This is a genomic window from Nonomuraea ferruginea (genome assembly GCF_039540635.1).
GTDB classification, from domain to species: Bacteria; Actinomycetota; Actinomycetes; order Streptosporangiales; family Streptosporangiaceae; genus Nonomuraea; species Nonomuraea ferruginea.
Window position 1 is genome coordinate 284,079 of sequence record NZ_BAABFD010000009.1, and the last position, 50,102, is coordinate 334,180.

42 protein-coding genes (1 of these 42 only partly in view) are annotated in these 50,102 nt (G+C 71.3%); 25 read left to right on the forward strand and 17 right to left on the reverse strand.

Annotated elements, in window-relative coordinates:
• On the reverse strand, positions 1 to 697 hold the 5' portion of the coding sequence (eccD, locus tag ABD999_RS19335) for a type VII secretion integral membrane protein EccD (RefSeq protein WP_148036987.1). It extends 776 nt beyond the left edge of the window; 697 of the gene's 1,473 nt are visible here — the first part of the coding sequence; it begins with the start codon at positions 695 to 697; its stop codon lies off the left edge, out of view.
• A 149-nt stretch (positions 698 to 846) separates the two neighbouring features.
• Here eccD and eccCa point away from each other — a divergent pair, with 149 nt between their 5' ends.
• The 5 genes from eccCa (at position 847) to ABD999_RS19360 (ending at position 6,908) form a co-directional block, all read left to right on the forward strand.
• Positions 847 to 4,836, forward strand: coding sequence for a type VII secretion protein EccCa (gene eccCa / locus ABD999_RS19340; protein ID WP_271278997.1), 3,990 nt, complete (start codon positions 847 to 849; stop codon positions 4,834 to 4,836).
• Positions 4,837 to 4,959: 123 nt separating this feature from the next.
• A complete protein-coding gene (locus ABD999_RS19345; protein ID WP_271278998.1) occupies positions 4,960 to 5,400 on the forward strand; it encodes a hypothetical protein in 441 nt (146 codons plus the stop codon).
• Positions 5,401 to 5,406: 6 nt separating this feature from the next.
• Entirely contained in the window at positions 5,407 to 6,243 is an 837-nt protein-coding gene (locus ABD999_RS19350; RefSeq protein WP_148036984.1) for a hypothetical protein, read from the forward strand.
• Positions 6,243 to 6,611, forward strand: a complete 369-nt coding sequence (locus ABD999_RS19355) for a YbaB/EbfC family nucleoid-associated protein (RefSeq protein ID WP_271278999.1) — start codon at positions 6,243 to 6,245, stop codon at positions 6,609 to 6,611. The genes ABD999_RS19350 and ABD999_RS19355 overlap by 1 nt, the downstream gene beginning before the upstream one ends.
• A gap of 12 nt (positions 6,612 to 6,623) precedes the next feature.
• Positions 6,624 to 6,908 (forward strand): YbaB/EbfC family nucleoid-associated protein, encoded by a 285-nt coding sequence (locus ABD999_RS19360; RefSeq protein ID WP_246639401.1) that lies wholly within the window; start codon positions 6,624 to 6,626, stop codon positions 6,906 to 6,908.
• A gap of 171 nt (positions 6,909 to 7,079) precedes the next feature.
• On the opposite strand, the gene ABD999_RS19365 is transcribed toward ABD999_RS19360, so the two are convergent.
• The 3 genes from ABD999_RS19365 to ABD999_RS19375 form a co-directional block, all read right to left on the reverse strand.
• Positions 7,080 to 9,188 (reverse strand): serine/threonine protein kinase, encoded by a 2,109-nt coding sequence (locus ABD999_RS19365; protein ID WP_271279000.1) that lies wholly within the window; start codon positions 9,186 to 9,188, stop codon positions 7,080 to 7,082.
• A gap of 102 nt (positions 9,189 to 9,290) precedes the next feature.
• Complete coding sequence (locus tag ABD999_RS19370; protein WP_345482817.1) at positions 9,291 to 10,436, reverse strand: S8 family serine peptidase; 1,146 nt, start codon at positions 10,434 to 10,436, stop codon at positions 9,291 to 9,293.
• A gap of 75 nt (positions 10,437 to 10,511) precedes the next feature.
• Positions 10,512 to 10,784: a WXG100 family type VII secretion target gene (locus ABD999_RS19375; RefSeq protein WP_261809082.1), complete on the reverse strand. Its 273-nt coding sequence runs from the start codon at positions 10,782 to 10,784 to the stop codon at positions 10,512 to 10,514.
• A gap of 184 nt (positions 10,785 to 10,968) precedes the next feature.
• Between ABD999_RS19375 and ABD999_RS19380 the strand changes: the two genes are divergently transcribed.
• The 3 genes from ABD999_RS19380 to ABD999_RS19390 all read left to right on the forward strand — a co-directional run bounded on the left by ABD999_RS19380 (position 10,969) and on the right by ABD999_RS19390 (position 15,831).
• Positions 10,969 to 12,714, forward strand: coding sequence for an acetyl/propionyl/methylcrotonyl-CoA carboxylase subunit alpha (locus tag ABD999_RS19380; protein WP_271279936.1), 1,746 nt, complete (start codon positions 10,969 to 10,971; stop codon positions 12,712 to 12,714).
• Positions 12,715 to 12,894: 180 nt separating this feature from the next.
• Entirely contained in the window at positions 12,895 to 14,277 is a 1,383-nt protein-coding gene (locus ABD999_RS19385) for a hypothetical protein (protein WP_261809081.1), read from the forward strand.
• A gap of 105 nt (positions 14,278 to 14,382) precedes the next feature.
• A complete protein-coding gene (locus tag ABD999_RS19390; protein WP_271279935.1) occupies positions 14,383 to 15,831 on the forward strand; it encodes a serine hydrolase domain-containing protein in 1,449 nt (482 codons plus the stop codon).
• A 2-nt stretch (positions 15,832 to 15,833) separates the two neighbouring features.
• On the opposite strand, the gene ABD999_RS19395 is transcribed toward ABD999_RS19390, so the two are convergent.
• The 3 genes from ABD999_RS19395 to ABD999_RS19405 form a co-directional block, all read right to left on the reverse strand.
• A complete protein-coding gene (locus ABD999_RS19395) occupies positions 15,834 to 16,838 on the reverse strand; it encodes a LacI family DNA-binding transcriptional regulator (protein WP_219543646.1) in 1,005 nt (334 codons plus the stop codon).
• Positions 16,835 to 19,597, reverse strand: a complete 2,763-nt coding sequence (locus ABD999_RS19400; protein ID WP_271279934.1) for a glycoside hydrolase family 3 protein — start codon at positions 19,595 to 19,597, stop codon at positions 16,835 to 16,837. Before ABD999_RS19400 ends, ABD999_RS19395 begins: the two co-directional genes overlap by 4 nt.
• 105 nt (positions 19,598 to 19,702) lie before the next feature.
• Positions 19,703 to 20,917, reverse strand: a complete 1,215-nt coding sequence (locus tag ABD999_RS19405) for an ROK family transcriptional regulator (RefSeq protein ID WP_148036976.1) — start codon at positions 20,915 to 20,917, stop codon at positions 19,703 to 19,705.
• Positions 20,918 to 21,094: 177 nt separating this feature from the next.
• Between ABD999_RS19405 and ABD999_RS19410 the strand changes: the two genes are divergently transcribed.
• The 3 genes from ABD999_RS19410 to ABD999_RS19420 are packed head-to-tail and all read left to right on the forward strand — an operon-like array spanning position 21,095 to position 24,641.
• The gene (locus ABD999_RS19410; protein ID WP_271279933.1) at positions 21,095 to 22,735 is read left to right on the forward strand and encodes an extracellular solute-binding protein; all 1,641 of its coding nucleotides are present in this window, start codon (positions 21,095 to 21,097) and stop codon (positions 22,733 to 22,735) included.
• Complete coding sequence (locus ABD999_RS19415) at positions 22,663 to 23,724, forward strand: ABC transporter permease (protein ID WP_148036974.1); 1,062 nt, start codon at positions 22,663 to 22,665, stop codon at positions 23,722 to 23,724. The genes ABD999_RS19410 and ABD999_RS19415 overlap by 73 nt, the downstream gene beginning before the upstream one ends.
• A complete protein-coding gene (locus ABD999_RS19420; protein ID WP_271278658.1) occupies positions 23,721 to 24,641 on the forward strand; it encodes a carbohydrate ABC transporter permease in 921 nt (306 codons plus the stop codon). The genes ABD999_RS19415 and ABD999_RS19420 overlap by 4 nt, the downstream gene beginning before the upstream one ends.
• Before the next feature lie 27 nt (positions 24,642 to 24,668).
• On the opposite strand, the gene ABD999_RS19425 is transcribed toward ABD999_RS19420, so the two are convergent.
• The 6 genes from ABD999_RS19425 to ABD999_RS19450 form a co-directional block, all read right to left on the reverse strand.
• Positions 24,669 to 27,335, reverse strand: a complete 2,667-nt coding sequence (locus ABD999_RS19425; protein WP_271278657.1) for a cellulose binding domain-containing protein — start codon at positions 27,333 to 27,335, stop codon at positions 24,669 to 24,671.
• Between the two features lie 222 nt (positions 27,336 to 27,557).
• Complete coding sequence (locus ABD999_RS19430; RefSeq protein WP_271278656.1) at positions 27,558 to 30,434, reverse strand: glycoside hydrolase family 3 protein; 2,877 nt, start codon at positions 30,432 to 30,434, stop codon at positions 27,558 to 27,560.
• Positions 30,435 to 30,459: 25 nt separating this feature from the next.
• Complete coding sequence (locus tag ABD999_RS19435) at positions 30,460 to 31,281, reverse strand: carbohydrate ABC transporter permease (protein ID WP_148036970.1); 822 nt, start codon at positions 31,279 to 31,281, stop codon at positions 30,460 to 30,462.
• The gene (locus ABD999_RS19440; protein ID WP_148036969.1) at positions 31,278 to 32,141 is read right to left on the reverse strand and encodes a carbohydrate ABC transporter permease; all 864 of its coding nucleotides are present in this window, start codon (positions 32,139 to 32,141) and stop codon (positions 31,278 to 31,280) included. Before ABD999_RS19440 ends, ABD999_RS19435 begins: the two co-directional genes overlap by 4 nt.
• Positions 32,142 to 33,443: an ABC transporter substrate-binding protein gene (locus ABD999_RS19445; RefSeq protein ID WP_219543654.1), complete on the reverse strand. Its 1,302-nt coding sequence runs from the start codon at positions 33,441 to 33,443 to the stop codon at positions 32,142 to 32,144. It lies immediately after the preceding gene.
• Positions 33,440 to 35,737: a TIM-barrel domain-containing protein gene (locus ABD999_RS19450; protein ID WP_271278655.1), complete on the reverse strand. Its 2,298-nt coding sequence runs from the start codon at positions 35,735 to 35,737 to the stop codon at positions 33,440 to 33,442. Before ABD999_RS19450 ends, ABD999_RS19445 begins: the two co-directional genes overlap by 4 nt.
• Positions 35,738 to 35,872: 135 nt before the next feature.
• Here ABD999_RS19450 and ABD999_RS19455 point away from each other — a divergent pair, with 135 nt between their 5' ends.
• The 3 genes from ABD999_RS19455 to ABD999_RS19465 are packed head-to-tail and all read left to right on the forward strand — an operon-like array spanning position 35,873 to position 37,292.
• Positions 35,873 to 36,202, forward strand: coding sequence for an ArsR/SmtB family transcription factor (locus tag ABD999_RS19455; RefSeq protein WP_148036966.1), 330 nt, complete (start codon positions 35,873 to 35,875; stop codon positions 36,200 to 36,202).
• On the forward strand, positions 36,199 to 36,669 hold the full coding sequence (locus ABD999_RS19460) for an SRPBCC domain-containing protein (RefSeq protein ID WP_271278654.1): 471 nt from the start codon (positions 36,199 to 36,201) through the stop codon (positions 36,667 to 36,669). The genes ABD999_RS19455 and ABD999_RS19460 overlap by 4 nt, the downstream gene beginning before the upstream one ends.
• Positions 36,666 to 37,292: a dihydrofolate reductase family protein gene (locus ABD999_RS19465; RefSeq protein ID WP_271278653.1), complete on the forward strand. Its 627-nt coding sequence runs from the start codon at positions 36,666 to 36,668 to the stop codon at positions 37,290 to 37,292. The genes ABD999_RS19460 and ABD999_RS19465 overlap by 4 nt, the downstream gene beginning before the upstream one ends.
• Positions 37,293 to 37,307: 15 nt before the next feature.
• On the opposite strand, the gene ABD999_RS19470 is transcribed toward ABD999_RS19465, so the two are convergent.
• The gene (locus ABD999_RS19470; protein WP_271278652.1) at positions 37,308 to 37,916 is read right to left on the reverse strand and encodes a TetR/AcrR family transcriptional regulator; all 609 of its coding nucleotides are present in this window, start codon (positions 37,914 to 37,916) and stop codon (positions 37,308 to 37,310) included.
• A gap of 102 nt (positions 37,917 to 38,018) precedes the next feature.
• On the opposite strand from ABD999_RS19470, the gene ABD999_RS19475 reads away from it, so the two are divergent.
• The 9 genes from ABD999_RS19475 to ABD999_RS19510 all read left to right on the forward strand — a co-directional run bounded on the left by ABD999_RS19475 (position 38,019) and on the right by ABD999_RS19510 (position 45,848).
• Positions 38,019 to 39,020, forward strand: a complete 1,002-nt coding sequence (locus ABD999_RS19475; protein WP_271278651.1) for a glycoside hydrolase family 113 protein — start codon at positions 38,019 to 38,021, stop codon at positions 39,018 to 39,020.
• 77 nt (positions 39,021 to 39,097) lie between these two features.
• Positions 39,098 to 39,304 carry a hypothetical protein gene (locus ABD999_RS19480; RefSeq protein ID WP_271278650.1) on the forward strand — a complete coding sequence of 69 codons (207 nt, stop codon included), beginning with the start codon at positions 39,098 to 39,100 and terminating at the stop codon, positions 39,302 to 39,304.
• A 174-nt stretch (positions 39,305 to 39,478) separates the two neighbouring features.
• Positions 39,479 to 40,489: an NAD(P)-dependent alcohol dehydrogenase gene (locus ABD999_RS19485; protein WP_271278649.1), complete on the forward strand. Its 1,011-nt coding sequence runs from the start codon at positions 39,479 to 39,481 to the stop codon at positions 40,487 to 40,489.
• Positions 40,490 to 40,537: 48 nt separating this feature from the next.
• Entirely contained in the window at positions 40,538 to 42,334 is a 1,797-nt protein-coding gene (locus ABD999_RS19490) for a glycoside hydrolase family 15 protein (protein WP_271278648.1), read from the forward strand.
• A complete protein-coding gene (locus tag ABD999_RS19495) occupies positions 42,331 to 43,818 on the forward strand; it encodes a glucose-6-phosphate dehydrogenase (protein WP_271278647.1) in 1,488 nt (495 codons plus the stop codon). Before ABD999_RS19490 ends, ABD999_RS19495 begins: the two co-directional genes overlap by 4 nt.
• Complete coding sequence (locus ABD999_RS43950; protein ID WP_148036958.1) at positions 43,721 to 43,975, forward strand: dihydroxy-acid dehydratase domain-containing protein; 255 nt, start codon at positions 43,721 to 43,723, stop codon at positions 43,973 to 43,975. The genes ABD999_RS19495 and ABD999_RS43950 overlap by 98 nt, the downstream gene beginning before the upstream one ends.
• Complete coding sequence (locus ABD999_RS19500) at positions 43,972 to 44,130, forward strand: hypothetical protein (protein WP_271278646.1); 159 nt, start codon at positions 43,972 to 43,974, stop codon at positions 44,128 to 44,130. Before ABD999_RS43950 ends, ABD999_RS19500 begins: the two co-directional genes overlap by 4 nt.
• 90 nt (positions 44,131 to 44,220) lie before the next feature.
• Positions 44,221 to 45,195 carry an NAD(P)/FAD-dependent oxidoreductase gene (locus ABD999_RS19505; RefSeq protein ID WP_271278660.1) on the forward strand — a complete coding sequence of 325 codons (975 nt, stop codon included), beginning with the start codon at positions 44,221 to 44,223 and terminating at the stop codon, positions 45,193 to 45,195.
• 17 nt (positions 45,196 to 45,212) lie between these two features.
• Entirely contained in the window at positions 45,213 to 45,848 is a 636-nt protein-coding gene (locus ABD999_RS19510; protein WP_271278645.1) for a class I SAM-dependent methyltransferase, read from the forward strand.
• Here ABD999_RS19510 and ABD999_RS19515 read toward each other — a convergent pair.
• Positions 45,818 to 46,390 (reverse strand): dihydrofolate reductase family protein, encoded by a 573-nt coding sequence (locus ABD999_RS19515; protein ID WP_271278644.1) that lies wholly within the window; start codon positions 46,388 to 46,390, stop codon positions 45,818 to 45,820. The genes ABD999_RS19510 and ABD999_RS19515 overlap by 31 nt on opposite strands.
• 52 nt (positions 46,391 to 46,442) lie before the next feature.
• On the reverse strand, positions 46,443 to 47,837 hold the full coding sequence (locus ABD999_RS19520) for an NAD(P)H-quinone dehydrogenase (protein ID WP_148036954.1): 1,395 nt from the start codon (positions 47,835 to 47,837) through the stop codon (positions 46,443 to 46,445).
• 71 nt (positions 47,838 to 47,908) lie between these two features.
• On the opposite strand from ABD999_RS19520, the gene ABD999_RS19525 reads away from it, so the two are divergent.
• Positions 47,909 to 48,361 (forward strand): gamma-glutamylcyclotransferase family protein, encoded by a 453-nt coding sequence (locus tag ABD999_RS19525; protein ID WP_148036953.1) that lies wholly within the window; start codon positions 47,909 to 47,911, stop codon positions 48,359 to 48,361.
• A gap of 82 nt (positions 48,362 to 48,443) precedes the next feature.
• Positions 48,444 to 49,748, forward strand: coding sequence for a M20/M25/M40 family metallo-hydrolase (locus tag ABD999_RS19530; RefSeq protein WP_271278643.1), 1,305 nt, complete (start codon positions 48,444 to 48,446; stop codon positions 49,746 to 49,748).
• 44 nt (positions 49,749 to 49,792) lie between these two features.
• Here ABD999_RS19530 and ABD999_RS19535 read toward each other — a convergent pair whose 3' ends face one another.
• Complete coding sequence (locus ABD999_RS19535) at positions 49,793 to 50,095, reverse strand: zinc ribbon domain-containing protein (protein ID WP_345482818.1); 303 nt, start codon at positions 50,093 to 50,095, stop codon at positions 49,793 to 49,795.
• Positions 50,096 to 50,102 lie beyond the last annotated feature (7 nt).

Sequence of the window (50,102 nt, forward strand, 5' to 3'; positions counted from 1 at the left end):
CGAACCCGGCCGAGGTCCCCGGCGCGAACAGGCCGGCGACGAACCCGTACGGCAGCGCCGAGTGCCCGATCAGCGCCCCGGCCATCGAGTCGCCGACCGCCCTGGACAGCAGCGTGCCGGTGACGATCAGCAGCAGCGCCAGCAGCCCGGCCACGATGGTGACGGTCAGCGCCGGCATGCCGGACAGCGCCAGGCCGACCGCGCCCAGCACGAGCAGGGCCGTCGCGCCGCTCGCGCCCATGACCCTGGTCTGCGTGGCCGACCAGGCGCCGCGGCCCTCGCGCACGCCGGTGGCGACCACGTCCGCCACGTCGTCGAACAGGGCCGGCGGCAGGATCGCCTCACGCGGCCTGAGATAGAGGATCTCGCCGTCGAGCACGCCCAGCGAGCCGAGGCTCTGCCCCAGGTCGAACGGCTGGCCGCCGAGCCGCTGCAGCGTCCAGCCGGGCGCGGCGGCGGAGTCGCCGTTCACCTCGCCCAGCGCGCGCAGCAGGCTGGGCAGCACGTTCGGCAGCGGGATGTCGGCGGGCAGGGCCAGGTCCGCCTTGCGCCGGGGGCCGACGATCGTCACGTGGCACTGGGCCGGCAGCGGCACCGGAACCTGCGACAGGGCGCCCTGCTGGATCGGCCCGCGCGGCGGCCCCGGCGGCCCGGCGTATCCGGCGGGCCCCCGCGCACCGGGTGGTGGCCCGTGCATCGGCGGCTGTCCAGGTGGTGGCCCTGGGATCGAAGCCGGCGGGCCGGGCAGAGGTCCCTGAACGATCTGTCCCATCTCTACTCTCCGTCCCCACCAATGGTCACGGACAACAGAGAACATATCGGGTCTCTTCTGGTAAGAACGTCTCGATGAGCATCGTCGTCGTACGCCGACCAGAACGCCGCCCGGGACCCAAACCGCCGCGCGGCGAGGTCCTGCTCGAATCTCCGCCCGAGATTCCCGAGGTCCAGCCGCAGGGCTTCTCGATGGCCCTCACCTACCTGCCGATGCTGGCGGGCGCGGCGGCGATGGCGCTCATGTTCACCGCCTTCGGCAACGCCAACCCGATCATGTACGTGGCCAGCGGCCTGTTCGCGCTGTCCATGGTCGGCATGACGGCGGGCCAGCTCACCCGCCAGCTCGGCGAGCGCAAGTACAAGCTCAACGGCGCCCGCCGCGACTACTTCCGCTATCTGGGCCAGGTGCGCAAGAAGACCCGGCGCGCGGCCAGGCAGCAGCGCGAGGCCCTGGAGTGGAGCGGGCCCGAGCCCGACGCCCTGTGGTGGATCGCCATGGGACCCCGGCTGTGGGAGCGCCGCCCGCGCGACGAGGACTTCGCCACCGTGCGGCTGGGCACCGGCGTCCAGAAGCTGGCCATCCAGCTCGTCCCGCCGGACTCCAAGCCCGTCGAGGACCTGGACGCGCTGGCGGCCGGCGCGCTGCGCAGGTTCATCAGGGCGCACTCCACCGTGGCCGGGCTGCCGGTCGCCGTGGCGCTCGGGTCGTTCGCCAGGATCCGGATCGGCGGCGACCCCGGGACCGTGCGCGACCTGGTGCGCGCCATGATCGCCCAGCTGACCGTGTTCCACTCGCCCGACGACATGCGGATCATGGTGTGCGCCGGGAGCGAGTGGATGACGTACTGGGAATGGGTCAAGTGGCTGCCGCACGCGCTGCATCCCGAGGAGACGGACGCGGCCGGCCAGGTGCGCCTGATGACCGACAACCTGGGCGAGCTGGACCGGCTGGTCGGCGGCGAGCTCAAGGAACGCGCCCGGTTCCGGCCCGGCGCGGCGGCCGAGTCGCTCCCGTACCACGTGCTCATCCTGGACGGCGGGCACGTGCCGCAGGACTCGCAGCTCGGCAGCGACGCCATCCAGGGCGTGACGGTCATCGACCTGTCGGGCTCGTCCGCCGACGTGGAGGAGAAGAGCACGCTGCGGCTGGACGTCCAGCCTGACGGGTTCCACATGGTGAAGCTCGACCACGCGGGCAAGGAGCACAGGACCCGGCTCGGCGATCCCGACGGCCTCGACTACCTGCGGGCCGAGGGCCTGGCCAGGCAGCTCGCGCCGTTACGCACCTCGGCGTCCGGCGGCGGCGACGCCGAGGACGTGCTGGCGGCCAACACCACGCTGACCGACCTGCTGGGCGTGGGCGATCCCGGCCTGCTGGACCCGGCGGTCGCCTGGCGGCCGCGGGCCGGCCGCAACAGGCTGCGGGTGCCGATCGGGCTCGGCGCCGACGGCCGGGTCGTGGAGCTGGACATCAAGGAGTCCGCGCAGGGCGGCATGGGGCCGCACGGGCTGGTCATCGGGGCCACCGGCTCCGGCAAGTCGGAGCTGCTGCGCACGCTGGTGCTGGGCCTGGCGGTGACGCACTCGTCCGAGATCCTCAACTTCGTCCTGGTCGACTTCAAGGGCGGCGCGACCTTCCTCGGGCTCGACTCCCTCTCCCACGTCTCGGCGGTCATCACCAACCTGGAGGACGAGCTCCCGCTGGTCGACCGCATGTACGACGCCCTGCACGGCGAGATGGTGCGCCGCCAGGAACTGCTGCGGTCGGCGGGCAACTACGCCTCGCTGCGCGACTACGAGCGGGCCAGGGAGCAGGGAGCGGACCTGGCGCCGATGCCGACGCTCTTCGTGGTGCTGGACGAGTTCAGCGAGCTGCTGTCGGCCAAGCCGGAGTTCGTCGAGCTGTTCGTCATGATCGGCCGGTTGGGCCGCTCGCTCGGCGTGCACCTGCTGCTGGCCTCGCAGCGCCTGGAGGAAGGGCGGCTGCGGGGCCTGGACACCCACCTGTCGTACCGGATCGGCCTGCGGACGTTCTCCGCCATGGAGAGCCGGGTCGTGCTCGGCGTGGCCGACGCCTACGAGCTGCCCTCCGCGCCGGGCAACGGCTACCTCAAGTTCGACACCACCGGCATGACCAGGTTCAAGGCCGCGTACGTGTCGGGCGCCTACCAGCCGGACGGCCGGCGCGTGAGCGGCGACGACGGCCACACGATCCTGCGCCAGGTCGTCGAGTACGGCCCGGCGTACGTGCCGCTGCCCGTCAAGCCGAAGCCCAAGGAGGCCCCGGCGGCGGAGGTGGACGAGCGCTCCCCTTCGCAGACCAGCCTGCTCGACATCCTGGTGCGGCGCCTGCAGGGGCACGGACCCGCGGCCCACCGCATCTGGCTGCCGCCGCTCGGCGAGCCGCCCACGCTGGCGCACCTGCTGCCGCCGCTCTCGGTGACCCCCGAGCTCGGGCTGTCCACGCCGGGCTGGAACGGCAGGGGGACGCTGCACGCCGTCATCGGCATCATCGACAAGCCGTTCGAGCAGCGGCGCGACCCGTACTGGCTGGACCTGTCCGGCGCCGCCGGGCACGTCGGCGTGGCCGGCGGCCCGCAGAGCGGCAAGAGCAACGTGCTGCGCACGCTCGTCACCGGCATGGCGCTCACCCACACGCCGGCCGAGGTGCAGTTCTACTGCCTGGACTTCGGCGGCGGCGGCCTGGGCACGCTGGAGGGGCTGCCGCACGTGGGCGGCGTGGCCACCAGGCTCGACGCCGACCGGGTGCGCAGGACCGTGGCCGAGGTGTCGGGGATCCTGCGGCAGCGGGAGCGGGGGTTCGCCGAGCGCGGCATCGAGTCCATCGCCACCTACCGCAAGATGGTCGGCGAGGGCAGCGCCCAGAGCGACGGCTTCGGCGACGTGTTCCTGGTCATCGACGGATGGCTGACGATCAGACAGGAGTTCGAGAGCCTGGAGGCCGTGATCACCGACCTGGCGGCCCGCGGGCTGGGTTACGGCATCCATGTCGTGGCCACGACCAACAAGTGGTCGGAGTTCCGGCCGGCCATCAGGGACCTGTTCGGCACCAGGATCGAGTTCAAGCTGGGTGACGCGTACGAGTCGGAGATCAGCAGGAAGGCGTCGCTCGCCGTGCCCGAAGAGTCGCCGGGACGCGGCCTGACCAGGGACGGCATGCACTTCCTCGCGGCGCTGCCGCGCATCGACGGGCGGCGCGGGGCGGAGGACGTCTCCGACGGCATGCGTTCGCTGGTCGAGAACGTACGCAAGGCGTGGCAGGGGCCGTCGGCGCCGCCGGTGCGCCTGCTGCCGTCGCTGCTGCCCGCGGCCGACCTGCCGGGGCCGGAGCAGACGGGCCCGCGCCGGATCGCGATCGGCATCGACGAGGACGCGCTGGCGCCCGTCGCGCTCGACTTCGAGACCGACCCGCACTTCGTGGTGTTCGGCGACAACGAGTGCGGCAAGTCGAACGTGCTCAAGCTGATCATGGAGGGCGTGGTCGCGCGGCAGACGCCGGGCGAGGCCATGATGATCGTGATCGACTACCGGCGGTCGCTGCTGGACACGGCGGTGACCGACCACCGCATCGGCTACGCCGCCTCCAGCACCGCGGCCAACGACCTGATCAAGGACGCCCGCTCGGCCCTGCTCAAGCGCCTGCCGCCCGCCGATCTCACGCCCGAGCAGCTCCGGTCGCGGAGCTGGTGGCAGGGCGCGGACCTGTACATCGTGGTGGACGACTACGACCTCGTGGCGACCGCCAACGCCAACCCGCTGGCGCACCTGGCCGACCTGCTGCCGCAGGCCCGGGACATCGGCCTGCACCTGGTGCTGGCCCGTCAGAGCGGCGGCGCCAGCCGGGCCATGTTCGACCAGGCCGTGCAGCGCCTGAAGGAGATGGCCAGCCCGGCGCTGATCATGTCGGGCAACCGGGAGGAGGGCCAGCTCTTCGGCAACGTCCGGCCGCAGCAGCTGCCCGTGGGGCGCGGCTTCTACGTCGACCGGCGGAACGGCTCGCGCCTGATCCAGACCGCGTACCTGGAGCAGGAGCAGCGGTGACCCCCTCCTGACGGCGGGGGCCGGGAAACGCCCGGTTACATGATCGTGAACGGCGAGCGCCTATTGCCCTTCACCTGGGCGAATGCCGATTTTTCAGGCTTATTCGGGTGGTACAAAGATCACGTGTCGACCGAAGAGGCATCCCCGCTGAGCCCGTGCCCGCACAACCCCGCGTGCCCGCCGCCCGTCTGCCTGCCGCCGTCGCTGCGGCCCACGGCGGCGACGGCGACGCCGGTCCGCCACGACCCCGCGGGGGGCACGAACCTGCCAGGCTACGAGACCCGGACCGGCCACATCGACGGGTTCGCCGGCACCATGTGCGGCACCGCCGACGGCGTGGGCCTGGTCAGGGAGCGGACCCCGCGCTTCGAAGGCTGGAACCTGGTCCCCCTGGCCGGCGTCCCCGTCATCGGCCTGATGTTCGTCAACCGCCTCAACACCATCTCCGACACCTGGCGCGACAGCGCGGGCATCCTGCGCGACGTGCTCCGTACGGACGCCGCCAAGGTCAGCAGGGCGGCCGCCAACTACCGGCAGGCGGAGAACCCCGGCGGGGAGAACTGAGAGATCATGGCGCCTGACCCCCGGCTGATCCTGCCCGGCCAGACCACTCCCCCGCAGGGCACCCAGCAGCTCCACCTCGCCAACAACCACGGCAACGTCACCAGGACCGTCCAGGTGCCGCCCGCCGCCACGCGCACCGACCCCGGCTTCTTCAAGCGCCTGGTCACCCAGCTCAACCCGCTGAGGCAGACGACCAGGGGCGCGATGATGCTCTCCGGCCTCGGCCTGGGCGCGCTCGCCATGGACGTCGCGGCCACGGCCAACCTCGGCAACCCGTTCCTGTTCTACGACCGGCGCGAGACCTGGAAGGAGATGTCCGGGTCGCTGGAGGGCAACCGGTCCAACCTGTGGCGCGGCTACTTCGACGACATCTCGCCGAACTGGAACGGCCAGGCCGCGGGCATGCTGCAGCAGTACGTCCGGTTCAACGTCAACGGCCTGTTCAGCCAGCTCGGCAAGGTCAGCGACGAGATGAGCGGCACGATGCACGGCCAGTACAAGGAGGTCCTGGAGTACGACCTGTCGGTCATGGGGCTGTACGCCGCCTCGGCGCCGATCCTGCGGACCCTGGCCGCCATGAGCGCGCACCCCGTCGCCAAGGTCGCCCTCGCGACCCAGGTCGGCGTGTTCACGACCGCGCTCGGCAACCTCGTCAAGCAGTTCGCCGACATCTACAACTCGTACGAGGGCGATCTCAACAAGCTGGAGCTGAAGCTCAACGACCTCAGGGGCGCCTTCTACAACTCCGGCGACCCGAACCTCGGGGCGCGCGAGCTGAACCTGTCGGACACGATCGAGGACGCCACGGTGGACGACATGTGGGTGCCGGCGGTGCAGGACTGATGGGCGAGATCGACGCGTTCGCCGCGGGCCGGGAGGGCGACCTCGCCGCTCTGCTGCGCGAGATGGACGGCTGGACCGCCAGGGTCACCGGCATGTTGGAGGAGCTGTCGAGGGAGCGGCTGGAGGGCGCCGACGCGAGCGGCATTGTCCGGGCCCGGGTCTCCGGCACGGGGCGGCTGCTCGGGCTCGACATCGACGCCAGGGGCCTGCGCGACCTGGACCACGAGCGGCTGGCCGAGGCCGTCAAGGAGGCCGTCGGGGCGGCGCGGACCGCCATGGGCGACCGGCTGGCGGAGCTGACCGGCGATCCTGCCTCGGCCGCCGATCCTCTGGCGCCCCACGTCGAGCGTGTCATGCGGGAGGGCTGAGCGGTGCGGGAGATGGAAGAGGCGATGGCGCGCCTGGACGAGCTGGTCTCCACGGCCCGGCGGGCCGAGGAGGCGGCGGCCGAGTGGAGCGCGCGCCGGTTCACCGGGCGGGCCGACGAAGGCCGCGTCGTCGCGACGACGGACGCCCTCGGTGTCCTGCTCGACCTGCGGATCCATCCGGTGAGCCGGAGCCGGCTGGACGCCCGCCGGCTCGCCGACGAGATCCTCGCCGCCATCACCCGTGCGGAGGAAGAAGCCGAGACCGCCAGATCCCGTCTCCTGCCCGGCCTCCACTGACAGGAAAGAAAAACCCCCTCCAGGGCCTCCTGGAGGGGTTTCTGAGTACTCATCCCCCTCCGGCATCGCCGGTGGGGGATTTCGCGTACCTGTCCCCCTCGGGCGTCAGCCGGTGGGGTTTCGAGTACGAGTCCCCTCCGGGGGTCACCCGGAGGGGTTCTCGCTCCTGGATCAGCCGCAGTTGCCCCAGCCGGTCCTCATGCCTTCGTCGCCGACGCTGCCGGCGAACCGGACGCACTTGCCCTTGGCGGGCAGCTTGATCGGTCCGGCGTAGTACTCGTAGTTGCCCAGAGCGGTCTTGGCCTCGCCGCCCTGCACCTCCAGCGTGACGCTCACCTCGGAGGCCTTGCCGACGTTCACCCGCTTCAGGGTGACCGCGCAGTTCTCACCGGTGGCGTTGTTCCAGAGCTGGTAGGTCTCGCCGCCCTTGAACGCCTGCTGGCGCTGCACGACGAAGCCGGAACCGCAGACCTGGACGGCCGTGTACGGGTTCTTCGCCGAGGGCGTCGCGGTCGGCTTCTTGGTCGGCGTCGCGGTCGGCTTGACCGTCGCCGTGGGCTTCGCCGTGGCCGTGGGCTTCGCCGTGGGCGGCGCGGTGTCCGCCGGGGGCGGCTCGGGCGTGGCGGTCTCCGTGACGGTCGGCGTCGGCGTGACCGTCACCGTGACCGTCGGGGACGGCGTCGGGGTCGGGGTCGGGGTCTGCGTGACGGTGACCGTCGGCGTCGGATGGACCATGTCCTCCGACTTCGACGGGCGCGGCCTCGACCTCTCCGTCTGGGTCGCGTCGGAGGACTCCGTCACGGTCACCGTCGGCTGCGCCTGGGTCGGCTGGGTGACCGACTGGGTGGCGATCTGCACGGGCGTCGGCACGGTGCTCAGCTCCGGCGGCGCGGGCGACTGCGACTCCCAGTCGTTGGGCAGCACCATGGGGCCGACGTCGTTCGGGTTGCCGTTGGTCGGGCTGGCCCACGGCACCGTCACCTCGGGCTGGCTCTGCTGAGGCTCACCCTGCGGCGGCGGGTTCTGCTCCGCCTGCGCGACGCCGTTCTCCACCTTCTCGCTGCCGGAGCCCCGCCCGTCGGCCTGGTCCCCGGCCGCCGCCACCGGCTCGAAGCGCTGGGTCGAGGCGTACTGGTTGGCGCCCCAGAGCCCCACACCGGACAGCAGCGCCAGCGCGCCCACCGCGGCGACCAGACCCGCCGGGAACTTGCGCCGCGGGCTGGAGGACACCGTCTGCCCCGCCACGGGCGCCTGCCGCGTCTGCTCGCGCGGAGGCTCCCAGGCCGGGGCCGGCGGCGGCATCGGCACGCCCTGCATCGGCTCGGCGCTCCCCTGCAGCGCTCCCTGCGGAGGCACGCCGGGGTGCCCGCCTTGCTGAGGCACGGGCGGCGGCCCCCAGGACTGCTGCGGAGGCACGCCCTGAGGAGGCATCATCTGCGTCGGCACGCCGTCGAGCGGCACCCCCTGCACGGGCACGCCCTGCAGAGGCTCTCCGTCGGCCTGGGCGCCCTTCTGGGCGACGACCCCGCCGCGCTTGTCGCCGAGGAGCTGCAGCAGCGCCATGTACGTGGTCGGCCGCTGCGCGACGTCCTTGGACAGCGCCGACATCACCACCCGGCGCAGCGGCTCGGCCAGGTCGCCGAGCTCGGGCTGCGCGTTCAGCAGCGCGTCCTCGTCATGGCCGAACGGCGGCTGCCCGGTCGCGGCGAACACCACGGTCGCCGCCCAGGCGAACACGTCGGCGTAGGGCCCGTACGCCAGGCCCCTGACCTGCTCCGGAGCCCGGAAGCCCAGCTCGCCCACCGGCTCGCCCTGGTCCAGGTCGGTCACACGGGGGCCGTCGGCGCCGATGATGACGTTGTGCGGGGTGAGACCCCGGTGGGTGATGCCGGCCAGGTGGACCGCGGTCAGCGCGGTGAGCACACCCACGGCCACCCGTTCCAGGCCGTCGCCGTCGAGCGGGCCGTCCTCGGCCACCACCTCGGCGAGCGTACGGCCCTCGACGTACTCACGGGCCACATAGAGGTGGTCGCCGTGCTCGCCGGCCTCCAAAGTCCTGGCGACGTACGCGCTGGACACGCGCTGCACCCCGGTGAGCCTCGCGACGCCGTCGTCGCCGCCCTCCGGCACTGGAGGCAATAACTTGATCACTGTCAGCGGCGCGTCATCGGACTCCTTGCCGAGGAACACCGCTCCGCGCGGCCCGTCAGCCAACCGTCCTGAGATGACGTACGCGCCCAGCTTTTCGGGATCACCCGGCAGCAGGGGGTGCATCTCCATCCCTTCAGTAAAACCATGATCTCGAAGGGACATTCAACCGCATCTACCACTTTTGCATCAGTAGTTTCACCGACGAATTGACAATTCACCCACAGGACAGCCTCAAGACGTCCGGCCGGGCCGCCAGCCCCGGCGCCGGCCCAGCGGCACGAGCAGCGCCAGCGCCACCGCCACCATGGCGGCGAGCAGCGCCCCGCCCCCCACCGCCGTGGCGATGCCGATGGCGGTCTCGTCGCGGGGCGGGACCTTGGCGATGGCGTCGGCCGGCAGCGCGGTCGGCGGCGGATCGGCCACCACGGGCGCGTTGGCGGCCTCGTACGGCAGCACGGCCGTGACCGCGAGCACCGGGTTCACCATGCCCGCGCCGGTGCCCGCGCCGGCCGTGCCGTCGGCGGTGGCGATGATGCGCCGGCGCACCTGCTCCTGGTTGAGCCCCGGGAAGCGGGCCCGGACCAGGGCGGCGGTGCCGGCCACGTACGGGGTGGCGTAGCTGGTGCCCTCCAGGCCGCGCTTGTAGGCCTTGCCCGGCCAGGGGGCGGTGATGTCCGTGCCGGGGCCGACCACGCCGACCGGGGTGGCGGCGTTGGAGGAGTCGACGCGGCGGCCGTCGGGCGCGGCCCCGCCCACGGACAGCACGCCGTCGTAGGCCGCGGGATAGGCGGGCACGCTCTCGTCGTCGGGGCCGGTGACGTTCCCGGCGGCGGCCACCACGACGATGTCGCTGGCCAGCGCCCGCTGCACCGCGGCCCGCAGGGACGTGTGGTCGGAGGCGCGCACGGAGACGTTGATCACGTCGGCCCCGGCGTCGACCGCGTGGTTGATGGCGTCGACCAGCTTGCGGATGTCGCCGTCTCTCTTGTTGCTCTGCTTGAGCACGACGAGCCTGGCGTCGGGCGCGACGCCGTGGAAGGGGACGCCGGCCACGTAGCGGGCGGCGATGATGCCGGAGACGGCGGTGCCGTGGCCGACGCAGTCGTGGTGGCCGGTGTGCGTCTCGTCGACGATCTTGGAGACGCGCAGCTGCGGGTGGCCGTAGTCGACGCCGCTGTCGATGACGGCGACCGTCACCCCGGCGCCCCTGGTCAGCCGCCAGGCGTTCTTGACGTCGAGACGTTTCTGCGCCCACGGCTCGCCGGCGGGCAGCTGGAGCGTGCCCTTCTCCGGTCTGCAGTCGTCGGGCGCGGCCGCCGCGGGAACCGCGGCGAGGTGCAGGGCGAGCAGGCTCGCCAGGAGGGCGCGACCGATCATGTCGGGAAAGCGTAGCGCGCCCGGGCCGGCGCGCGGAGGCCCCGACCCCGGACCGGGGCCTCCGCGGCGCCGCCGTCAGCGGGTCGCGGACTCGATGTTGCCCCGGTAGGTGTCGATGACCCGGGACGCCTCGACGAGCTCCTCGGTCATGCGCTGGAAGGCGGTCCGGTAGTTCTGCCAGGCGCCCTGGAACTTCTGGGCTCCCGGGCCGGTCCAGGCCGTACCGACCTTGGCGGCCTCCTTGTCCAGCGCCGCCATCGTGGCGCGCACCGCCTCGGACTGCTGCTTGAACTGAGCGGACATCGCCTGCATCTCTGCAGGGTCGCCGCCGAGCATGCTCTGGCTCACGCAAACCTCCTGGTTGGGGACGCTGAGTCGGACGGGGAAGCGCCCTCACCCTAGATGCGCCCCCACCGCCTCGTCGGCCTCCATACCGAGCGGCTATGGCCCCCTACGACCCGACCCACCTGCGGATGATCGATTTGCAGCACTTACACTCCCCTCAGTGCTCGCCGAGGAAGGATGGATGTCGGTGCAGAAGGTTCTCATCGCCAATCGCGGCGAGATCGCCGTACGGGTGGCTCGCGCGTGCAAGGACGCCGGGATCGGGAGCGTGGCCGTCTACGCCGAGCAGGACCGGGACGCCCTCCACGTGAAAGTCGCCGACGAGGCTTACGCGCTGGGCGGTCAGTCGCCCGCGGAGACCTACCTCGACTTCGGCAAGCTGCTCGACGTCGCGGCGCGGTCGGGCGCCGACGCGGTGCACCCCGGTTACGGCTTCCTGGCCGAGAACGCCGGCTTCGCCCAGGCGGTCATCGACGCGGGCCTGATCTGGATCGGCCCGCCGCCCTCCGCCATCGCCGCGCTCGGCGACAAGGTGCAGGCCAGGCACATCGCCCAGAAGGTGGGCGCGCCGCTGGTCGCCGGCACCAAGGACCCCGTGTCCGGGGCCGACGAGGTCGTCGCGTTCGCCGAGGAGCACGGCCTGCCGATCGCGATCAAGGCCGCCTACGGCGGCGGCGGGCGCGGCATCAAGGTCGCCCGCCGGCTGGAGGAGGTCGCCGAGCTGTACGAGTCGGCGGTGCGCGAGGCGGTGGCCGCCTTCGGCCGGGGCGAGTGCTTCGTCGAGCGCTACCTCGACCGGCCGCGGCACGTCGAGACCCAGTGCCTGGCCGACAGCCACGGCGACGTCGTCGTGGTCAGCACCCGCGACTGCTCCCTGCAGCGCCGCCACCAGAAGCTCGTGGAGGAGGCCCCCGCGCCCTTCCTCGACCAGGAGCAGCTCGACATCCTCTACACCAGCTCCAAGGCCATTCTCAAGGAGGCCGGCTACGTGGGGGCCGGCACCTGCGAGTTCCTCGTCGGCCAGGACGGCACGATCTCCTTCCTGGAGGTCAACACCCGCCTCCAGGTCGAGCACCCGGTGACCGAGGAGGTCGCGGGGGTCGACCTCGTACGCGAGATGTTCCGGATCGCCGACGGCGAGCCGCTCGGCTACGGCGACCCCGAGCTGCGCGGCCACTCGATCGAGTTCCGCATCAACGCCGAGGACGCGGGCCGCAACTTCCTGCCCGCGCCGGGCACCCTCACCGCCATGCGGGCGCCGTCGGGTCCCGGCGTGCGGCTCGACGCCGGCTACGAGACCGGCATGACCGTGCCGGGCGCGTTCGACTCGCTCGTGGCCAAGCTGATCGTGACCGGCCGCACCCGCCTGGAGGCCCTGGAGCGGTCGCGGCGGGCGCTGGCCGAGTTCGAGATCGACGGCATGCCGACGGTGCTGCCGTTCCACCGGGCGATCGTGTCGGACCCGGCGTTCACCTCCGACCCGTTCACCGTCCACACGCGGTGGATCGAGACCGAGTTCGACAACACCATCCCCCCGTACGCGGGAGAGACCCACGCCGACGAGCCCGAGCCGCGCGAGACGGTCACGGTCGAGGTCGGCGGCAAGCGGCTGGAGGTCGTGCTGCCCGCGGGCCTCGGCGCGGCCGCCCCGGCCGCGGCGGGCGCGAAGAAGCCCCGGCGCGCGGCGGGCGGCGCGAAGAAGGCGGCCGCGAGCGGCGACGCGCTGGTCTCCCCGATGCAGGGCACGATCGTCAAGGTCGTGGCCGGCGACGGCGCCACGGTCGCCGAGGGCGACACCGTGGTGGTGCTGGAGGCCATGAAGATGGAGCAGCCGCTGACGGCGCACAAGTCCGGCGTCATCACCGGTCTCTCCGCGGACGTCGGCCAGACGGTCACGTCCGGGGCGACGATCTGCGAGATCAAGGACACGTGACGGCGATATCGGGCCCCAGGCGGGCCCGATATCGGCGATGCCGGAAGTGAGGACCGCCCGGCGTTCCCCAGATCCGCCGGGGGGCTCGCGCGCCGGGAGGGCTTCTGGCGGGTAACGTGCCCAGTGAGGAACTTTGCCGACCGCCCGTTCGTCCTCATGGGCGAAGGAGGCTTGCTGCCAATGACACATCCGCTGCGCCGCGCAGGGGCCGCGATCGCGGTTCTCGTCGCCGGTCTATTCGTCACTCTTGCGCTGTCCCCTGCGGCCATAGCCGCGGCGGCGCCGCCCGATGCCCAGACGGTGCTCTCCCATTGGAAGGGCGGCGACCCACTCTATGTGCAGTCCGGGTCCGCGCTGAGCTCTGACCAGCAGTCCGAGATCCGCGACGCGCTCAAGGACTCCAAGAACGACATCTATCTGGCCGCGCTGCCCGACGACACGGTGACCGACCCCGCCGGCTACATCAAGCAGCTCGGCGACGCGGTGTCCGAGGCCAAGAAGTCCTCGTCGGGCGGCCAGTGGACCGTCGCCGTGCTCGACGGCCCGACGCTGTTCGCCGCGTCCAACTTCGGCAAGGCCGGCATGACCGACCAGCTGTCGAAGCTCGCCGTGCGCAACAACGACGACGTCGTCTCCGGCATGGAGGACTTCATCGCCCGGGTCAACCTCATGGCCGAGGGCAAGACGCGCTCCGCGCTCGACTCCGGCCCGGTCAACGACGGCAGCGGCTTCGGCGCGCTGGCCACGCTGGGCGTGCTCGCGGTGGCCGGCGGTGGCGGCTACTTCCTCTACTCGCGCAACAAGAAGAAGAAGCAGGCCATCCAGGACGCCAAGGACCTGGCCGCGGTCAAGCAGACCGTCGAGGAGGACGTCACCAAGTTCGGTGAGGAGATCACCGCGCTCGACACCGACGTCGTGCTCTCCGGCGAGGGCGGCAAGCACATCGACGAGTGGGCGCAGGCCCTCGACTCCTACGAGAAGGCCAAGACCCAGCTCGCCGCGATCGAGCGGGCCGACCAGGTCCGCGAGGTCACCGGGACGCTCGAGGAGGGCCGCTACGCCCTCGCCGTGGTGAAGGCCAGGGTCGACAACCAGCCGGTGCCCGAGCGGCGCGCCCCCTGCTTCTTCAACCCGCAGCACGGCCCCTCCCTGCGCGACGTGCGCTGGGCCCCGCCCGGTGGCGTGGTCCGCGACGTGCCCGCCTGCAAGGCCGACGCCGAGGCGGTGGAGCGCGGCTTCGACCCGCAGATGCGCGAGGTCATGGTCGACGGTCAGCGCCGTCCCTACTACGACGCGGGCCCGGCCTACCAGCCGTACGCCTACGGCTACTACGGCGGCTTCGGCGACATCATGACCGGCATGTTCATCGGCACCATGATGGGCTCCATGATGGGCTGGGGCATGGGCGGCATGATGATGGGCGGCATGATGGGCGGCGGCTACGACGCCGGTGCCGGCGGTGACTTCGGCGGCGGTGGCGACTTCGGCGGTGGCGGAGACTTCGGCGGCGGTGGCGGCTGGGGCGACTTCGGCGGCGGCGACTTCGGTGGCGGCGACTGGTAGCCCACCCTCACTCACCAGCATGAGCGCGCTCCCTTCGGGGGGCGCGCTTTTCGCTGTCCGTCGCGGCATTTTGGGGATACTCCGAAATTACGTAATATCGGAGTTATGAAGCGAGCAGCAGCCCTGGCCGCCCTCGTCGTGGCCGCCCTCGCCCTGTTCCCGGCCCCGAGCCCGCCTGCGCTGGGCGAGGCGACGACCGGCGACCCCGCCCTGGCGAAGCTGGTACGGAGCGCCGCCGGGGAGGGCGGATACCGGGGGCTGTCGGTCGCCCTCGTCGAGGACGGCCGGATCCGCCACGCCGGGGTGGGCGACACCGGCGGCCCCGACCCGCGCCCGGTGGACGAGCACACGTCCTACGAGCTCGGGTCGATCGCCAAGCCGATGACCGGGATGCTGCTGGCGAGCCTGGCCGGGGAAGGGCTCTCCCCCGGCACGCCGGTGCGCGACAAGCTGCCGGGCGTCCGCTTCTCCGATCCCGCCGTCGGGTCGGCCACCCTCGCCGAGCTCTCCTCGCACCGCGCGGGCGTGCCCAGCGTCCGCGTGACGCCGCTCTCGTTCCTCCGCTCGTACCTGTACGTCTTCGCCGGCCAGGACCCGTACGGCGCGGCGGGGACGCGGAGCATGCTGGACGACGCCGCGGCCGTCTCCGCCGAGGGCCGGGGCGAGGTCGCGTACTCCAACCTCGGCGTGGCGCTGCTCGGCCAGGCCCTGGCCGAGCACGCGGGCACCGGCTACGAGGACCTGCTGCGCGGGCGGATCCTCGCCCCGCTCGGCATGGACTCGACCGTCGTGCTCGGGCCGGACGAGCCGCTGCCCGCCGGTCACGCGCACGGCGAGGAGAAGAACGGGCTGCCCATGGAGCCGTGGCGCGACCACGGCCACGCGGGCGCGGGCGGCGCCGTCTGGTCCACCTCCCACGACGTGGCCCGGCTCGTCCAGGGCGTGATGGCGGGCTCCGCGCCGGGCGCGGACGCCGCGACGCCACGCTTCGACGCCGGCCGGGACGAGCGGATCGGCTACGGCTGGTTCACCACCCGGCACGGCGAGCGGGAGATCACCTGGCACAACGGCGGGACCGGCGGGTTCCGCACCTACGCGGGCTTCGACCGGGCGTCCGGCCGGGGCGTGGTGGTCATGGGCAACACCGGCACGCCGGTGGACGGCGTGGGCCTGCGCCTGCTCGGGGTCGAGGCGCCGGACGACGACGGCCCGGAGATCCGGCCGCTGGTCTTCGCCCTGACCTTCCCGTTCGCAGGGCTGGGCCTGCTCTATTCGGCGTTCCGCACGCCGGGGCTGGACCGGGTGTCGGTGGTGAGCCGCGTCCTGTACGGGATGCTGTTCCTCGGGCTGGGGCACACGGCGGGCGCCTGGGGGGTCGTCCCGCCGTTCGTGTGGGCCCTGGGGGCGGGGGTCCTGGGCGCGGCCACGGCCGCCGCGCTGACCCGCTGGCCCGGCCTGCCGCTCAGCGCGAAGCCGGTAAGGTGGCACACCTGGCTGTCCCCCGCGATCCCGGCCGCCCTGCTGATCGGTTTCACGGTCGTCCTCGTGACCTGAGGTCAGGTGCTGGCGCGCAGGGCCAGGTGGGGGGTGAGCAGGGTGGCGTCGGGGGCGGGCTTGCCGTCGAGCTTGTCCATCACCAGCCGGACCGCCTCCCGGCCCACCTCCTCGGCCGGGATCAGGACCGAGGTGAGCGGAGGGCTGGCACGTTCCGCCACGTCGTCGGGGCAGATGGCGACCACCGCCACGTCCTCGGGGACACGCCTGCCGAGCTGGCGCAGGGCGCTGAGCACGTGGCCGACCGCGGCCTCGTTGTGCACGACGAGCCCGGAAAGGTCCGGCTGGTCCCTGAGCAGCCTGCTCAACGTCGAGTACACCTCGTCGAACGTCTCCTCGCACGGCAGCGCCACCCCGGTCACCCGGTGCGCGGCGACGGCCGCGACGAAGCCCTCGCGGGTGCGGCGGGCGAAGCCGGTGCCGCGCTCGTAGACGACGGCGGGCGCGCCCAGCAGGGCGATCCGGGAGTGGCCGCGCTCGGCCAGGTGGGCGACGCACTGCGCGCCGGCGGCGGCGAAGTCGAGGTCGACGCAGGTCAGGCCGGCGGGTTCGGCCGGGAAGCCGATGAGCACGCTGGGCTCGGCCAGCTCGCGCAGCAGCGGCACCCGGCTGTCGTCCAGCTCGACGTCCATCAGCACGAACGCGTCGACCAGCGCGCTGGCCGCCACCCGCCTGATGCCGTCGGTGCCCTCGTCGGCGGTCAGCAGCAGCACGTCGTGGTCGAAGCGGCGGGCGGCGGTGACGACGGCGCTGGCGAAGCGCATCAGCACCGGCACGTGCATGCCGGCGCGCAGCGGCAGCACCAGGGCGATCACGTTGGACCGCTTGCTGGCCAGCGCGCGGGCGCCGGCGTGCGGGTGGTAGCCGAGCGCGTCGATGCTGTCGAGCACCCGCCGCCTGGTGCCGGCCGAGATCGTGCGCTTGCCGCTGAGCACGTACGAGACGGTGCTGACGGCCACGCCGGCGTGCCGGGCGACCTCCGTGATGGTGACCGTGCGCCCGCTCAAGTCGCCGCTCCGAAGTCGATCTGGCTCAGCGTGACGCCCTCGTTCTCGAACACCACATAAAGATCGTGCACTCCCCGCGTGGCCGCAAGGGAGGTGACGATGGCGTGCAGGTCGTACCGTCCGGTGCGGGGCACGGGCAGGGTGGCGATCGGCTGCCCGTAGAGGGGGTCGCCGATCCGCAGCGTGATCATGCCGCCTTCGGTGCTGCCGAGCACGGCCAGGCAGGAGGCGGCGCCGTTGAGGTCCACCTGCCGGAACAGGATCCAGGCGCCCTCGGCGTCGGCGCGGACGGCGTCGCCGTTCTCGCGGCTCGCCTCGGTGAACGTGACCGCGTCGTACTCGTCGTGGTCGACGGCGCGCAGCAGCCCGCGGCGCGGCGGGATGGTCTCGCCGTCGACCTCGAAGCGGGCGGTGACGCGCAGGTCGGTGGCGCTGCGGCCGGCCATGAGCCGGTGCGGCGCGCGCTCCACGACGAACCGGCCGCTGGTCACGTCCCAGCAGGCCAGCTCGCGCACGGGCAGGTCGAGGCGGACGACGCGGCTCTCGCCCGGCGCGAGCCGCACCTTCTCGAAGCCGCGCAGCCGGCGCAGCGGCTGCTTGACGCGGGAGCGCTGCTGGTGGGTGTAGAACTGGACGACCTCGACGCCCTCGCGCGGCCCGGTGTTGGTCACGGTCACCGAGGCGCGCACCATGCCCCCGGGGTCCACCTCGACCGTCAGGCCGGAGTAGCCGAACTCGGTGTAGCCGAGCCCGTGCCCGAACGGGTAGCGCGGGATGCCCCGGAAGTACATGTAGGTGGCGTCGGCGGTGATGATGTCGTAGTCGAGCAGGTCGGGCAGCTCCTGCTCGGAGCGGTACCAGGTCTGGGTGAGGCGGCCCTCCGGGTCCGCGTCGCCGAGCAGCACCTCGGCCAGCGCGTGCCCGTACTCCTGCCCGCCGTGCGACGACCAGAGCACGGCCGGCACCCCGGAGGCGCCCCAGGTGAGCGGGTAGCCGCTGCTGATCACCATGACCGTGCGCGGGTTGGCGGCGAGCACGGCCTGGACCACCGCGTCCTGGGCGGGGGCGAGCGCGAGCGTGCTGCGGTCCTCGGTCTCGCGGCCGTTCACCAGCGGGTGGTCGCCCACGACCACGACGGCCACGTCGGCGGTGGCGGCCAGCTCGGCGGCCTGCCGCGCGCCGCTCCTGACCACCTCGGGCACCAGCCAGAGCGCCTGGTCGGCGTCGTCGACCAGGCGGAGCGTCCCGTCGGCCGCGGCGCCGACGTAACAGCCGGTGGAGATGTGCCGCAGCGCCACGGCCCCGCGCGGCCGCTCCTCCATCCGGAACGTCTGGCGCACCTCCCAGCCGTTCGGCCCCGGCTGGTCGTTGACCAGCACGCCGTCGTCCACGGACACGAACCGGCCGGTGGCCACCGCGCGCAGCGCGTAGGCGCCGCCGCCCCAGTCGAACACGTCGAACGTGCCGGGCTCGGACCCGAGGCTGAGCGGCCCGCCCGCCGGGTCGGCCGTCACGCAGCCCGCCTCGGCGGTCATCGTCACCCGGTCGACGCCCTCGCAGAACACGGTCGCGCACCGCTCGGCCAGCCCGGCGCGTGCGGTGACGGCGTACGGGAGCGTCCCGCTGTACCAGTCCTCCATGAGCGTGTCGCCGAGCTGGCCGATGACCGCGACGGTGGCGACGTCGCGCAGCGGCAGCAGCCCGTCGTTCTCCAGCAGCACGAACGAGCGCCGCGCCGCCTCGCGGGCCAGGTCCTGGTGGCGCGGGCAGTTGACGACTTCCTCGGTGACGTCGTCGTACGGGGTCGCGGGGTCGAACTCGCCGAGCCGGAAGCGGATCGACAGCAGGTGACGCACGGCGGCGTCGATGTCGTCCTCGGCCAGCAGGCCGCGATCCAGGGCCTCCCTGACGTGCCCGAGCGTGGCCTCGGCCCGGTCGTCGTCCTGGGTGAAGCTGTCCAGCCCCGCTCTGATCGCGTGCGCGTACGCCTCGGCGGCGCTGTCGTGGTAGCCCTGCAGCGTGACCAGGTTGCCGGGCGCGTAGGCGTCGCTGACCACGAGGAGGTCGTCCGGCGCCCAGGCGCGCAGCGCCTCGCCGATGAGCGGGCTGAGGTGCGCGGGCCGGCCGTTGACCAGGTTGTAGGAGGGCATGACGGCCACCGCGGCGCCCTGCTCGATGGCGGGCCTGAAGGCGGGCAGCTCGTACTCGTGCAGCACCCGGGGCGGCACGTTGCTGGAGGTGACGCAGCGGTCGGTCTCGTTGTTGTAGGCGAGGAAGTGCTTGAGCGTGGGCGCGGTCTTCAGCACGTTGGGATCGCTCCCACGAAGGCCCCACGCGTACGCCGCGGCCAGCAGCCCGGTGAGCCACGGGTCCTCGGAGTAACCCTCCTCGTTGCGTCCCCAGCGCGGGTCGCGCAGCGGGTTGACGACGGGGGCCCACACGTTGCGCCCGGCGCCCGTCGGGTCCTTGTGGTGGAAGGCCAGCACCTCGTCGGAGGTGGCCTCGCCGACGCGGCGCAGCAGCTCCGGGTCCCAGGTGGAGGCCAGCCCGACGGCCTGCGGGAACACCGTGGCGGGGCCGAGCCAGGCCAGGCCGTGCAGGGCCTCGGTGCCGGTGCGGAACGCCGCCACGCCCAGCCGGTCGATCGGCGCCTGGTACTGGTGGAGCAGGCCGATCTTCTCCTCGAGCGTGAGCCTGCGCGACAGGTCGGCGATCCGGTCGGGAAGGGGGATCTCGGGGTCGCGGAAGGGTTCGTGCATGGCCATCCTCTGGGGGAGTGTCGAAGCGCTTCGATGACCGGCCGGTGGAGTTACGTCGGTGTTTCTGGGGGTTTCATGAAGGGTGCACGCGTCTGTGAAGCTAGGTCAAGTGGTTCGTGAGATTCCGCCGGGCAATCTTCCCGAATCGAGCGAGTCGAGCACCCGCGCCGCCCCGCCCAGCGCCGCCGCGTCGTGACCGAGCGTGGAGGCCACCACCTCGCAGCCTCCGGCCTGCGGCGCGATGGAGCCGTCGCGCACCGCGGCGCGCACCGGCGGCAGCAGCCACGGGGCCAGCGCCACGTAGTAGCCGCCCAGGATGACCACCTGGGGGTTGAGCAGGTTGGCGATGATCGACACGCCCCTGCCCAGGCCGGCGCCCACGGCGGCAAGCGTCGCCAGCGTGGCCTCGTCGCCGGCCCGCGCGGACCTGACGACCTCCTCCAGCTCGATCTCGATCTCGGCCGGTGACGGGTCGGCCCGGCGGAGCACGGCGCCGATGCCGGCCATCGCCTCCAGGCACCCGCGCCGCCCGCAGCGGCAGGCGGGGCCCTCGGGGTCGAGCTGGACATGGCCGAGCTCACCGCTGTAGCCGAGGCCGCCGCGGCGCAGCCGCCCGTCGAGGATGACGCCCGCCCCGACGCCCATCTGCCCGGTCAGGTAGACCAGGTCGTCGGCCCCCGCGTTGCCGCCGAAGCGCTGCTCGGCCAGCGCCGCCAGGTTGGCGTCGTTGTCGACCTGGATCGAGAAGCCGGGGTCGCGCAGCGCCTTGGCCAGGTCGCCGCCGATGTCGGCGTCGCGCCAGCCGAGGTTGGGCGCGATGCGCACCGTGCCCTGCACGTCGACCAGGCCGGGCACGGCCACGGCCAGGCCGAGGACCTGCCGCTCCTCCTTGGCCATGCGGTTGACCACCCGCCGGACGACGGCCGCGACGTTGGCCACGCCCTGGTTGACCGACTCCCCCGCGCTGAAGGAGCGCCGCCAGGCCAGCAGCCGCTGCCCCGCCAGGTCGGTGGCGACCGCGGCGACGTAGTCGACGTTGATCTCGACGCCGATCGCGGCGTACGGGGAGCCGTCGAGGACGAGCATGGTGGCGGGCCTGCCGACGCGGTTCTCGGTGAGCCCGGTCTCGCGCACCAGGCGGCGGTCGATCAGGTCGGCGACCAGGCTGGAGACGGTCGCCTTGTTGAGCCCCGTGTTGGCGGCGATGTCAGCGCGGGAGCACGGCGCGTGCTCGCGTACGAACCGGAGCACGACCGCGAGATTGGTGGCCCGGACGTCCGCGAAGTCGGCCGGCTGCGGGCCGGTCGTGGATGTGATCAATATCAGCCCCGTTCCCACCGAGAAGTGACCCCAGCATGCCGCATCGCGGGCTCCCTTCACCAACCTGTGACCGTGCCGCTCCCTTGTGGTAGCGGTCACAGTCTACTAATTTGTTTGGGCGTAATACCAACTAATTAATCCTAGTTGGCCATTCCCACTCGGAGAAGGGTGCGAGCGATGAATCCGACGACTCGCCGAGGGTTCCTCGGCCTGGTCGGCGCGGGCGTCCTGGCGGCGGCGACCGGCTGCGCCGAGAAGCGGGGGCCCGCCCAGGGCACCGCGGTCGCCGCCGACAAGCTGGCGGGCCTGGTGCCGACCCGTATGCCGTACGAGATCCCCGGCCTGCGGCCCGACCTGCCCGGCAACGAGTTCGTCGCCCCCGGCTTCCTCACCCGGCCCGCCCAGATGGTGCAGGCGGTCACCACCAAGCCGATCACCAGCGGCAAGGAGGTGACCGCGATGACCCCGCTGTGGGGCACGGTGCCTCCCGGCCTCGGCGACAACTCCTACTACGCGGCCGTCAACGAGCGGCTCGGCGGCACCGTCCGGTTCAACATCTCCGACGGCAACACCTACGTGCAGAAGGTCTCCACCCTCCTGGCCAGCGGCGACGTCCCCGAGCTGATGCAGATCCCCGGCTGGGAGCTGATCAAGATCGCCCGCTTCACCGAGGCGGCCAACAAGCTCTTCGCCGACCTGTCGCCCTATCTCGCCGGCGACAAGGCCAAGGAGTTCCCGCTGCTGGCCAACTACGACACGGCCGCCTGGCAGTTCGGCGTGTTCGGCGGCGTGCTGCAGGGCATCCCCTGGCAGAACGAGCCCTTCCCGTTCGCCCTCTTCGTCCGCCAGGACATCCTCGACGAGCTGGGCCTGCCGCACCCCAAGAGCACCGACGACCTGCTCACCCTGGGCAAGGAGCTGACCGACGCGAAGAAGAAGCGCTGGGCCTTCGGCGGCGTCGACCAGGAGCTCCAGCGCGCCTTCGGCGCTCCCCGCGAGTGGCGCAAGACGGCCCAGGGCACGCTGGTCCACAAGTACGAGACCGACGAGTTCGCGGCGGCGGTGGAGTTCCTGACCAAGCTCTTCGAGAACGGCTGGGTGCACCCCGACATCGTGGCCAACGCGTTCGCCGACCAGAAGGCGCCGTTCGGCAGCGGCCAGCTCATGATGCTGAAGGACGGGCTCGGCTCCTGGCACGAGAACCTCGGCCGCTTCCTGCCGGACAACCCGAAGTTCGACCAGCAGCCCGTGGCGCCGTTCGCGGCCGCCGCCGGACAGGCGCCCATCGTCTGGCGCAACGAGCCCGCCAGCATGTTCTGCTTCGTCAAGAAGGGCCTGGGCGACGCCCGCACCCGCGAGCTGCTGGCCATCGCCGACTGGTGCTCGGCCCCGTTCGGGACCCAGGAGTACGAGCTGGTCAACAACGGCGTCGAGGGCGAGCACTACAAGGTCGAGGACGGCAAGGTGGCGCAGACCGCCCTGGGCCGCAAGGAGGTCGCGCCCACGTACATGTTCCTGTCGGGACGGCCGCCGGCGAACTCCATGAGCCAGTACGACGGCCTCGTCCAGTCGCTGTGGGACTGGCAGACCGGCGCGGCCAAGTATCTGGAGAACGACCCGTTCGTGGGGATCCGGGTGGAGGTGCCGTCGAAGATGGCGGGCCTGGTCCAGCCGACGGAGGACAAGCTCAACGAGATCTACCGCGGCAAGCGGCCGGTCTCCGAGTGGAAGACGATCGTGAAGGAATGGCAGGAGCAGGGCGGCAACGAGGCACGCGAGTTCTACAGCAAGGTCGCCAAGGAGAACGGCCGGCTGTGAGCTCCCCCGCCGTGACCGCCGAGAAGCCGGCCCGGCGCCGGGCCGGCGGGAAACGCGGCAGGAAACGCGGCAGGACCGCGGACTGGCGCGCCAAGCTGCGCCGCGACTGGCCGCTGCTGCTGATGAACCTGCCGATGCTGCTGCTCGTGGTGGCGTTCTGGTGGATCCCCGGGCTCGGCAACATCATCGCCTTCCAGGACTACAGCCCCTACTCGGGCGGCATCCTGGGCAGCCCGGTCATCGGCTTCACCAACTTCGCGCTGCTCTTCCAGGACCCGCAGTTCCTGCGCGCGATCGTCAACACGCTGTCGATCACCGCCTTCCAGCTGATCTTCTACTTCCCGGTGCCCATCATGCTGGCGCTGCTGCTCAACAGCGTGGTCTCGGCCAGGCTGCGGGCGTTCGTGCAGGGCGTCGTCTACCTGCCGTACTTCTTCTCCTGGGTGCTGGTGGTGGCCATCTTCCAGCAGATGTTCGGCGGCGCCGGCCTGCTGGCGCAGCTGCTGCGCGAGCGCGGGCACGAGGGCGTCGACTGGATGACGAACTCCGACACGTTCATCCTGCTGCTCACCACGCAGACGATCTGGAAGGACGCCGGCTGGGGGGCGATCATCTTCCTGGCCGCGCTGAGCACGATCAACCCCAGCCTGTACGAGGCCGCGGCGGTCGACGGCGCCAAGCGGTGGCGCCGGATGTGGCACATCACGCTCCCGGGGCTGCGGCCGGTGATCATCCTGCTGCTGATCCTCCGGCTGGGCGACGCGCTGAACGTCGGCTTCGAGCAGTTCATGCTGCAGCGCGGCGCGGTCGGCAGCGAGGTGTCGGAGGTGTTCGACACGTTCGTCTTCTACTCGGGCCTGCGCACCGGGGATCTCGGCTACGGCGCGGCCGCCGGGCTGTTCAAGGGCCTGGTCGGGCTGCTGCTGATCGTCGCGGCCAACCGGGTGGCGCACGCGTTCGGCGAGCGAGGGGTGTATTCGAGATCATGACTCTGCTGGCGACGAGGAAGAAGCCGTCGGGCCTGGCGGCGTGGGAGGAGCCGCCCTCACCGGCCGGGCGGGTCGGCAAGGGCGCGGTGCTGACGGTCATCGTGCTGGCCGTGCTCCTGCCGCTCTACACGATCGTGCTGACGAGCCTGAGCTCCAAGGCCACGGTGAACCGGGTGGGCGGGCTGGTGCTGATCCCGGAGGGCATCACTTTCGACGCCTATATCCAGATATTTTCGGACACGGTGGTGCGGCGGGCCGTGCTGGTCGCCACCGGCGTCACCGTCGTCGGCACCGCCATCAGCCTGTGCGTGAGCATCCTCGGCGCGTACTCGCTGGCCCGGCCCGGCTCGTTCCTGCACCGGCCGCTGCTCTTCGCGGTGCTGCTGATGTTCGTGTTCTTCCCCGGCCTCATCCCCGTCTACCTGATGGTCAGCGGGCTCGGGCTGAAGGACACCTACTGGTCGCTGATCCTGCCGACGGCGGTGTCGGCGTTCAACGTGGTGGTAATGCGGGCGTTCTTCATGAACATCCCCGGCGAGATCATGGACAGCGCCCGGATCGACGGGGCGGGCGAGTTCCGCATCCTGTGGCGGATCGTGCTGCCCATGTCGAAGGCCGTCACCGCCGTCGTCGGCCTGTTCTACGCGGTCGGCTACTGGAACGCCTGGTTCAACGCGATGCTCTACCTCGAGGACACCCGCAAGTGGCCGCTGGCGCTGGTGCTGCGGCAGTACGTGGTGGACTCCAACCCGCTGCCCACGGCGACCGTGGGGGTCACCGGCGCGGGCGACATGCCGCCGACGCTGGCCATCAAGATGGCGATCGTGGTGGTCGCCGTGGTCCCCGCGCTGGTCATCTACCCGTTCGTGCAGCGCCACTTCACCAAGGGCGTGCTGATCGGGGCCGTCAAGGGGTGAGGGCGCCCCCGGAGGGGCGCCCTCAGGCTAGACGGGCGTGCAGGTGAGGGCCGGCGTGGAGCCGGCGCTGGTCTGGCTGCCGTTGAAGCCGAACGACGTGGCCGCGTTCGGCGCCAGGTTGCCGTTGTAGCCGACGTTGGTCACGCTCACGTTCGCGCCCGACTGGGTGTGCGAGCCGCTCCAGAGCTGGCTGATCCTCTGGTCACCCGGCCAGGTCCAGGTCACCCGCCAGCCGGTGATGGCCGAGCCGCCGGTGTTGCGTACCGTGACCTCGGCCTGGAAGCCGCCGGGCCACTGGTTGCCCGCCTGGTAGGTGGCCGTGCAGCCGGTGCCGGTGGTCGGGGTGACCGTGGGGGTCACCGTGGGGGTCACAGTCGGGGTGACCGTCGGCGTGACCGTGGGCGTCACGGTGACCGGCGGGCCTGTGCGGTCGCCGTAGATGATGCCGCGGCCGTTGGTGCCCAGGTAGACGCGGCCGTACACGCGCGGGTCGCCCGTGAGGGCCTCGCCCATGTTGCCCCACTGGTGCTGGTCGTCGTTGATCCGGAGCCAGTTCGCGCCGGTGTCGTCCGAGCGGTAGAGGCCGGTCACGCCGTCGATCGTGGCCACCGCGAAGATCGCCATGTAGGTCGCGCCGGGCGCGGCCTTGCCGAAGCCGACGTTCACCGAGCCGGTGATCCCGGAGACCTTGGTGAAGGACGCGCCGCTGTTGGTCGAGCGCCACAGGCCGCCCTCGCCCGCCAGCCAGATGTGGCCCTCGACGCCGGGCACGGCCTTGAACTTGCCGGTCGTGGGCAGCCCGGAGGCGGCGGTGGCGGTGAACGACGCGCCGCCGTTCGTGCTGGCGTAGAACCGGCCGCCGTCGAACCCGTAGAACTTCGAGGCGTTGACCCGGTCGGACTCGACGATCGCGCCCGTGGGCAGGCCCTGCACCTGGGTCCAGGAGTTGCCGAAGCCGACCGAGTAGTGCGGGGTGACGCCGCGCGGCGCCCACACGAAGCGGGAGCCGTCGGCCGCCGCCGCGACCGTGCCGCCCTCGTTGATCCCGCCGGGCTCGCTGCCCTGGAACCAGTTGGCGCCGCCGTCGGTGGAGAAGGCCACGTGGCTGTCGTTCGGCCGGTCGGCGTCGGTGAAGTTGCCGGCCCGCACCATCACGGACGGGTTCCGCTCGGCGTAGTCGAGGCTGGTCGTGGAGGTGAAGTTGGGCGAGGTGAACATCATCGGCGGCACCGCGTCCAGGTTCGTGTGCCGGAACCCGGCGATGTCACCCAGGCCGCTGATCAGCGGGGCGCCGCTGGGCGGGCTGATCAGGTCGAGCACCGCGGTCTCCTCCAGCCCGCGCACCATGGGCTTGATCGTGAACGTGCCGCCGGAGTCCCACTGGGTGAGGTTCTCGGTGCCGTAGATCGTGGCGCCGGTCCCGTACATCATCCGGTTGGAGTCGAACGGGTCGATCTCCAGCGACTCGGTCATCCAGCCGAGCTTGGGCGTGACCTCGGGCGGCTGCGGGTTGGTGCCGAAGGTCAGCCAGGGCACCTCGGAGACGTTCATCTGGTAGCGGAAGCTGCGGTTCGGGTACGAGGTCCAGTCCCAGACCCGGGTCCAGGTGGCGCCGGAGTCGGTCGACCTGAAGAAGATCACGTCGGGCCACCAGGAGATCTGGGTGGCGACCATCAGCGTGCCGGGGTCCTGCCGGTCCAGGGTGAGGCCGCTGTAGCCGAAGTAGTCGTCGGAGCTGGACGACGGGACCGGGCTGACCTGGGTCCACGTGCCTGTCGCGGTGTCGAGCCGCCACACGTCACCCTTGGCGCCGTCGTACGGGCCGCTGGTATCGCTGGTGGCGATGAACAGGTGGCCGTTCTGGGCGTCCAGCACGCCCTTGTGCGCGATGTAGCCGGTCGGCTGGCCCGCCACCCGCTGCCAGGTGGCCCCTGCGTCCGTGGTGCGGTAGACGGTGTTCTGCTTGTCGGCCACGCCCACGTAGATGGTCCTGGTGGCGGTGCCCGAGGAGGACGAGCGCGGGTCGTAGGTCACCCAGACGACGCCGGGGCGGTGGCTCTGGTAGCCGTTGGGGTCGCTCGGGTCGTCGGCGTGGTTGCCGGGGTTGGGGAAGCTCGTCACCTTCGCCCAGGTGGCGCCGTAGTCCGTGCTGCGCCACAGGCCGTTGCCGTTGGGGGCGCCGAAGTAGAGCACGCTGTTGCGGTTGGGGTCGACGGACAGCGCCTCGCCCATGCCTCGGCCGGGCATGTTGCCGCCGAGCTTGAACGGCAGCTGGGTGGCCTGCCAGGTGGCGCCCTTGTCGGTGGAGCGCAGGATGGCGCCGTTGTTCGGGTCCCAGTCGTTGGTGTACATGCCGACGGCCGCGTACAGGCGGTTGGTCTGCACGGGGTCGGTGGCGAGGCTGATCACGCCGTTCCAGCCCCACTTGTCCCAGCCCACCCAGTCGAGCAGCGGCGTCCAGGACTTCGACGACTGGTTCCAGCGGTACGCGCCGCCGATGTCGGTGCGGGCGTAGATCAGGTTGCGCTCCGTGGGGTTGAAGACGATGCCGGGCACGAACCCGCCGCCGTCGATCCGCACGTTCTTGTAGGTGTACGGGTCCGCCGCGACGGCGGCGACCGGAGTCATCCGCACCACTGCTGTGGCCAGCAGGACTGCGGTGATCGCGAGCAGGCTGAGTAATGCCTTTCGCATGAGCGGCTCTCCCTTTCCTGGCACGCCGAAAGAGCGCACCTGAGGACAAACAGATGACCGCCATGCACGACCAGGTTGCAGGACCCTGACCATCGCCGCGCCCTCGCGCATGAGCAATTAGAGGCTCACACACGCCTCAACGGCCCGTCAATAGTTTGGACGCACAACCAAATAAGTCGGCCCGGCACGGAGCCATGCTCCCCGTGCCGGGCCGACGCTCCGTCACCGGGCCAGGGTCAGATCCCTGAGCCGGATCCCGCCCTTGAAGAGCACGTACAGGTCGCCCTTGCCGGGCTTGAGCCGTGCCGTGACCGTGGCGTACTCGTACACCCCGCCCGTGGCCGGCACCTGGACGGAGGCCAGCAGAGCGCCCTTCGGAGAGCCGCGGCGGAGCTCGATCGAGCCGCCCGCGACCGAGGCCACCCCGGCGCTGAGCTCAGCCCCGTAGACGGCGTCGGTGAACGAGATCCAGCCGCCGTCCGACCCGGCCACCACGTCGCCGCGCACCTTGTTCTCGTCGGCGAACGTGACGCCCGCGTAGTCGTCGAAGTTCATCGCCCTGGTCGGCTTCGTCAGGTCGCGCGGCGGCACCTTCTCCCCGCTCACCTTCAGCGTCGTACGCTGCCTGATCTTGTCCGAGGCGGAGCCCACGAGCACGTCGTGCGCGGCGTCCTCGACCACCCACGTGTCCCGCGTGTGGTCCCACACGGCCAGGTCGGACTTCTTCAGCGGGAACGTCACCGTCTTCGACTCGCCCGGCGCCAGCGCGATCCGCTGGAAGCCGCGCAACCGCTTGACCGGCTGGTCGAAGCGGGACTGCCGCTGGTGGGTGTAGAGCTGCACGACCTCCTCGCCCGCCACGCGGCCGGTGTTGGTGACCTTGACGCTCACCTGCTCGCCCTGCGCCTTCAGCCCCTGGTAGCCGAACGTGGTGTAGCTGAGCCCGTGACCGAACGCGAACTGCGGCCGGCCCTCGTGGTACAGGTACGTCATCCCGGTCTTGGCCAGGTCGTAGTCCAGGATGCTCGGCAGCTCGCCACCGGCATACCAGGTCTGGGTGAGCCGCCCGGCCGGGTTCACCTCGCCGAAGAGCACGTCGGCGACCGCGTGCCCGGTCTCCGCGCCCGCGTGCGTGGTCCACAGCAGCGCCGGGGCGTCCACGATCACGGGATAGCTGGTCTCCAGCACCACCACGGTCCTCGGGTTCGCCTTGCGCACGGCCTCGATCAGCCGCTTCTGCCCGTCGCCCAGCCGCAGGTCGTCACGGTCGTGGAACTCGCGGCCGTGCACCCACGGGTGGCTGCCGACGACCACGACCGCGACCTCGGCCTTCCGGGCCTGCTCGGCCGCCGCGGCGATGCCGTCGGAGACGACCTCCTTGGCGAACCTCGCCGCCTCCGCCTTCGGCGCCAGCGCGAGCGCGCCGTCGGCGGTCACGGTCACGTACGGGTCGGGCAGCGCGTACCAGCCCTCGACCGCCTCGAACCCGGCGTACCGGATCAGGAAGGTCCCGTCGCCCTGCTTCTCCAGCGAGAACTGCTGCGACACGTACCAGCCGTTGGGGTCGTCGTCGTCGGTGTCGAGCGAGCGCCAGTCGCCGCCGAGCAGCTTGCCGTTGCCCGCGTTGCGCAGCGTCGAGATGTCGCTCACCCAGTCGGTCACGTCCCACTGCGAGGCGGGCGTCGGCGCGGTGTCCACGAGCGCGGCGTTGGCGTCGGGCCCGGTTCCGGTGGCCGTGACGTACTTGCCGGACTCGACGTGCTTGAGCGCGACGCGCTCCAGGCCCGCCCCGGTGGTCACGTCGGCGACCCGCTCCTTGATCCCGTCCAGCGGGGTGACCTCGTACGGCATCGTGCCCGCGTACCAGTCGCTGTAGAGTTCGTCCGCCAGCGGGCCGACCACGGCCGCCGACTTCGGCGACCTGAGCGGGAGCGTGCCGGAGTTCTTCAGCAGCACGGCCGCCTTGGCCGCGGTCTCACGGTTGAGCGCGCGGTGCGCGGGGCTGTCGATCACGCTCGCGCCGATGCCCTTGTACGGGCCGCCGTCCGGGTCGAAGTGGCCCAGGCGGAACCGGATGGTCAGCGCCCGGCTGACGGACCGGTCGACGTCGGCCTCGGTGATCAGGCCGCGCTCCAGGGCCGTGGTGAGGTGCTGCACCATCGGGCCCTTGTCGCTGCCGTCGATGGTGAAGCTGTCCTGGCCCGACTTGAGCACGGCGGCGAACGCCTCGGCCTTGTCGTCGTAGTACCGCTCCAGGTCGGTGAGCGCGTGCGGGCCCCAGGCGTCGCTGACGTTGTAGAGCGTCTTGTCCGTCCAGGACCTGACGACCTCCTCCAGGTCGGAGTTGACGTGGTTGGGCCGGCCGTTCACCAGGTTGTACGAGGCCATGACCCCGGTCGCGGCGTCAGCCGAGATCGCCGACCTGAAGGCCTGCTCGTAGTACTCGTGCTTGAGCCTGGGCGTCAGGTTGGACGAGGTGAGGCTGCGGTTCACCTCGTTGTTGTAGGCCAGGTAGTGCTTCAGCACCGGCGCGGTCTTCAGGTAGAACGGGTCGTCGCCCTGCAGGCCCTTGCCGTACGCGGTCGCGATGGCGCCGGTCAGCAGCGGGTCCTCGGAGTAGCCCTCCTCGTTGCGGCCCGCCCGGGGGTCGCGCAGCGGGTCCACCACCGGCGCCCAGACCTGCAGGCCCCACAGCGTCGGGTCGGTCGCGTTGTAGCCGCGCGCCTCGTCGCCGACGGCCGAGCCGACCCGCTTGATCAGCTCCGGGTCCCAGGTGCTGGCCAGGCCGACGGCCTGCGGGAACACGGTGCCCTTGGCCAGCTTCTGGTTCCAGTTGTCGTCGAGCGCGTTGGACCAGGCGACGCCGTGCAGCGCCTCGGTGCCGTTCTTGTGGTACGGGACGCCCAGGCGCGGGATGGCCTCCTGCGACTGGTGCAGCAGACCCAGCTTCTCCTGCAAGGTGAGCCGGCCCAGCAGGTCGGCGACCCGCTGCTCCACCGGCAGCGACGGGTCGCGGAACGGTAACTCCGCCTGCGCCGCGGCCGGTGCCGCGAGCAGCGACGCGACCAGGGTCAACGCGATCAGGATCGGTTTCTTCATGGGGGGTTCTCCTCGGGAGGGAGGCTCACTTCACGGCGCCGACCGTGATGCCTCGGGTGAGCGTGCGCTGGAAGATCAGGAAGAACGCCACCGCCGGGACGATGCCGAGCAGGGCGGAGGCGCTGGACATGGTCGCGTCCATGTACCGCTCGCCCTGGAGCACGCCCAGCGCGACCGGCACGGTCTGGTTGTCGTTGGAGATGAGGAAGATCAGCGGCAGGAAGAACTCGTTCCAGGTCCAGATGAAGAAGAAGATCATCAGGACGCTGATCGTCGGCCGGCTGATCGGCACCACGACCCGGACCAGCGCCCTGAACCGGCCGGCCCCGTCGATCTCGGCAGCCTCCAGGATCTCCTTGGGGAACTGGCCGAGCACCGCGCTGAGCAGGTACGTGCCGAACGCCGCCTGGATCACGGTGAAGATGATGATCATCGACAGCCTGGTGTCGTACAACCCGGCTTCCTTGGCCAGGTAGTACAGCGGGTAGGCCAGCGCCTCCTGCGGCAGCGTGTTGGCCACCAGGAACAGCACCAGGATCGACAGCCGCCCGCGCACCCGCCCGATGCCGAGCGCGTACGCGTTGAGCACCGACAGCACGACCGCCAGCACCGCCACGGAGCCGCTGATGAGCAGGCTGTTCCAGAGCTTCTCGCCGAAGTCCACCCGGTTCCAGAAGTCCACGATGCCCTGGAGGTAGAGCCCGCCGGGCAGCCCGAGCGGTCCCTCCGACGCGTACTCCTCGGGTGTCTTGACCGCGTTGAGCGCCACGAGGGCGAACGGGAACACCATCACCAGCGCCGCCACCGTCATCGACGCCAGGACGGCCCACCGGCCCGGCCCTCTCATGACTCACGCTCCTGCACCCGCAGGAACAGGAACGTCACCACGACGATGATCAGGGCCAGCACGGTCGCGATCGCGGACCCGTACCCGACGTTGCTCTTCTGGAAGAAGTTCAGGTACGAGAAGTACGACGGCACCAGCGTGGCGTTGCCGGGCCCGCCCCGGGTGAGCACGAAGATCGGCCCGAACACCTTGAGCGCGGCGATCGTGCAGGTGAGCAGCACCACGAAGATCTCCGGCCGGATCTGCGGGATCGTGATGTGCCACACCTTGCGCCACCACGACGCCCCGTCCAGCTCGGCCGCCTCGTAGTAGGCCGGGTCCACCCGCTGCAGCCCCGCCATGAAGATCACCACCGGGTAGCCGAGCTGGAACCACACCATCACCGCCATCACGGTGGCCAGCGCCAGGTCGGGGTCGCCCAGCCAGTCGAGCTCTAGGCCGAACGCCTGGTTGACCGCGCCGTACGACGGGTGCAGCATCCAGCCCCACACCACCCCGGCCACCGCCACGGGCAGCACCTGCGGCAGGTAGTACATGGCGCGCAGCGCCGAGGCGGTGCGCGGGCCGAACCGCCTGCCGATGTAGTCGAACAGCGCCGCCGCCAGGACCAGGCCGAGCACCGTGGGCACGATCGCCATCGCGAAGATCAGCGCCACGTTGTTCTGGAAAGACAGCCAGAACCGCTCGTCCTCCAGTAACCGGGCGTAGTTCTCCAGCCCGACCCACCTGGGCGTGCCCACCCCCGACCAGCGGGTGAAGCTCACGCCCAGGTTCATCAGGAACGGCACCACGATGACGGCCAGGAACAGCACCAGGCTCGGCACCAGGTAGAGCCAGTAGCCCTTCTTACGGACGCGCATCTAGTTGCCGAGGTCGGCGAGGTTGTCCTCGTACGGCTGCGCGAGCTCGTCCAGCATCGCGGCGGGCTGCTTGCTGCCGTTGATGAGGTTCTGCGTGGCGGCGACCATGACGTCGTAGTAGCCGGGCGCCGGCCAGTCGGGGTAGAACGCCAGCCCGTCCCTGGCGGTCAGCGTGTTGAAGCTCTCGATCAGCTCCTTGCTCTTGGCGTCCGTGATCGCCGCCGGGTCGGCCGCGACCGGCACGCCGCCGGAGTTGCCCAGCAGGTTCTGGACGTCCTTGCTCATCGTGATGTCGATGAAGTCGTAGGCCAGGTCCTTGTTCTCGGACTTCTCCGGCACGACCCAGAGGTTGCCGCTGGAGCCGGGCGCCATCGTGGCCCCGGGCCACAGGAAGTGACCCCACTCGAAGTCCTTGATCTCCGAGGCGAACCGGCCGTACCACCAGCTTCCGCTGACCATCATCGGGTGCTCGCCCTTCATGAACGACACGCCCATGTCCTCGGCCTTGATACCGGAGGACTTCTTGTCGAGGTAGCCCTTGCCGACCCAGTCGGCGAACGTCTGCGCGCCGTAGGTGAACTGGGGGCCGTGGAAGTCGACCTTGCCCTGGTACGCCTGGAAGGCGTCCACCCAGGCCCGGTCGGCCTTGCTGAGCGCGAGCTGGTAGAAGATCTGCTGCGCTGGATACTCGGCCCCGGCGGTGCCGATCGGGGTCACCCCGGCCTTGACGAAGGTGTCGAGCGCGGCGGTGAACTCCTCGAAGGTCGTCGGCACCTCGACCTTGTGCTTCTCGAACAGGTCCTTGTTGTAGTAGACCATCACGAACTCGCCGTAGTTCGGGATGCCGTACCACTTGCCGGCGCCCATGACGCCCCGCTCGTCGTACTTGGCCGTGGTCTGCAGGCCGCCCGGCAGCAGCTTGTCCCAGCCGCGCCCGGTGACCTCGGCGCTCAGGTCGGCGAGCAGGCCCTGCTTGGACAGCAGGCCGGCGGTGGCGTTGCCCTTGTTGTACTCCATGAGGTCGGGCGCCTCGTCGGAGTTGAGCACCATGCTCGCCGTCTTCTGGATCTGCTCGAAGCTCTTCTCCTCGAACTCCACCTTGACGTTCGGGTGGGAGGCCTCGAACTTCTTGATCGCCTCGGCCCAGGCCTTGCCCATGGCGGACTCGGCGGCCTCGTAGTGCCAGAGCTTGAGCACGCGGGGCCCGTCGCTCTGCGCGGGCGGGCTCTCCGAGCCGGAACCGCAGGCCGAGAGGGCCAGCACCATGGCTGCCAGCGCCGCCACGCCAGACTTTTTGATCATATTTCCTCCTGGGTGATGACGGCCCGGCCGGGCGCGCCCGGCACCGGGGCGAACTCGACGGCGGCGACCCGCTTCGGCCCGGTGACGGTCACGCGCAGCGTGTCGCCCTCCAGGGTGGCCGTGACGGCGGTCTCTCCGTCGGTGTCGTGGATCCGCATGCGGCGGTCGCCGCTCCCGAAGGCGACCAGCGTGATCCGGTCCGGCGTCCGCACGGTGTCCCCCGGCTCGGCGACAGGGATCAAGGCACCGTACCGGACGAACAGCGGGAGCTCGGCGAGCGGCTTGACCACGCGGACGTAGCGGGAGCCGGCGTGCACCTCGCCCGTCCAGTAGTCCACCCACTCGCCCTCCGGCAGGTAGACCTCCCGCGCGCCCTCCGGCGAGGTCATCGGCGCCACCAGCAGGTCGCGGCCGAGCAGGTACTGCAGGTCCGCCTGCCAGGCGACCGGGTCGCCCGGGTGGTCGACGCAGAGCGCGCGCATCATCGGGGCGCCCGTCCTGGCGGCGTCCACGGCCGCCGAGTAGATGTAGGGCATCAGCCGGTAGCGCAGCCGGAGCGCGGCCACCGCGTGCTCCTCCACCGCCGGGAACTCCCACGGCTCCCTGCTGGTGGTGCCGTGCAGCCGCAGCAGCGGCGACAGCGCGCCGAACTGGGTCCACCGGACGAACAGGTCGTCGCTGGGCCTGCCGGTGAAGCCGCCCGCGTCGTGGCTCCAGAACGGCACCCCGGACAGGCCGTGCGCCAGCCCGCCCCGGATCGTGCTGCCCATCGCCGCGTAGCTCGTGTAGGTGTCGCCGCTCCACTGGGCGCTGTGCCGCTGCCCGCCGAGGAACGACGAGCGCGCCCACACCAGGCTGTGCCCGTGCACCTCCCTGGTGACCTCGGCGACGGCGTCGTTGAACAGCAGCGTGTAGACGTTGTGCAGGTCGGTGCCGGTCATCCCGTTGGCCGCGACCGCGTCGTGCGGCACGCCTTCGGCGAAGTCGGTCTTGAACGCCTGCACGCCCTGGTGCAGCAGCGCCCTGAGCCGGTCCTGGAACCAGCGGACGGCGTCGGGGTGAGTGAGATCGAGGATGCCGCAGGCGGGGTAGGAGCCGTGCCAGGTGTCGGCCACGTACGGCTCACCATCGGGTTTCTTCAGGAAATATCCGGCATCGGCTGCTTCCTGGAACGCCGGGCTCTGATGGGAGATGTACGGGTTCATCCACAGGCAGACCTTGAACCCCATCCCGTCCAGCTCCGCCAGCATCGCCTCCGGCTCGGGGAAGTTGACCGGGTCCCAGCGCAGGTCCGACCAGTGGCCGTCGGTCTGCCAGTAGGTGTCCAGGTGCAGCACGTCGCACGGGATGCCGCGCTCCCTGATCGTGCGCGCCCTGGCCAGCACCCGCTCCTGGCTGTCGACGCAGAAGCCGGAGGAGATCCAGGTGCCGAACGCCCACTTCGGCGGCAGCACCGGGCGGCAGGTCAGCCCGTTGTAGCGCTCCAGCACCTCGGCCGGGGTTGGCCCGGCCAGCACGTAGTAGTCCATGACGTCGTCGGGCACCACGATCTGCACCGCGCTGTGCGTCGACTGGCACACGTCGAACTCGGTGGGCGCGCCGCTGTCGACCAGCACCCCGTACCCCTTGCTCGACACGTACAGCGGGATGTTCTTGTACGCGCGCTGCGACTCGGCGCCGAAGGCGTCGAAGTTCCACATCAGGGGCCGCTGGCCGCGCTTGTCGAGCGGCGCGAACGACTCCCCGAACCCAGCGAACGCCTCGTCGGGCGCGACCTCGAAGCTCTCGTGGAAGGCCACGTGCGCGCCGCCCGCCGACGACCGGCCGAACGGCAGCGTACGCAGCCGGCCGCTGATGTCGGTGTGCCCCCGGTCCTGCTCCAGCAGCGGGGCGCCGGTGGCGTCGGTGAAGCGCAGGTGCCACGGCGCCAGCCTGATCTCGGCCCGCAGCGAGCCGGCGTCGATCACGATCGGCCCCCCCGGCGTCACCTCGGCCCGCGCTCCCGCGTACGAGCCCGGCGTCACCATCGCGATGGCCCGCTCCGAGCGGGGCCGGGCGTCGGCGTCCTCGCTCAGCCGGACCCGGATCACGCCCTCGCCCGCGACGCCGATCTGCACGACCAGGGTCTCCTCCGCCGTGGTGACGGCCTTCAGCATCACTCCCGCGCCGTCGGCGGCGACCAGCTCGGCGGCGGTCAGCGCGGACAGTCCACCCTCGCCGTGGGCGCGCACCGGCAGCTCGGGCGGGTCGGCGACGAAGTACTCGTGCGCGACGAGTGGGGGGCGGTAGGGCATGGACGCTCCTCTTCCAGACAGCGCAAAACTCGTGAATTAGTTTGGTGCCCATACCAACAAACGTCAACGGTATTCGTGAGCGCGATGAACACTTAGCCCTTGCGCTGACTATCAGCCTCCGCAATACTTAGCCGCATGGCACAGTATTCGGCACAACTGGACGGCGTCTTCGTCGCCCTGGCCGACCCGACCAGGCGTGCCGTCGTCCGGCGCCTCGGCCACGGGCCCACGAGCGTCGGCGACCTCGCCCGCGAGTTCCCGATGACCCTCCCCTCGTTCATGAAGCACGTGCGGACGCTCGAGTCGAACGGGCTCATCCGCACGGTCAAGTCCGGCCGGGTGCGCACGTGCGTGCTCAACCGCGAGCGGCTCGCCCTCGTCGACGACTGGCTCGCCGAGCAGCGCCGCGTCTGGGAGGAGCGCACCGACCGCCTCGAACGGTTCGTCACGGAGGACGACCAGTGAACCCCGATCTCGACCTCGCCCTGGAACGGATCATCCGGGCCCCCCGCGCGACCGTGTGGAGCGCCTGGACCGACCCGGCCAAGCTCGCCCGCTGGTGGGTCCCGGCCCCGTCCCGCTGCCGCGTGGACCGCCTGGACCTGCGACCCGGCGGGGCGTTCGTGACACGGCTCAGCGACGACGGCGCCGTTTTCGTACCGCATCTGGACGCGTGCTTCCTCGCCGTGGACGACCTGGAGCGGATCGTGTTCACCAACGCGATCACCAGTGCGTGGCGTCCCGCGAACCCCGACCCGGTCGCGATGACGGCCACGATCACGCTGGACGACCACCCTGACGGCACCCGTTACCGGATGCTCGTCCGGCACGGCGACCCCGAGTCCCGCGCCCATCACGAGAAGATCGGCTTCGCCGCGGGCTGGGGCACCGTCGCCGGCCAGCTGGCCGCTTTCACGGAGGCACCGCAATGAAGATCACCCTCACCGAGTTCGTCACGCTCGACGGCGTCAGCCAGGGCCCCGGCTCGCCCGACGAGGACACCAGCGACGGCTTCACCCGCGGCGGCTGGCTCGTGCCGCACATCGACGGGACGTTCGTCCGGCGCGCCTCGGACTGGCTCGACCTCGCCGACGGCCTGCTGCTCGGCCGGCGCACCTACGAGGCGTTCGCGCGCGACTGGCCGAAGATCACCGACCCCGCCGACCCGTTCGCCGGACGGATGAACGCGCTGCCGAAGTACGTCGTCTCGAACACCCTCACCGAGGGGACCTGGAACCCCACGACGGTGCTCACCGGTGACCCGGTCCGGACGGTCGCCGCGCTCAAGTCACGGCCGGGACGGGAACTCCAGATCCACGGCAGCGCCCGCCTGGGCGACACGCTGCTGTCGGCCGGCCTGGTCGACACGCTCCGCCTCGTGATCGCGCCCACCGTGCTCAGGACCGGCCGCCGCCTCCTGACCGGTGACGGCGACGCGTCCGGCCTCCGCCTGACCCATCACGAGGCGACGCCGAACGGCCTGCTGCTCCTCGAATACCAGACCACAGGCCAGGCGCCGCAGGCCGAATACGCCGGCGTCACGGCCTTCGTCTAGGAGGTGCGGCGTGGCTCAACCGCGGTTCAGCAGGAGGGGCAGGTAGACCTCGTCGACGATCTCGACCAGGACGTCGTCGGACACGGTCGTGAGCCCTCGCGTGACGTACTCGTTGCGCAGCAGCGCGAGGGCCACGGTGACGACCCTCGGATGCAGGGCCTCGGGCGGCACCTCGCCGCGCGCCACCGCACGGCCCACGATCGTCAGCCAGACGCCGGACCCGCCGTCGGCGACGGCGTCGTGCAGCCGCGCCAGCAGCTCCGGCTCGTCGCCGACGCCCGCGAGCAGGCCGCGGAGGATCTCCGCCTGCGGCGAGGACAGGTCGCAGTTGACGCGGCGCAGCAGCGCCAGCGCGTCGTCACGGAGCGCTCCGGTGTCCGGCGGCCGCAGCTTCTCCGTGGCGAGCCGCTGGTAGGCGGCGACGCCCAGCGCGGCCCGGTTGGGCCAGCGGCGGTAGATCGCGTTCTTGTTGGTGCCGGCGCGGCGGGCGACCCGGTCCATGGTCAGCCCCTGATAGCCCGACTCGGAGAGCTCCTCCACGGCCGCGCGCAGGATGGCGCTCTCCAGCTCGGCGCCACGACGCCTGCTCGCGGGCTTCGCCGCTGACTCTCCGGCCGCACTCACCCGCATAGGGTACCGCACGTACCCCATTCCCGGAAATGTCTGGACTCTCGGGAGAAATTTACGGTACTTTGCGTACCCTATCGAGGGAAAGGACATACCGGCATGCGAGCCAAGGGCATCGGTTACGACACCGGGATCATTCTCGACGGCGTCGAGAACAGGCCGTTCGACCGGACGATCATGGAACGGGAGCTCCAGATCATCCGCGACGACCTCCACTGCACCGCCGTGCGCATCTTCGGCACCGAGCCGGACCGGATCGAGTTCGCCGCCCACCACGCGGCCGGCCTGGGCCTGGAGGTCTGGTTCTCGCCGTTCCCGCATCACCTCGACCGGGGAGAGCTCCTCGACCTGCTCGCCGACGCGGCCGAGCGCGCCGAGCGGGTCCGCCTCGGGGGCGCCGAGGTGGTGTTCGTCGCCGGGGCGGAGGTGAGCCTGTTCAACCGCGGGTTCGTGCCCGGTGACACCATCCAGGAGCGCGTGGGCGCCCTCCTCGCCCGGGGGCCGGAGCTGGGCCGGCTGTCCGCCCAGGTCAACGACTTCCTCGGCGAGGCCGTGTCCGTGGTGCGCGAGCGGTTCGGCGGCAAGGTCACCTACGCCTCGATCCCCCTGGAGAACGTCGACTGGACGCCGTTCGACATCGTGTCGGTGGACGCCCACCGCTCGAAGGAGGTCGCCCACCTCTACCAGCAGGGCATCCGCTCGCTGGTCGCCCAGGACAAGCCGGTCGCGATCACCGAGTTCGGCTGCACCGCCTACCGCGGCGCGGCCGACCTCGGCGCCCGCAGCGGGGAGATCATCGAGTACGACGGCGTCATCCCGGTGGGGATCAACGGCGACTACGTCCGCGACGAGGAGGAGCAGGCCACCTACCTCCGCGAACTGCTGGACGTCTTCACCGAGGAGGGCGTCGACGCCGCCTTCGCCTGCACCTTCGTCTGCTACGGCCTGCCGCACCGCCCCGACCCCCGCAAGGACCTCGACCTGGGGAGCTGGGGCGTGGTCAAGGTCCTGGACCACGGCTCCGGCGAGACCTACCCCGGCCTCCCCTGGGAGCCCAAGGCCGCTTTCGCCGCGCTCGCCGGTTACTACGGCGGGCACTGACCCACGGGCAAAATTGACTAGATGCATCTCTAACGACAAGGTGTGCGTCTAGTCAAGCCTGCGTCGGCGGGTGCACGGTGTCCCTGGTCCCCACCGCGCACCCGTCCACGGACACCCCGCGCTATGTCGCGGTCTGGTCGGCCAACCCCGGCGCCTGGCACTCCTCCATCGGCATGACCGCCGCCGGCTACCAGAGCCGCTTCGACGACCTCAAGGCCAAAGGTTTCCACCCCATCCACATCAACGCCGAACGCGGCCGCTACGCCGCCATCTGGACGAAGTGACACGGCCGCGGACGATCTCCATGCGTCCGTCCGCAGGTGAGGCCCGGTTAAACCCCGAAGTTCGCAGGGTACGCCGTTGCGTGTTTCCGGCGTTCTACGCGACGCCGACACGGGGGAGCAATCGGGGGCACGATGCAAGCGTTCGTGATGAAGGGGATCGGACAGGTCGGCTTCATGGACAAACCCGTCCCGCGAGCCGGTCCCCTCGACGCCGTCGTCAGGACCACCACCGCCCTCATCTGCACCTCTGACTCCCACACCGTCGCAGGCGGCATCGGGCCACGGGAGAACCTCACCCTCGGCCACGAGGGCGTCGGCGTGGTGCACGAGGTGGGCAGCGAGGTGAAGATCTTCCGGCCGGGCGACCGCGTCCTGGCCGGCGCCATCACCCCCGACTGGGGCGATGTCGCCTCCCAGAACGGTCACCCGTCACAGTCCGGCGGACCGCTCGGCGGGTTCAAGTTCGCCAATTCCAAGGACGGCGTGTTCGCCGAGTACTTCCACGTCAACGAGGCCGACGCCAACCTGGCGAAGATCCCCGACGACGTCCCCGACGAGATGGCCGTCTACTGCGCCGACATGCTCTCCACCGGGTTCATGGGCGCGGAGAACGGCGACATCCCCATCGGCGGGACCGTCGCCGTGCTCGCCCAGGGCCCGGTGGGCCTCATGGCCACCGCGGGCGCCAGGCTGCGCGGCGCCGGCCTGGTCATCGGGATCGAATCGGTGCCCGGCCGGCAGAAGCTCGCCCGCTACTACGGCGCCGACGAGATCGTCGACTTCACCACCGAGGACGTCGTCGAGCGCGTCCTCGACCTGACCGGGGGGCAGGGCGTGGACACCGCCATCGAAGCCCTCGGCGCGGACGGCACCTTCCAGACCGCCATCAAGATCACCAGGCCGGGCGGGACCGTATCCAACACCGGCTACTACGGGGAAGGCGAGTTCGTGCGCATCCCCCGCGTCGAGTGGGGCGTCGGGATGGCCGACAAGACGATCGCGACCGGTCTGTGCCCGGGCGGCCGGCTGCGCATGGAACGGTTGCTGCGCATCCTGGCGAACAAACGGCTCGATCCGACCCACCTGACCACCCACACGTTCCGCTTCGACGAGATGGAGCGTGGCTTCGAGGTCTCGGACAAGAAACTCGACAACGTGGTGAAAGTGCTGATCACCTTCGCGTGACGGAAGCCGGTCCCGGACATGCTCGATCTCGATCCACCCTTTCGCCCGGTGCACCACCGCGACGGCTACCTGGCGCTGGAGGACCTGGGCCTCATCGGCGACGGCACGACGGCGGCGCTGGTCGGCGTCGACGGTTCGATCCCGTGGCTGTGCCTGCCCCGCTTCGACAGCGAGCCCCTGCTGTGCGGCCTGCTGGATCACGCGCGCGGCGGCCACTTCACGCTGACCGTGGACGACCTGCGCGAGGCCCGGCAGTTCTACGAGCCGGACACCGCGGTGCTGGTGACCGAGCTGCGCGGTCCGACCGGCCTGGTCCGGATCACCGACGCGCTGGCCCTGCGGGCCGGCGCCGACCTCAGCGACGACGCGGGCAGCGGCCGGTCCGAGCTCGTCCGGTCCGCGGTCGTCCGGTCCGGGACCGTGCGCCTGCGGGCGGAGCTGGAGCCGCGCGGTGGCGGGCAGGCGCGAAGCTCTCACAGCGGTCTGGAGGTGCGCGCCTCCCGGCACCCCGGCCTGCGGCTGCACCTGCGGTCCAACCGTCCGCTGACCGGCATGCGCACCGCGTACGACCTTCAGGAGGGTGACCGCCTCGACCTGGTGCTCTCCTGGGGACGCGTGCACCGCCACCACCGGTTCGACGCCGGGACGATGCTGCGGCAGACCGCCGAGGCCTGGCGGCGCTGGATGCGCAAGTGCAGCTACCGAGGCCCCCAGGAAGCGCTGGTCCGGCGCTCGGTGATCACGCTGAAGCTGTGCGACGACTGGGCCAACGGCTCGCTGGTCGCCGCGCCCACGTCCTCCTTGCCCGCGCCGATCGGCGGGGTGCGCAACTGGGACTACCGCTACACCTGGATCCGCGACGCCGCCTACGCCGTGTTCGCGCTGCGGCGCGTCGGCATCGGGGAGGAGGCCGACGCCTTTCTCGGCTGGATACTCGACGCCTTCGAGCAGAGCCGCCGTCCACGCATCATGTACACCCTCGGCGGCGACCCCGTACCGGAGGAGATCCACGACGCCGACCTGGAGGGCTACCGTCGCTCGGCGCCGGTGCGGTGGGGCAACGGCGCCGCCGACCAGCGCCAGCACGACGTCTACGGCGAGGTGCTGGACTGCGCCGACCAGTGGCTGCTCCCCGGCCGCGATCTCGAACCGGCACTGTGGTCCGGCCTGTCGGAGCTGGCCGAGGCCGCCGCGCACACGTGGTGGCAGCCGGACCAGGGCATCTGGGAGGTACGCAGCGAAGGCCGGGTCTTCACCTATTCGACCGGGATGTGCCAGGTGGCCCTGGACCGGGCCGCGGCCATCGGTGAGCGGCTCGGCCTGTCCGGGCCGATCGCCACCTGGCGCGCCACCGCCGAGAAGCTCCGCCGGCTCATCCTGGACCAGGCGTGGAACGAGGACACGCAGTGCCTGGGCGAGCACCTCGACGGTGGCGGCGGCCTGGACGCCAGCCTGCTGGCGCTGCCGCTGCGCAAGGTCATCCCGGCCTGCCATCCCCGCATGACGGCCACGACCGAGGCCATCGCCGAGCGCCTGTCGGCCGGTGACGGGCTGCTCTACCGCTACCTGCACGAGCACTCCCCCGACGGCCTGCCCGGCGATGAGGGCGCCTTCTTGCTGTGCAGCTTCTGGCTGGTCGACAACCTGATCCTGCAAGGCCACCAGGACCGGGCCGAGGACCTGTACGCGTCACTGTGCGCCCGCGCCAGCCCGGTCGGGCTGCTGCCCGAGCAGATCGACCCGTCCACGGGCGCGTTCATGGGCAACTTCCCGCAGGCGTTCAGCCACATCGGGATCATCGCCAGCGGCGTCAACCTCGCACGCATGAGAGCAGGAACCACATGATCAACCGACTCGTCGTCCTCGGCGCGACCGGCGACCTCAACGCCCGCTACCTCCTGCCGGCCCTGGTCGCCCTGCGCTCCGCCGGGCACCTCGGCGACGGGTTCGAGCTGACCTGCGCCGACCGGTCGGACTGGTCCGTCGAGGAGTTCCGTGACTGGGCGTCCGACCAGCTCGCCCGGCACGCCGCGGACCAGCCCGGCGAGGGCGTGCGGGCGATCGCCGGGTCCGTCCGGTACCGGCAGGCGGACGCCACCGACCCCGCCGACCTCGCCTCGCTCATCGCCGGTGAAGGGCCCGTCGCCCTCTATCTCGCCCTCCCACCGGCGATCTTCCCTGGCACGGTCGCCGCCCTGCGCGACGCGAACCTGCCGCCCGGCAGCCGGATCGCGCTGGAGAAGCCCTTCGGCGAGGACCTGGACAGCGCGGCGGAGCTGAACCGCCTGCTGGAGGCGGTCGTGCCAGAGCAGGCGGTGTTCCGGATCGACCACTTCCTGGCCATGACCACCGTCCAGAACGTGCTCGGCGGCCGGCTGGCCAACCGCGTGCTGGAGCCCATCTGGAACAGCGCGCACATCGACGAGGTGGAGATCGTCTGGGACGAGTGCCTCACGCTGGAAGGCAGAGCGGGCTACTACGACGGTGTCGGCGCGCTCAAGGACATGGTGCAGAATCACCTGCTGCAGTTGCTGTGCCTGGTGGCCATGGAACCACCGATCAGCATCGGCGAGCGTGAGCTGCGTGACCGGAAGGTCGATGTGCTGCGCTCGGTGCGGCCCTTCACCGAGCAGGACGTGCTCCGCCGCACCCGCCGCGCGCGCTACACGGCCGGCCGGGTCGGTGATCGCGTCGTGCCCACCTACACCGACGAGGAAGGCGTGGACCCGGGGCACCGCACCGAGACCTTCGCCGAGGTGGAGCTGGAGCTCGACAGCTGGCGCTGGTCGGGCACGACCTTCCGGCTTCGCAGCGGCAAAGCGCTCAGGAATGACCGCAAGGAGATCGCGGTACGCTTCCGGCCCGTGCCTCACCTGCCCTTCGGCCACGGCGAGGCACTGCCCAACATGCTGCGGTTCGGGCTCGACCCGGAGGGTTTCGCGCTGGATGTCACGGGCGTCGGTTCCCACGCCCAGACCCTTGTCCCCCTCACCCTGGCCGCCCAGATGGACGCACCCAGCCTGCCGGCCTACGGTCAGGTGCTGCTCGACATCCTGAGCGGGAACGCCACCCTGTCCATCCGCGGCGACGAGGCCGAAGAGGCTTGGCGGGTCCTCACACCCGTGCTGTCAGCCTGGTCGAAGGACCTCGTTCCGCTCCAGGAGTATCCGGCGGGATCCGACGGGCCCCCGAAGCAGCCAGGCCTGGTGGGACAACACGGGCAATCCGGCGATGACCGCTCTCTACCTGGAGCGTTTTCTCAACTACGGCCTCACCTCGGCGGAGCTCCAGTCGGGCCGGCCGATCATCGGCATCGCCCAGACGGGTAACGACCTGGTTCCCTGCGACCGGCACCATCTCGCCCTCGCCGACCGGGTCAAGGCCGGGATCCGTGACAGCGGCGGCATCCCGCTCGAGTTCCCCGTCCATCCCCTGCAGGAAACCGGCAACGTCCGGGCAACCCCCTCTTCGAGCTGCCCCATGTGATCGTCACACCTCATGCCGCCTACTACTCCGAGGAAGCCATCGGGACGGTGCGCCGCATCGCCGCCGAAGAGGCCGTACGGGTCCTGACGGGGCAACCGGCGCGTTTCCCGGTCAACGACGTGACCGTGGGCTCCCACTCCCCGAAGAGTCCATAGCGGGCACCCCTCACCGCGATTTGCCGGATCGGCAAAGGCATTTGCCATGACGGCGTGACCGCCCGCATAGTGTGCGCGGAGGTGGTCACGATGACCGAGCAGCTGAACGACAGCTATGACGTGGTGGTGGTCGGCGGCGGCGCCGCGGGGCTCAACGGGGCGCTGATGCTGGCGCGGGCCCGGCGGACGGTGCTGGTGGTCGACGCGGGCAGCCCGCGCAACGCCCCGGCCGAAGGCGTGCACGGGCTGCTGGCCCGGGACGGCATGCCGCCGGGTGAGCTGCTGGAGCGCGGCCGGGCGGAGGTACGCCACTACGGCGGCCAGGTGGTGACCGGCGAGGTCGAGGCCGCGGTCCGCGACGACGACGGGTTCGGGGTGACGCTGACCGACGGCCGGACGGTCCGGGCGCGCCGCCTGCTGGTCACCACCGGGCTGGTGGACGAACTGCCCGACGTGGCGGGGCTGCGGGCCAGATGGGGCCGGGATGTCGTGCACTGCCCGTACTGCCACGGCTGGGAGGTCCGCGACCGGGCCATCGGCGTGCTGGCGAGCGGGCCGATGTCCGTGCACCAGGCGCTGCTGTTCCGGCAGTGGAGCGACGACGTCACGTACTTCGCGCACACCATGCCCGCCCCCACAGGCGAGGACGCGGAGCGCCTGGCCGCGCGCGGCATCAGGGTGGTGGAGGGCGAGGTCGCGTCCCTGGAGGTCGTCGAGGACCGCCTGGTGGGAGTACGGCTGAGCGACCGCACCCTGGTGAGCCGTGAGGTCCTGGCGGTGGCGTCCCGCATGGAGGCGCGGGCTGGTTTCCTGGCCACGCTCGGGCTGCGGCCCGTCGAGCACCCGGGCGGCGCCGGTGAACACATCCCCGCCGACGCGACCGGCCGCACCGAGGTGCCGGGGGTCTGGGTCGCGGGCAACGTCACCGACCTGGTCGCCCAGGTCGGCACCGCGGCGGCGGCGGGCGCCGGCGCGGCGGCCCAGATCAACGCCGACCTCGTCGCCGAGGAGACCCGCGAGGCGGTGGCCGCCCACCGCGAGCTGACCTCGGCCGGATCCCGCTGACACCGAAAGGAACGACTGTGTCCGAAACCTTCGACAAGGCGTACTGGGACGAGCACTACGACGCTCACGCCCCGGCCGGGGCCGGTCGGCCCAACCCCTACCTGCTGGCGGCGGCCCGGGACCTCACGCCCGGCACGGCCCTGGACGCGGGCTGCGGCGAGGGAGCCGAGGCCATCTGGCTCGCCGCGCACGGCTGGCAGGTGACGGCGGTGGACATCGCCGACACCGCCCTGCACCGGGCGCGCGAGCACGCCGCGGCCGCCGGCGTCACGACCGGGATCGACTGGATCCAGGCCGACCTGACCACGTGGACGCCCGCCGAAGAGCGCTTCGACCTCGTCTGCTCCCACTACGTGCACCCGGCGGCGGCACCCGGCGACCTGTTCCGGCGGCTGGCGGCAGCGGTCGCGCCCGGCGGCACGCTGCTCCTCGTCGGCCACCACCCGTCGGACCACCACACCGCCACCACCCCGGAGGCCCACGTCGAGATCGGAGAGCTCGCCGCCGTCCTCGACCCCGGCCGATGGGACATCGCCGTCGCCGGGGACCGGTCCCGCGTCATGTCCCACGGCGGCCGCGAGATCCCTCTCCACGACACCGTCCTCCAGGCCCGCAGGCGCGGTCAGGCGGCGGGCGTGCGCCTCGGACGGTAGTGCAGGGAGACGATGCCCGAGTCGTAGGGCCTGGCCTCGGTCAGTTCCAGGTCCAGCCGGTTCAGGTCGCCGGGGAAGAGCTTGCGGCCCTCGCCGACGGCGACGGGGATCACGCGGAGCTGGAGCTCGTCGAGCAGGCCGGCGCGGATCAGCGAGCGGGCGAGAGACAGGCTGCCCCAGAGCATCATGTCCCCGCCCGGCTGCCGCTTGAGCGCGGCGACCTCCTCGGCCGCGTCGCCGCGCACCACCCGCGCCGCCTCCCAGTCACCCCACGGCGCCTCGTCCAGGGTGGCGGAGAAGACCACCTTGGGCAGGGTGTTCACCGTCTTGGCGACCGTCTCGTCAGCGGTGGGCCAGTATTGGACGAACATCCGGTACGTCTCCGCCCCCAGCAGGACGGTGTCCACGTCCGCCAGGATCCGGAGGTTGTCCTGGTCCACCTGGCTGTAGTCGGTCACGGACTCGAAGAAGCCGAGGTCCCCGTCGGGCCCGGCCACGTAGCCGTCGACCGAGACGAGCTCTTGGATGATGAGTTTGCGCACGTTTGATCAGACCACACCAGCCGACCGAAATCATCGGCCGGGCGGAGGAGAGTCAGATGTCGAGGGAGGTCTCGGGCTGCATGAGGCGGCGGGCGGCCTCGGTGATGGAGCCGGACAGCGACGGGTAGACCGCGAACGTGTGGGCGAGCTGGTCGACGGTGAGCCGCTGCTGCACCGCCACCGACACCGCCAGGATCAGCTCCGACGCCCGCGGCGCCACCACCACGCCGCCGAGCACGATCTGCGTGTTGGGGCGGCAGAACAACTTGACGAAGCCGTCGTTGAAGCCCTGCATCTTGGCCCGCGCGTTGGTGGCCAGCGGCAGCTTGACCACCTTGGCCTCGATCTCGCCCGCCTCGATGGCCCGCTGCGCCACGCCGACGGCGGCGATCTCCGGATCGGTGAAGATGTTGGACGCGACGGTGGCCAGCCGCAGCGGCTGCACGGCCTCGCCGAGCGCGTGCCAGACGGCGATGCGGCCCTGCATGGCGGCGACGGACGCGAGCATGAGCACGCCGGTGCAGTCTCCGGCCGCGTAGACGCCGGGCGCGGACGTGCGCGAGACCTTGTCGACCTTGATGAACCCGTGGTCGTCGAGCTGGACCCCGGCCTCCTCCAGGCCGATGCCGGAGGTGTTGGGGATCATGCCGACCGTCATCAGCGCGTGGGAGCCCTCGGCGGTGCGGCCGTCCTCGAGGGTCACGACCACGCCGTCGGCGGTGCGTTTGACGGAGGCGGCGCGGCTGCGGCCCATGACGTTCATGCCGCGGCGGCGGTAGACCTCTTCGAGCACCTCGGCGCCGTCGGCGTCCTCGTTGGGCATCATGCGGTCGCGGCTGGAGACCAGCGTGACCTCGGCGCCCAGCGAGCGGTAGGCGCCGGCGAACTCGGCGCCGGTGACGCCGGAGCCGATCACGATGAGGTGCTCGGGCAGCTTGTCGAGGTCGTAGAGCTGCCGCCAGGTGAGGATGCGCTCGCCGTCGGGCTCGGCGCCGGGCAGGATGCGGGGGGTGGCGCCGGTGGCCACCAGCACCACGTCGGCCCGGATCGTGCGGTCGCCGGCCTTGACCACCTGCGGGTCGACCAGCCGGCCCTGCCCCTTGATGATCTCCACGCCCTCGGCCTCGACCCGGGCCCCGATGTCGGCGGACTGGGCCTGGGCCAGCTCCTTGACCCGCTTGTTGACGAGGGGCAGGTCGACATGCGCCACGCCGACCTCGCCGTCGAGCCCGCCGTCGAAGCCGACGCCCAGCGACGGCGCGTCGAGCAGCGCCTGCTTGCGGACCGAGGTGGTGATCAGCGTCTTGGACGGCACGCAGTCGGTCAGCACGCACGCCCCGCCGGGACCGTCGCGCTCGATCATCGTGGTCTGCGCGCCTAGCTGGGCGGCCACCAGCGCCGCCTCGTAGCCGCCGGGTCCGCCACCGATGATCACGATCCTCGTCACGTACCTATTGTCCCGCATCCTCTGAGCTGCTGACGAACGGGGAGGCCACGGCCACGCTACTCTTGCATGCTGTGCCTGTTTACGCCGCCTACGGCAGCAACATGGACCCGGAGCAGATGGCCATGCGGGCCCCTCACTCTCCCGTGCGGGGCGTGGGCTGGCTGCCCGGCTGGCGCCTGACCTTCGGCGGGGAGACCCTGGGCTGGGAGGGCGCGCTCGCCACCATCGTGGAAGACCCGACGGATCACGTCTTCGTCGCCCTCTACGACGTGCCGGAGTTCGACGAGCAGTCCCTCGACCAGTGGGAGGGCGCGGCCCGCGGCCTCTACCACAAGGTCCGCCTGCGGGTGCAGACGCTCGACGGCGAGGTGGTGGCCTGGTTCTACGTCCTCGACGGCTACGAGGGCGGCCTGCCCTCGGCCCGCTATCTCGGCATCCTGGCCGACGCCGCCGAGCGCGCGGGCGCCCCCGACGACTACGTCAAGGAGCTGCGCGGACGCCCCTGCAAGTCACTCGGCGACTGACCCGGCGCATACCCCGACCCGCCCGGGTAGTGCAGACTCTCATCCAGGTCGTACCGGCCCGTTCAACCCTGGAGAAGAGATCATGACCCCTGCCGAACTCGAAGTCGCCGACCTGTGCGTGGAGCTGATCCGGGTCGACAGCAGCAACTACGGCGACGGCAGCGGCCCGGGCGAGCGGGCCGCCGCCGAGGTCGTCATGGCCAGGCTCGCGGAGGTCGGCATCGAGGCCACCTACCTGGAGAGCGCGCCCGGCAGGGGCAACGTGATCACCCGCGTCGAGGGCACTGACCCGTCGCTGCCCGCCCTGCTCGTGCACGGCCACCTGGACGTGGTCCCGGCCAACGCCGCCGACTGGACGGTCGACCCGTTCTCCGGCGAGGTGCGCGACGGCTACATCTGGGGCCGCGGCGCGGTCGACATGAAGGACATGGACGCCATGATGCTGGCCGTGCTGCGCCAGTTCGTCCGCGAGGGCCGCAGGCCCCGCCGCGACCTGGTGTTCGCCTGGCTGGCCGACGAGGAGGCCGGCGGCACCTTCGGCGCCAAGTACCTCACCAAGCACCACCCCGGCCTGTTCGAGGGCGTGACGGAGGCGATCAGCGAGGTCGGCGGCTACTCGCTGGAGGTCGACCCGTCGCTGCGGCTCTACCTCATCGAGACGGCCCAGAAGGGGCTGGCCTGGATGAAGCTGGTGGCCGACGGCACCGCCGGCCACGGCTCCATGCTCAACTCCGACAACGCCGTCACCGAGGTCGCCAAGGCGGTGGCCAGGATCGGCTCGCACGACTGGCCGCTCGCCTACACCCCGACCGTGCGGCGCTTCCTCGCCGAGATCGCCGACGCGTACGGGCTGCCGTTCGACGAGGACGACCCGTCGGTGCTGCTCGACCGGCTCGGCCCGCTGGTGCGGTTCGTCGGCGCCACGCTCCGCCACACCGCCAACCCGACCCAGCTCGACGCCGGCTACAAGTCCAACGTCATCCCCGGCCAGGCCAGCGCCGTCATCGACGGCCGTTTCCTGCCGGGCTTCGAGGACGACTTCTTCAAGACGATCGACTCGCTGATCGGGCCGAAGGTGCGCCGCGAGTTCGTGCACCACGACATCGCGCTGGAGACGACGTTCGACGGTGCCCTGGTCGAGTCGATGATCGCGGCGCTCAAGGCCGAGGACCCCGCCGCGCGCGCGATCCCGTACTGCATGTCGGGCGGCACCGACAACAAGACGTTCTTCGCCGATCTCGACATCCGCGGGTTCGGGTTCGTGCCGCTGCGGCTGCCGGCCGGCATGGACTTCGCCTCGATGTTCCACGGCGTCGACGAGCGGGTGCCGGTCGACGCCCTCCAGTTCGGCGTGCGGGTGCTGGAGCGCCTCCTCCTAGACTACTGACTTGACATCCTCCCCGTGCTGAAGCACGGGGATTCCAGCCGCAATCACCCCACGAGGAGGAGGTCGCGTTGAGGTTCGCGGTGCACCGGCCCGGCAACCCGTGGCCCTTCCCGCGCAGACACGGCATGCCCTGCCGCGTGTGCGATGTTCCTGGCCGCGTTCACGTCAGCGTTGCAGGCGTATCCACACGATCGGCACCGGTAACGCGCTTGGCTCTCGCGCGCTTGCCGGTCCACGATCCCGCACGCCGAGCACCGCTGGCTCGTGTACGCGGGGTTGACCTTCACCACCCGTCCGGGCGCCTTGTCCTCGAGCCGTCGGACGAGACCGCCCCATGCGGCGGCCATGATCGAC

What these genes read in the sequence shown, in the direction of transcription:
- eccCa (WP_271278997.1), top strand. Translation starts at nt 847, where the DNA reads ATGAGCATCGTCGTCGTACGCCGACCAGAACGCCGCCCGGGACCCAAA.
- ABD999_RS19350 (WP_148036984.1), top strand. Translation starts at nt 5,407, where the DNA reads ATGGCGCCTGACCCCCGGCTGATCCTGCCCGGCCAGACCACTCCCCCG.
- ABD999_RS19355 (WP_271278999.1), top strand. Translation starts at nt 6,243, where the DNA reads ATGGGCGAGATCGACGCGTTCGCCGCGGGCCGGGAGGGCGACCTCGCC.
- ABD999_RS19360 (WP_246639401.1), top strand. Translation starts at nt 6,624, where the DNA reads ATGGAAGAGGCGATGGCGCGCCTGGACGAGCTGGTCTCCACGGCCCGG.
- ABD999_RS19365 (WP_271279000.1), bottom strand. Translation starts at nt 9,188, where the DNA reads ATGGAGATGCACCCCCTGCTGCCGGGTGATCCCGAAAAGCTGGGCGCG.
- ABD999_RS19370 (WP_345482817.1), bottom strand. Translation starts at nt 10,436, where the DNA reads ATGATCGGTCGCGCCCTCCTGGCGAGCCTGCTCGCCCTGCACCTCGCC.
- ABD999_RS19385 (WP_261809081.1), top strand. Translation starts at nt 12,895, where the DNA reads ATGACACATCCGCTGCGCCGCGCAGGGGCCGCGATCGCGGTTCTCGTC.
- ABD999_RS19390 (WP_271279935.1), top strand. Translation starts at nt 14,383, where the DNA reads ATGAAGCGAGCAGCAGCCCTGGCCGCCCTCGTCGTGGCCGCCCTCGCC.
- ABD999_RS19400 (WP_271279934.1), bottom strand. Translation starts at nt 19,597, where the DNA reads ATGCACGAACCCTTCCGCGACCCCGAGATCCCCCTTCCCGACCGGATC.
- ABD999_RS19410 (WP_271279933.1), top strand. Translation starts at nt 21,095, where the DNA reads ATGAATCCGACGACTCGCCGAGGGTTCCTCGGCCTGGTCGGCGCGGGC.
- ABD999_RS19415 (WP_148036974.1), top strand. Translation starts at nt 22,663, where the DNA reads ATGGCAGGAGCAGGGCGGCAACGAGGCACGCGAGTTCTACAGCAAGGT.
- ABD999_RS19420 (WP_271278658.1), top strand. Translation starts at nt 23,721, where the DNA reads ATGACTCTGCTGGCGACGAGGAAGAAGCCGTCGGGCCTGGCGGCGTGG.
- ABD999_RS19425 (WP_271278657.1), bottom strand. Translation starts at nt 27,335, where the DNA reads ATGCGAAAGGCATTACTCAGCCTGCTCGCGATCACCGCAGTCCTGCTG.
- ABD999_RS19430 (WP_271278656.1), bottom strand. Translation starts at nt 30,434, where the DNA reads ATGAAGAAACCGATCCTGATCGCGTTGACCCTGGTCGCGTCGCTGCTC.
- ABD999_RS19435 (WP_148036970.1), bottom strand. Translation starts at nt 31,281, where the DNA reads ATGAGAGGGCCGGGCCGGTGGGCCGTCCTGGCGTCGATGACGGTGGCG.
- ABD999_RS19440 (WP_148036969.1), bottom strand. Translation starts at nt 32,141, where the DNA reads ATGCGCGTCCGTAAGAAGGGCTACTGGCTCTACCTGGTGCCGAGCCTG.
- ABD999_RS19445 (WP_219543654.1), bottom strand. Translation starts at nt 33,443, where the DNA reads ATGATCAAAAAGTCTGGCGTGGCGGCGCTGGCAGCCATGGTGCTGGCC.
- ABD999_RS19450 (WP_271278655.1), bottom strand. Translation starts at nt 35,737, where the DNA reads ATGCCCTACCGCCCCCCACTCGTCGCGCACGAGTACTTCGTCGCCGAC.
- ABD999_RS19455 (WP_148036966.1), top strand. Translation starts at nt 35,873, where the DNA reads ATGGCACAGTATTCGGCACAACTGGACGGCGTCTTCGTCGCCCTGGCC.
- ABD999_RS19465 (WP_271278653.1), top strand. Translation starts at nt 36,666, where the DNA reads ATGAAGATCACCCTCACCGAGTTCGTCACGCTCGACGGCGTCAGCCAG.
- ABD999_RS19475 (WP_271278651.1), top strand. Translation starts at nt 38,019, where the DNA reads ATGCGAGCCAAGGGCATCGGTTACGACACCGGGATCATTCTCGACGGC.
- ABD999_RS19485 (WP_271278649.1), top strand. Translation starts at nt 39,479, where the DNA reads ATGGACAAACCCGTCCCGCGAGCCGGTCCCCTCGACGCCGTCGTCAGG.
- ABD999_RS19495 (WP_271278647.1), top strand. Translation starts at nt 42,331, where the DNA reads ATGATCAACCGACTCGTCGTCCTCGGCGCGACCGGCGACCTCAACGCC.
- ABD999_RS43950 (WP_148036958.1), top strand. Translation starts at nt 43,721, where the DNA reads ATGACCGCTCTCTACCTGGAGCGTTTTCTCAACTACGGCCTCACCTCG.
- ABD999_RS19505 (WP_271278660.1), top strand. Translation starts at nt 44,221, where the DNA reads ATGACCGAGCAGCTGAACGACAGCTATGACGTGGTGGTGGTCGGCGGC.
- ABD999_RS19530 (WP_271278643.1), top strand. Translation starts at nt 48,444, where the DNA reads ATGACCCCTGCCGAACTCGAAGTCGCCGACCTGTGCGTGGAGCTGATC.
- ABD999_RS19535 (WP_345482818.1), bottom strand. Translation starts at nt 50,095, where the DNA reads ATGGCCGCCGCATGGGGCGGTCTCGTCCGACGGCTCGAGGACAAGGCG.